Origin of the sequence: Veillonella absiana (genome assembly GCF_032970865.1) — a bacterium.
In the GTDB taxonomy this organism is placed as follows: domain Bacteria; phylum Bacillota; class Negativicutes; order Veillonellales; family Veillonellaceae; genus Veillonella; species Veillonella absiana.
Window position 1 is genome coordinate 57,672 of record NZ_JAWJZB010000007.1, and the last position, 57,671, is coordinate 115,342.

Annotated in this window: 56 protein-coding genes and 1 pseudogene (1 of these 57 only partly in view); 53 read left to right on the forward strand and 4 right to left on the reverse strand. The window is 40.6% G+C overall.

Features of this window, described 5'->3' with window-relative positions; translation table 11 throughout:
• The first annotated feature begins 17 nt into the window (after positions 1 to 17).
• Positions 18 to 1,130 (forward strand): 5-methyltetrahydropteroyltriglutamate--homocysteine S-methyltransferase, encoded by a 1,113-nt coding sequence (locus RVY80_RS06790; RefSeq protein WP_317330034.1) that lies wholly within the window; start codon positions 18 to 20, stop codon positions 1,128 to 1,130.
• A 106-nt stretch (positions 1,131 to 1,236) separates the two neighbouring features.
• Here the strand turns inward: RVY80_RS06790 and RVY80_RS06795 are convergent, their stop codons facing one another.
• Positions 1,237 to 2,403 (reverse strand): pyridoxal phosphate-dependent aminotransferase, encoded by a 1,167-nt coding sequence (locus RVY80_RS06795; RefSeq protein WP_317330035.1) that lies wholly within the window; start codon positions 2,401 to 2,403, stop codon positions 1,237 to 1,239.
• A gap of 279 nt (positions 2,404 to 2,682) precedes the next feature.
• Here RVY80_RS06795 and RVY80_RS06800 point away from each other — a divergent pair, with 279 nt between their 5' ends.
• From RVY80_RS06800 to pyrR, 31 genes are all read left to right on the forward strand, one after another.
• On the forward strand, positions 2,683 to 3,861 hold the full coding sequence (locus RVY80_RS06800) for a RuBisCO large subunit C-terminal-like domain-containing protein (RefSeq protein ID WP_317330036.1): 1,179 nt from the start codon (positions 2,683 to 2,685) through the stop codon (positions 3,859 to 3,861).
• Between the two features lie 8 nt (positions 3,862 to 3,869).
• Entirely contained in the window at positions 3,870 to 4,721 is an 852-nt protein-coding gene (larE, locus tag RVY80_RS06805; protein ID WP_295188315.1) for an ATP-dependent sacrificial sulfur transferase LarE, read from the forward strand.
• A 108-nt stretch (positions 4,722 to 4,829) separates the two neighbouring features.
• On the forward strand, positions 4,830 to 5,642 hold the full coding sequence (locus RVY80_RS06810; RefSeq protein WP_317330037.1) for an MBL fold metallo-hydrolase: 813 nt from the start codon (positions 4,830 to 4,832) through the stop codon (positions 5,640 to 5,642).
• The gene (rlmH, locus tag RVY80_RS06815) at positions 5,639 to 6,118 is read left to right on the forward strand and encodes a 23S rRNA (pseudouridine(1915)-N(3))-methyltransferase RlmH (RefSeq protein ID WP_317330038.1); all 480 of its coding nucleotides are present in this window, start codon (positions 5,639 to 5,641) and stop codon (positions 6,116 to 6,118) included. Before RVY80_RS06810 ends, rlmH begins: the two co-directional genes overlap by 4 nt.
• 239 nt (positions 6,119 to 6,357) lie before the next feature.
• Complete coding sequence (locus RVY80_RS06820) at positions 6,358 to 6,813, forward strand: CBS domain-containing protein (RefSeq protein ID WP_295192552.1); 456 nt, start codon at positions 6,358 to 6,360, stop codon at positions 6,811 to 6,813.
• A 194-nt stretch (positions 6,814 to 7,007) separates the two neighbouring features.
• Complete coding sequence (gene tig / locus RVY80_RS06825; protein ID WP_295192551.1) at positions 7,008 to 8,312, forward strand: trigger factor; 1,305 nt, start codon at positions 7,008 to 7,010, stop codon at positions 8,310 to 8,312.
• Positions 8,313 to 8,348: 36 nt separating this feature from the next.
• Positions 8,349 to 8,942, forward strand: a complete 594-nt coding sequence (gene clpP / locus RVY80_RS06830; protein WP_295188309.1) for an ATP-dependent Clp endopeptidase proteolytic subunit ClpP — start codon at positions 8,349 to 8,351, stop codon at positions 8,940 to 8,942.
• Positions 8,943 to 8,954: 12 nt separating this feature from the next.
• Positions 8,955 to 10,208 carry an ATP-dependent protease ATP-binding subunit ClpX gene (clpX, locus tag RVY80_RS06835; RefSeq protein WP_295188308.1) on the forward strand — a complete coding sequence of 418 codons (1,254 nt, stop codon included), beginning with the start codon at positions 8,955 to 8,957 and terminating at the stop codon, positions 10,206 to 10,208.
• A gap of 65 nt (positions 10,209 to 10,273) precedes the next feature.
• The gene (gene lon, locus RVY80_RS06840; protein WP_317330039.1) at positions 10,274 to 12,583 is read left to right on the forward strand and encodes an endopeptidase La; all 2,310 of its coding nucleotides are present in this window, start codon (positions 10,274 to 10,276) and stop codon (positions 12,581 to 12,583) included.
• Positions 12,583 to 13,281 (forward strand): ribosome biogenesis GTP-binding protein YihA/YsxC, encoded by a 699-nt coding sequence (gene yihA, locus RVY80_RS06845; protein ID WP_295188305.1) that lies wholly within the window; start codon positions 12,583 to 12,585, stop codon positions 13,279 to 13,281. The genes lon and yihA overlap by 1 nt, the downstream gene beginning before the upstream one ends.
• A complete protein-coding gene (locus tag RVY80_RS06850; protein ID WP_317330041.1) occupies positions 13,278 to 14,249 on the forward strand; it encodes a polyprenyl synthetase family protein in 972 nt (323 codons plus the stop codon). The genes yihA and RVY80_RS06850 overlap by 4 nt, the downstream gene beginning before the upstream one ends.
• Position 14,250: 1 nt before the next feature.
• Positions 14,251 to 15,237: a twin-arginine translocase subunit TatC gene (tatC, locus tag RVY80_RS06855; protein ID WP_295192542.1), complete on the forward strand. Its 987-nt coding sequence runs from the start codon at positions 14,251 to 14,253 to the stop codon at positions 15,235 to 15,237.
• Positions 15,238 to 15,257: 20 nt separating this feature from the next.
• Positions 15,258 to 17,915 (forward strand): valine--tRNA ligase, encoded by a 2,658-nt coding sequence (locus RVY80_RS06860; protein ID WP_310746213.1) that lies wholly within the window; start codon positions 15,258 to 15,260, stop codon positions 17,913 to 17,915.
• Between the two features lie 9 nt (positions 17,916 to 17,924).
• Complete coding sequence (locus RVY80_RS06865; RefSeq protein ID WP_317330042.1) at positions 17,925 to 19,232, forward strand: bifunctional folylpolyglutamate synthase/dihydrofolate synthase; 1,308 nt, start codon at positions 17,925 to 17,927, stop codon at positions 19,230 to 19,232.
• A 133-nt stretch (positions 19,233 to 19,365) separates the two neighbouring features.
• Positions 19,366 to 20,604, forward strand: a complete 1,239-nt coding sequence (locus tag RVY80_RS06870) for an O-antigen ligase family protein (protein WP_295188300.1) — start codon at positions 19,366 to 19,368, stop codon at positions 20,602 to 20,604.
• A gap of 563 nt (positions 20,605 to 21,167) precedes the next feature.
• Positions 21,168 to 22,670, forward strand: coding sequence for an acetyl-CoA hydrolase/transferase family protein (locus RVY80_RS06875; protein ID WP_317330043.1), 1,503 nt, complete (start codon positions 21,168 to 21,170; stop codon positions 22,668 to 22,670).
• 26 nt (positions 22,671 to 22,696) lie between these two features.
• Positions 22,697 to 24,343 (forward strand): acyl-CoA mutase large subunit family protein, encoded by a 1,647-nt coding sequence (locus RVY80_RS06880; protein WP_295188296.1) that lies wholly within the window; start codon positions 22,697 to 22,699, stop codon positions 24,341 to 24,343.
• Between the two features lie 30 nt (positions 24,344 to 24,373).
• Positions 24,374 to 24,769, forward strand: coding sequence for a cobalamin B12-binding domain-containing protein (locus tag RVY80_RS06885; RefSeq protein ID WP_295188294.1), 396 nt, complete (start codon positions 24,374 to 24,376; stop codon positions 24,767 to 24,769).
• Between the two features lie 144 nt (positions 24,770 to 24,913).
• Positions 24,914 to 25,852 carry a methylmalonyl Co-A mutase-associated GTPase MeaB gene (gene meaB, locus RVY80_RS06890; protein ID WP_295192538.1) on the forward strand — a complete coding sequence of 313 codons (939 nt, stop codon included), beginning with the start codon at positions 24,914 to 24,916 and terminating at the stop codon, positions 25,850 to 25,852.
• 52 nt (positions 25,853 to 25,904) lie between these two features.
• The gene (gene mce, locus RVY80_RS06895; RefSeq protein WP_295192536.1) at positions 25,905 to 26,327 is read left to right on the forward strand and encodes a methylmalonyl-CoA epimerase; all 423 of its coding nucleotides are present in this window, start codon (positions 25,905 to 25,907) and stop codon (positions 26,325 to 26,327) included.
• Between the two features lie 38 nt (positions 26,328 to 26,365).
• Entirely contained in the window at positions 26,366 to 27,895 is a 1,530-nt protein-coding gene (gene mmdA, locus RVY80_RS06900; RefSeq protein WP_295188289.1) for a methylmalonyl-CoA decarboxylase subunit alpha, read from the forward strand.
• 85 nt (positions 27,896 to 27,980) lie between these two features.
• Entirely contained in the window at positions 27,981 to 28,313 is a 333-nt protein-coding gene (gene mmdD, locus RVY80_RS06905) for a methylmalonyl-CoA decarboxylase subunit delta (protein ID WP_317330044.1), read from the forward strand.
• A gap of 24 nt (positions 28,314 to 28,337) precedes the next feature.
• The gene (gene mmdE / locus RVY80_RS06910) at positions 28,338 to 28,502 is read left to right on the forward strand and encodes a methylmalonyl-CoA decarboxylase subunit epsilon (RefSeq protein ID WP_295188287.1); all 165 of its coding nucleotides are present in this window, start codon (positions 28,338 to 28,340) and stop codon (positions 28,500 to 28,502) included.
• Positions 28,503 to 28,564: 62 nt separating this feature from the next.
• Entirely contained in the window at positions 28,565 to 28,948 is a 384-nt protein-coding gene (mmdC, locus tag RVY80_RS06915; RefSeq protein WP_295188286.1) for a methylmalonyl-CoA decarboxylase subunit gamma, read from the forward strand.
• Positions 28,949 to 29,012: 64 nt separating this feature from the next.
• On the forward strand, positions 29,013 to 30,134 hold the full coding sequence (gene mmdB, locus RVY80_RS06920) for a methylmalonyl-CoA decarboxylase subunit beta (RefSeq protein ID WP_295188285.1): 1,122 nt from the start codon (positions 29,013 to 29,015) through the stop codon (positions 30,132 to 30,134).
• 184 nt (positions 30,135 to 30,318) lie between these two features.
• A complete protein-coding gene (locus RVY80_RS06925; protein ID WP_295188284.1) occupies positions 30,319 to 30,576 on the forward strand; it encodes a hypothetical protein in 258 nt (85 codons plus the stop codon).
• A 67-nt stretch (positions 30,577 to 30,643) separates the two neighbouring features.
• Positions 30,644 to 31,945, forward strand: coding sequence for an SLC13 family permease (locus RVY80_RS06930; RefSeq protein WP_317330046.1), 1,302 nt, complete (start codon positions 30,644 to 30,646; stop codon positions 31,943 to 31,945).
• 572 nt (positions 31,946 to 32,517) lie between these two features.
• Complete coding sequence (locus tag RVY80_RS06935) at positions 32,518 to 32,682, forward strand: DUF362 domain-containing protein (protein WP_295188281.1); 165 nt, start codon at positions 32,518 to 32,520, stop codon at positions 32,680 to 32,682.
• Positions 32,683 to 32,805: 123 nt separating this feature from the next.
• Positions 32,806 to 33,240 (forward strand): signal peptidase II, encoded by a 435-nt coding sequence (gene lspA / locus RVY80_RS06940; RefSeq protein WP_295192527.1) that lies wholly within the window; start codon positions 32,806 to 32,808, stop codon positions 33,238 to 33,240.
• 3 nt (positions 33,241 to 33,243) lie between these two features.
• Positions 33,244 to 34,164, forward strand: coding sequence for an RluA family pseudouridine synthase (locus RVY80_RS06945; RefSeq protein WP_295188278.1), 921 nt, complete (start codon positions 33,244 to 33,246; stop codon positions 34,162 to 34,164).
• 44 nt (positions 34,165 to 34,208) lie between these two features.
• The gene (gene pyrR, locus RVY80_RS06950; protein ID WP_295192525.1) at positions 34,209 to 34,757 is read left to right on the forward strand and encodes a bifunctional pyr operon transcriptional regulator/uracil phosphoribosyltransferase PyrR; all 549 of its coding nucleotides are present in this window, start codon (positions 34,209 to 34,211) and stop codon (positions 34,755 to 34,757) included.
• Between the two features lie 67 nt (positions 34,758 to 34,824).
• On the opposite strand, the gene RVY80_RS06955 is transcribed toward pyrR, so the two are convergent.
• Positions 34,825 to 36,114 (reverse strand): tRNA(Met) cytidine acetate ligase, encoded by a 1,290-nt coding sequence (locus RVY80_RS06955; RefSeq protein WP_317330047.1) that lies wholly within the window; start codon positions 36,112 to 36,114, stop codon positions 34,825 to 34,827.
• 160 nt (positions 36,115 to 36,274) lie between these two features.
• Here RVY80_RS06955 and RVY80_RS06960 point away from each other — a divergent pair, with 160 nt between their 5' ends.
• The 5 genes from RVY80_RS06960 to radC all read left to right on the forward strand — a co-directional run bounded on the left by RVY80_RS06960 (position 36,275) and on the right by radC (position 40,314).
• Positions 36,275 to 36,841, forward strand: a complete 567-nt coding sequence (locus RVY80_RS06960; RefSeq protein ID WP_295188273.1) for a hypothetical protein — start codon at positions 36,275 to 36,277, stop codon at positions 36,839 to 36,841.
• A 3-nt stretch (positions 36,842 to 36,844) separates the two neighbouring features.
• Entirely contained in the window at positions 36,845 to 38,053 is a 1,209-nt protein-coding gene (locus RVY80_RS06965; protein ID WP_295188272.1) for an acetate/propionate family kinase, read from the forward strand.
• Positions 38,054 to 38,319: 266 nt separating this feature from the next.
• A complete protein-coding gene (locus RVY80_RS06970) occupies positions 38,320 to 38,952 on the forward strand; it encodes a hypothetical protein (protein WP_295188270.1) in 633 nt (210 codons plus the stop codon).
• The gene (locus tag RVY80_RS06975) at positions 38,952 to 39,512 is read left to right on the forward strand and encodes a Maf family protein (protein ID WP_295188268.1); all 561 of its coding nucleotides are present in this window, start codon (positions 38,952 to 38,954) and stop codon (positions 39,510 to 39,512) included. The genes RVY80_RS06970 and RVY80_RS06975 overlap by 1 nt, the downstream gene beginning before the upstream one ends.
• A gap of 79 nt (positions 39,513 to 39,591) precedes the next feature.
• On the forward strand, positions 39,592 to 40,314 hold the full coding sequence (gene radC, locus RVY80_RS06980) for a RadC family protein (protein WP_317330048.1): 723 nt from the start codon (positions 39,592 to 39,594) through the stop codon (positions 40,312 to 40,314).
• A 513-nt stretch (positions 40,315 to 40,827) separates the two neighbouring features.
• Here the strand turns inward: radC and RVY80_RS06985 are convergent.
• Positions 40,828 to 41,325 (reverse strand): ECF transporter S component, encoded by a 498-nt coding sequence (locus RVY80_RS06985; RefSeq protein ID WP_317330049.1) that lies wholly within the window; start codon positions 41,323 to 41,325, stop codon positions 40,828 to 40,830.
• A gap of 449 nt (positions 41,326 to 41,774) precedes the next feature.
• Here RVY80_RS06985 and mreB point away from each other — a divergent pair, with 449 nt between their 5' ends.
• The 13 genes from mreB (at position 41,775) to rpmA (ending at position 54,612) form a co-directional block, all read left to right on the forward strand.
• Positions 41,775 to 42,812 (forward strand): rod shape-determining protein, encoded by a 1,038-nt coding sequence (gene mreB / locus RVY80_RS06990; RefSeq protein ID WP_295188263.1) that lies wholly within the window; start codon positions 41,775 to 41,777, stop codon positions 42,810 to 42,812.
• Positions 42,812 to 43,729 carry a rod shape-determining protein MreC gene (mreC, locus tag RVY80_RS06995; RefSeq protein ID WP_317330050.1) on the forward strand — a complete coding sequence of 306 codons (918 nt, stop codon included), beginning with the start codon at positions 42,812 to 42,814 and terminating at the stop codon, positions 43,727 to 43,729. Before mreB ends, mreC begins: the two co-directional genes overlap by 1 nt.
• Positions 43,726 to 44,217, forward strand: coding sequence for a rod shape-determining protein MreD (mreD, locus tag RVY80_RS07000; RefSeq protein ID WP_295188259.1), 492 nt, complete (start codon positions 43,726 to 43,728; stop codon positions 44,215 to 44,217). Before mreC ends, mreD begins: the two co-directional genes overlap by 4 nt.
• 60 nt (positions 44,218 to 44,277) lie before the next feature.
• On the forward strand, positions 44,278 to 46,164 hold the full coding sequence (gene mrdA / locus RVY80_RS07005) for a penicillin-binding protein 2 (protein ID WP_317330051.1): 1,887 nt from the start codon (positions 44,278 to 44,280) through the stop codon (positions 46,162 to 46,164).
• 15 nt (positions 46,165 to 46,179) lie between these two features.
• Positions 46,180 to 47,187, forward strand: a complete 1,008-nt coding sequence (locus RVY80_RS07010; protein WP_317330052.1) for an AAA family ATPase — start codon at positions 46,180 to 46,182, stop codon at positions 47,185 to 47,187.
• Positions 47,188 to 47,196: 9 nt separating this feature from the next.
• Complete coding sequence (gene rodA, locus RVY80_RS07015; RefSeq protein ID WP_317330053.1) at positions 47,197 to 48,300, forward strand: rod shape-determining protein RodA; 1,104 nt, start codon at positions 47,197 to 47,199, stop codon at positions 48,298 to 48,300.
• Positions 48,301 to 48,418: 118 nt separating this feature from the next.
• Positions 48,419 to 50,302, forward strand: a complete 1,884-nt coding sequence (locus RVY80_RS07020; protein ID WP_317330054.1) for a TIGR03960 family B12-binding radical SAM protein — start codon at positions 48,419 to 48,421, stop codon at positions 50,300 to 50,302.
• Entirely contained in the window at positions 50,274 to 50,963 is a 690-nt protein-coding gene (locus tag RVY80_RS07025) for a TIGR03936 family radical SAM-associated protein (RefSeq protein WP_310746140.1), read from the forward strand. The genes RVY80_RS07020 and RVY80_RS07025 overlap by 29 nt, the downstream gene beginning before the upstream one ends.
• A gap of 158 nt (positions 50,964 to 51,121) precedes the next feature.
• Positions 51,122 to 52,549 (forward strand): Rne/Rng family ribonuclease, encoded by a 1,428-nt coding sequence (locus RVY80_RS07030; RefSeq protein ID WP_317330055.1) that lies wholly within the window; start codon positions 51,122 to 51,124, stop codon positions 52,547 to 52,549.
• 434 nt (positions 52,550 to 52,983) lie between these two features.
• Entirely contained in the window at positions 52,984 to 53,544 is a 561-nt protein-coding gene (locus RVY80_RS07035; RefSeq protein WP_411040736.1) for a manganese efflux pump MntP, read from the forward strand.
• Between the two features lie 142 nt (positions 53,545 to 53,686).
• Positions 53,687 to 53,998, forward strand: coding sequence for a 50S ribosomal protein L21 (rplU, locus tag RVY80_RS07040; RefSeq protein WP_295188248.1), 312 nt, complete (start codon positions 53,687 to 53,689; stop codon positions 53,996 to 53,998).
• A gap of 2 nt (positions 53,999 to 54,000) precedes the next feature.
• Positions 54,001 to 54,315: a ribosomal-processing cysteine protease Prp gene (locus RVY80_RS07045; protein ID WP_295188246.1), complete on the forward strand. Its 315-nt coding sequence runs from the start codon at positions 54,001 to 54,003 to the stop codon at positions 54,313 to 54,315.
• 12 nt (positions 54,316 to 54,327) lie between these two features.
• Positions 54,328 to 54,612: a 50S ribosomal protein L27 gene (gene rpmA / locus RVY80_RS07050; RefSeq protein ID WP_295188244.1), complete on the forward strand. Its 285-nt coding sequence runs from the start codon at positions 54,328 to 54,330 to the stop codon at positions 54,610 to 54,612.
• Between the two features lie 74 nt (positions 54,613 to 54,686).
• Here rpmA and RVY80_RS07055 read toward each other — a convergent pair whose 3' ends face one another.
• On the reverse strand, positions 54,687 to 55,271 hold the full coding sequence (locus RVY80_RS07055) for a hypothetical protein (RefSeq protein ID WP_317330057.1): 585 nt from the start codon (positions 55,269 to 55,271) through the stop codon (positions 54,687 to 54,689).
• A gap of 706 nt (positions 55,272 to 55,977) precedes the next feature.
• Here RVY80_RS07055 and tnpA point away from each other — a divergent pair.
• The 3 genes and pseudogenes from tnpA to RVY80_RS07070 all read left to right on the forward strand — a co-directional run.
• Positions 55,978 to 56,462: pseudogene (gene tnpA, locus RVY80_RS07060) on the forward strand (IS200/IS605 family transposase).
• Positions 56,359 to 56,796 carry a FecCD family ABC transporter permease gene (locus tag RVY80_RS07065; RefSeq protein WP_411040737.1) on the forward strand — a complete coding sequence of 146 codons (438 nt, stop codon included), beginning with the start codon at positions 56,359 to 56,361 and terminating at the stop codon, positions 56,794 to 56,796. Before tnpA ends, RVY80_RS07065 begins: the two are co-directional and overlap by 104 nt.
• A protein-coding gene (locus RVY80_RS07070) for a FecCD family ABC transporter permease (RefSeq protein ID WP_317330059.1) crosses the window boundary here: on the forward strand, positions 56,796 to 57,671 show its 5' portion. Its footprint extends 129 nt past the window's final position; only the first 876 of its 1,005 coding nucleotides appear in the window; it begins with the start codon at positions 56,796 to 56,798; its stop codon lies off the right edge, out of view. The genes RVY80_RS07065 and RVY80_RS07070 overlap by 1 nt, the downstream gene beginning before the upstream one ends.

Genomic DNA, 57,671 nt, shown 5'->3' on the forward strand with positions numbered 1-57,671 from the left:
ATTGAAGGAGATTGAACATGAGTAAATATACTGGAATTCCATTTAGACATGATGTAGTAGGTAGTTTCTTGCGTCCTCAAGCAATTCATGATGCACGTCGTGCTTTTGAAGCCGGTACATTAACGGCAGAGGAATTGCGCGCTATCGAGGATCGCGAAATTAAAGCGTTGGTAGAAAAAGAAAAAGCCAATGGTTTGCAAGCGGTAACAGATGGCGAGTTCCGTCGTACTTACTGGCATTTAGATTTCCTTGAATTGTTACAAGGCGTAGAACATGTGAAAGCAGAAGCGTGGTCCGTAGCTTTCAAAGGGCACCAACCAAAAGCTGCCACAATTGAAATCACTGATAAAATCGGTTTTGGTGACCATCCATTTGTGAAGGATTTTGAATACTTGAAAAGCGTTGCTGGCGATACTGTAGCAAAAATGACAATCCCATCTCCTTCCATGTTGCATTTGATTTGCTGTGTTCGCGCTGAAAACTATACACCCATCGAACGTTATGCGAACGAAGATGATTTGTACCGCGATATCGCATTGGCCTATCAAGAGGCTATTAAAGCATTCTATGCAGCTGGGTGCCGTTACTTGCAATTAGATGACACATCTTGGGGCGAATTCTGCGATTTGGAAAAACGCAAAGATTACGCAGCACGTGGTCTTGATTTAAATGTAATCGCTCAAAAATATGTGGATATGATTAACCTTGCGCTAGAAGCGAAACCAGAAGATATGACGATTACAATGCATATCTGTCGCGGTAATTTCCGTTCCACATGGTTCTCCTCCGGTGGTTATGAAACTGTAGCAGAAGTTTTGTTCGGTGGTTGTAATATCGATGGATTCTTCTTGGAATATGACTCTGATCGCGCGGGTGGGTTCAAACCATTGGCACACATCAAAGATCAACAAGTTGTACTTGGTCTAGTAAGTTCCAAATTGCCTGAACTTGAAAAATTTGAAGATATAGAGGCTCGTGTGAATGAGGCAGCGTTGTATGTACCAAAAGAACAACTTCACTTGAGTCCACAATGTGGATTTGCCTCCACAGAAGAAGGTAATCTTCTCACAGAAGAAGAACAATGGGCTAAGATTCGTATGATTAAAGAATACGCTGAAAAAATCTGGTAATACAAAGCTAGATTATTAAAGACTAAAACAACAAAAAAGCTAGAACCAAATACACAAAACTGTGTTGGTTCTAGCTTTTTTATTTAGGTGAATTTTTGTGTGGCAATTAGTTTTTGAGTTCTTCTACAAATTCCTTCATGAGGCGGAGGGCTGTTTGTATTGTTTCTCTAGATGAGGCATAAGATATACGAATTTTATTTTTGCCACAGTCGCCAAAGGCAGATCCTGGTACAACAGCTACTTTTTTACTTTGTAGTAACTGAATAGCAAATTCTTCGTCGGAGAGTCCTGTGCTAGAGATATCTGGATATACATAGAAGGCGCCTTGTGGCACTGCTGCGGTGAATCCCATTTCTTGTAAGCCAGTGACGATTAAATCACGGCGACCGTGGTATTCTTCACGCATGGCTTTGATACTATCATCACAGTCGCGAATGGCTACGATGGCAGCTCGTTGCACTGGTGTAGCAGGCGCTACAATACTATATTGATGGATTTTGATACACATATCGATGATGAGTTTGGGTGCACATAGATAACCGATGCGCAATCCAGTCATGGCATAGGCTTTAGAGAAACCATTTAATGTAATTGTTCGTTTTTTCATATTCGGCAAGGCAGCAATGCTATGATGATCCGCATCATAGGTGAGTACAGAATAAATTTCGTCACTGATGACCATGATGTCATGTTTGATAGCGAAGTCTGCAATAGCCTGTAGTTGTTCTTTTGATAGAATAGCGCCCGTTGGGTTGGAAGGGAAGCCCATGAGTAGTGCCTTTGTGTTAGGCGTTACATATTTTTCGAGATCCTCTACGGTGAGGGCAAAACCTTCTTTCAAATAGGTTGGCACCATAACAGGTACACCATTATTTAATAGCACCTCACCTTTGTAGGCTACGTAGGATGGATCGGGAATGAGCACCTCGTCGCCATCGTTAAGAAGAACGCGGAGGGCTAAATCGATACCTTCGCTGGCACCAATGGTCAACATGATTTCACTGATATCATAGTTCACATAATAATGCTTGTTATACCATTCGCTGATAGCAGTTCGTAATTCAGGTAAACCGTGATTGCTTGTGTAATGGGTGTCTTGATTATCAAGGGCATGCTTCATTTCGTCTAGCACAGCTTGTGGAGGCGTGTAGTCTGGCTCGCCAATGGCTAGGGATACTACATTTTCTGTAGCCATTGCAAGCTCCCAAAATTTACGAATGCCAGAGGCTGGTAAATTGAGTGCTCGGTGGGAAAGATATTGTTGATAGTCCATGAGTTGTTCCTTTCAAGAAAAGTTCAATATTTAGTAGCTGATTGATGATTAACTCTATATTTCATACTAGAATATGTATTATAATTTTATAATAAGTGTACCATAAGTGTACCATAAAAAAGTGTACCATAAAATGCACTGAAGTAGTATGATTATATAAGACTATTAGAAATAGCTTTGATGATGAATCATCAATTGAGGTAGTTATACAATAACTACCTTGATTAAGTATAGAGTGGAACTAATAGGTATATAACTATTAGTCGTAGGAGTAAATAGATGAGTACAGAACGATTTACTGTAACCTATCGTATTGAATGTGACACGTACGATGAAGCAAAGGCTGTTATGTGGGCCCTTCAAGTGGAACAAACTATAGAATTTCCTTATGAATTTGTCACAGATCCATATATTAAAAATGAGGTGACCGGTCAGCTCGTATCCTTAGAACCAATGCCTGTGGGGAGTCATTACCGTACCGTTGGCGTTATGCCAGGGCGGGAATTGGATGAATCCCATTACTTTATTGGGGTTGTGTCCTATTTAGTGGATACAACGTCTATGGAAGCGACACAATTTTTAAATGTCCTATTTGGTAATTCCTCATTACAACCTGGTATCTGGGTGGTAGATCTTGAATTATGTCCGTCTTTGGTGGCTACTTTTGGTGGTCCTCGATTTGGATTGTCTGGATTGCGTGAGATTCTTGGTGTACCTAAACGAGCGATGATGCAAGCCGTTATTAAACCGATGGGAACACCCAATGAAACATTAGCTAACATGTGCGCTGCCTATACGCGGGGTGGTGTAGATGTCATTAAAGATGATCATGGTATTACGAACCAGAATTTTAGCGATTTTAAAGATCGTGTGGCACGTTGTGCAGAACAGGTGAATTCTGTGAATGCCCAAAATGGCACGAATACGCTTTATGCGGCTAATGTATCCGCTGATGGGGTTGAGGTATTGGAACGTGCTTACTATGCGAAATCCGTAGGGGTTACTGCATTGATGGTGGCACCAAGTTTGATTGGTTTTGGTTGGCTCCATGCATTAGCCACAGATTCAGAATTAGGATTGCCCATAATTGCCCATCCAGCTTTTGGCGGTGGATTTTCTTTGCCTGGCATATCTGGTATTGCAGATTATTTATATCTTGGTTTATTGCCACGTATTTTTGGTGCGGATATGCCGATTTTTGTGTCTTATGGTGGTCGATTTACCTTTACAGCACCACAATGTAAAAGAATCTCTAGTTACATTCGTAGTGCATATCAGGATATGGCTCCAGCGGTTCCATCACCGGGTGGTGGCGTGACGGATGCACGACTTGACGAATTGGTGAGCATTTACGACAATGATACAATGTTCCTCGTCGGTGGTGACATGTTTCGTCGTGGTCCTGATTTAGAGGCGAATATGAAATATTTTATTAGTCGCCTCGAAGCGTTGTGTTAGGAGGTCTCATGGTACCATTAAAGGAATTGCAGTTAGCACCTGCATTACAGGAAAAATTACAAGCATTAGAAAACTATATACGAGACCTTGGATCTATTGTGGTGGCCTACTCTGGCGGTGTGGATAGCACTTTGGTGGCAGCTGTAGCGCAACAAGTTCTCGGCGACAAAGCCTGTGCTTTTACGGTGGATTCCCCGACCTATGCAGAAGGGGAAACGCAGGAGGCCATTGATTTTGCTAAGGATATCGGCATTAAACATACTGTACAATACATTGATGAACTAGAAAATGATGAGTTTACAGCGAATACGGAGGACCGTTGTTACGTGTGTAAAAAATCTCGTTTTTCTGGACTCGTGGATTGGGCCAAAGAACAAGGTATCCAATGGATTCTTGACGGCAGTAATGTAGATGATTTAGGTGATTACCGCCCCGGTATGCGCGCGTTGTCTGAATTAGAGGGCATCAAGAGTCCTTTAATGGATACCGGATTTAGTAAGCCTGAAATTCGTACGGTGGCCAAGGCCATGGGACTCAAGGCCTGGGATAAACCGAGCGCACCTTGTTTGGCGACTCGTGTGCCCTATGGACATACTATTACACCAGAGGCGCTAGCGCGTATTAGTAAAGGGGAACATTTCCTTCGTCAATATACGAAAAATAATTTCCGCGTTCGTGATCATGAGACTGTGGCGCGCATTGAGGTGGTGGCGGAGGACTTTGCTTTGTTTGCGAATCCTGACCAACGGAAAACAATAAATGATTATTTTGAAAGCCTGGGCTTTCACTATGTTTGTGTTGATTTAAAACCATTTAAGAGTGGTAATTTGAATCGGGAAGTGACACAAGACAAGGATTAGATAGAAACGTATTGCATAACATGTTGCTGTGTAGTACCCGAATGCATCGGATATTACAGAGTAATTATTGTAGATGCAATAGATTGATATAGTAGAAGGGATGTTAATTTGGTAACACAAAATTCGTTAGCCACAGAGGTTCATGTGCTAGCTAGCGGTAGTAAAGGAAATTGTACGCTTATCCGGCGTGGGGAATCCTTTATCTTGCATGATGCAGGTATCAGTTGTCGACGTATCGTAAATGGTGTGAAGGAACTAGGCTTAGAGATGCACAGTTTAGAGGGCGTTTTTATTAGCCATGAACATTCGGATCATATTGGAGGATTGCAACAACTATTAAAACGATTTGATATCCCTGTGTACACAAAACAAGATACATGGCGCCAAATCCAATCACGGCTAACGGTACCAAATCATAATTTAGTAGCCCTTACAAAAGGGAGTTTGACTATCGGGAATATGGTAGTAGAGCCGTTTCGCGTTAGTCATGATGCGGCAGATCCTATCGGGATAAACGTATTTGCGGGCGATCAAAAGGTGACGGTGCTCACAGACTCTGGTGAGGTGGATGATCGGATGCTGCGATATTTGGATGATACGACAATGCTCGTGTTGGAGGCCAATTACGATCCACATATGCTTAAATTTGGTTCTTATGATCGATTTTTGAAAGAGCGTGTAGCGGGGCCTCAAGGTCATTTGAGTAATGATGCTACCGCACAAGCCTTGCTCATGATGAAACGACCTAATTTTATGCAGGTTATCTTGGCACATCGTTCTGAAAATAATAACAATCCAGTCCTTGTGACACAAACTATTGGCAATATGTTGGTGCAAGGCGGTGTTCGTATCGGGCCAGAAATGAAATTGCAACATGGTCAGCCCAATGAGTGCGTGTCTATGGTAGAGGTGACAAAATGAGATTTTCCGTTGTATGCATTGGTAAATTAAAGGAAGCCTATCTTCGTGATGGGGTGGCGGAATTTGTAAAACGTATGAGACCCTATGGGGGTGTCACCATTACAGAATTAAATGAAAGTAAGATTGGCGATAAACCTAGCGATGCAGATCGGTTGCAAGTGGTCAATGAGGAGGGACAGCGTTTATTGAAATCAGTTCCAAAATCTGCACACATGGTGTTGCTTGATGTGTATGGTAAAACTATGTCATCCGAGGAATTGGCTAAGGCCGTGTCTGATCTAGAGGTGAGTGGCACCAGTGATATGTGTTTTATCATTGGTGGCGCCTTTGGGGTGAGTGAAGAATTAAGAAACTCTGTGCATTATAAATTATCATTTAGTCCAATGACTTTTACTCACCAAATGGTACGATTATTGTTGGTTGAGCAGATTTATAGGGCTTGTAAAATTAATCGACGCGAGCCATATCACTGGTAATCGGTGATTGAATAATTGTGTATATATTTTAGTGTATATGTATATATTTTAGTGTATATATTATAAAGAGAACGTATTATAGAAATCATGTATTATAAAAAGGATTTTTCTTATTCAATAGCGAATATATATAATATAGACATATATGAGATGCTACCATATTAGTCTATATGAATATGTAGAAACCGTAGAGTAAACCAGTATGAGATCCTAGAGGATACTCGCAAGGAGGAGATACTATGAGAATAGAAGAAGTAATGAACAAATATCCTGTTACTATTGATAAACAAGCACCAATTTCTGATGTAGCAGAATTACTTGTAAAGTACAATTTAACAGCTGTATCTGTGGTGGATGAAAATAACAAATTGATTGGTATCATTACAGAAGGTGATTTGCTTTACAAAAAAGTGCGTCCTCATGTACCTCATTATGTAAATGTTCTTGGCGCAAGTATTTACTACAATGGTATTGGAGAATATAACTCTCAATTTAAAAAACTATTAGCATCTAGCGTAGAAGATTTGATGACGAAAGAGGTCATTACTGCTAAGCCAGAAACAGAAGTAGAAGAGGTGGTTGCAGTAATGCTTGATAAACATCTTAAATCCATGCCCGTTGTGGATGAAAAAGGTGTTTTGATTGGCTCTTTGGGACGCCGTGATATTATCAAATTAATTGCTAAAGATAACTAAACTATTTGTGGGTTACACGAAGTGAATAAATTATGTTGAATATAGCCAGGCATATCACTGAGTATGTGATGTGACCTGGTTATTTCAATGTTATTACATAATTGCATTGACTTGACTTTTATGTTATTATAAACAGTGCATAATATACTACAGAAATTTGGGCGAGTGAGCCCTTCGAGGAGGACATATTTTAAATGAAAGCAACTGTAAACCCTGTTGATCAACACGTAGTTACGTTAAACATTGAAGTGCCAGCTACAGAAGTAGACAAGGCTGTTAAACAAGCGGTAAAACGCATTGCAAACCAAGTAAACATTCCTGGTTTCCGTAAAGGTCATGCACCTCGTCGTATTATTGAAATGAACTTCGGTAAAGAAGCAGTTTTGGAAGAAGCATTCGAAATCTTGGCTAACCAAAATTACACTGCAGCTCTTCGCGAAAATGATATCGTACCTGTATCTGATCCTGAAATCGAACGCGTACAATTCGAAGAAGGTAAAGATTTAGTGTTCAAAGCAACTTTGACTAAACGCCCTGAAGTAACTCTTGGCGATTACAAAGGTTTAGAAGCTGAAAAACAGGACGCTACTGTATCTGACGAACAAGTAGAAGAACAATTGAATGGTATCCGTGAACAACAAGCTAAAATGGTTGTTGCTGAAGAAGGCGCTACATTACAAAAAGACGACTTTGCAGTAATCGACTTCGCAGGTACTGTGGATGGTAAAGCTTTCGACGGTGGCGAAGGTAAATCCTACCCATTACAAATTGGTTCCGGTAACTTCATTCCTGGCTTTGAAGATCAATTGATTGGTGCAAAAGCTGGCGATGACGTAACTGTAAAAGTTACATTTCCTGAAGACTATTTTGTAGCTGAATTAGCTGGTAAAGAAGCAGAATTCGCAACTCATGTTCATGACATTAAACGCAAAGAATTGCCTGAATTGAACGATGAATTTGCTAAAGAAGCTAGCTCCTACGAAACAATTGAAGAATTGAAAGCTGACCTTCGCAAAAAATTAGAAGAAGAAGCTTCTCATCGTGCCATCGATAACTACAATGGTGAATTGATTCAAACAGCTGTTAAAAATGCAACTGTAGAAATCCCAGAAGTTATGGTTGACGATCGTGTAGAACAAATGGTTCAAGAATTGGCTATGAATATGGAAGGCCGTGGCTTGAAACTTGATGACTACTTGAAATTCTCCAATAAAACTATTGAAGACTTAAAAGTTGAATATAAAGATAGCGCAGCAGAAAATGTACGTGCTGATTTAGTTCTTGACGCTATTGCTCAAGCAGAAGGTCTTGAAGTAACTCCTGACGACATGAACCGCGAAATCTTTGTTATGGCCCAAAACTTCGGTGCAGACCCTAAAGAAGTTTGGGATATTATTGCTAAAGAAGGCCGTGTGTCTATGTTAGCAAGCTCCGTAGCTCGTAAAAAAGCAGCTCGTTTCATCATTGACAACGCTAAAGGTGCTGAAGAAGCTAAATAATTCTTGCTGACTGGATGCATGTGATATGGTGATTACATGTATGTTCCAATCGTAGTAGAACAAAGTGAACGTGGTGAGCGTTCTTACGATATTTATTCTCGTTTGTTGAAAGACCGCATTGTATTCTTGGGTGGTCCTATCGATGATAATGTAGCGAATGCAGTTATTGCACAGCTTTTATTCCTCGAAGCTGAAGACCCAGATAAAGATATCCATCTTTACATCAATAGCCCTGGTGGTGTAGTCACTGCTGGCATGGCTATTTATGATACAATGCAGTACATCAAACCTGATGTTTCCACAATTTGTGTTGGCTCTGCAGCCAGCATGGGTGCTGTTTTATTGACAGCAGGTGCAAAAGGTAAACGCTATGCGTTACCACATGCTCGTGTTATGATTCACCAACCATTAGGTGGCGTACAAGGGCAAGCATCTGAAATCGAAATTCATGCCCGCGAAATTCTTCGTATGCGTGAAGAATTGAATGGTATCTTGGCATCCCACAGTGGTCAATCCATTGATGTAGTGGCCAAAGATACTGATCGCGACAATTTCATGAGCGCTCAAGATGCGGCTAATTATGGCCTCATTGACGAAGTTCTTGAAAGACCAGTTGCGACAGGCAAGTAATGGAGGAACCTTTTGGCTAAAGATAAAGAAACTATGCGTTGTAGCTTTTGCGGACGCACTAGTGAAGAAGTACGCAAATTAGTGGCAGGTCCTAATGTATTTATCTGCGATGAATGCATTGAAGTATGTCAAAGCATTATCGAAGAAGAATTAGGTGCAATAGAATCTGAAGGCTTTGCCCTTAAAGAAGTACCTACACCAAAAGAAATTAAAGCACATCTTGACCAATATGTTATTGGTCAAGATAGTGCTAAAATCTCCTTGGCTGTAGCAGTATATAATCACTATAAACGTTTACAAACAGATAATGTTGTAGATGATGTAGAATTACAAAAAGCAAATGTATTGTTCATTGGACCTACAGGTAGTGGGAAAACATTGTTAGCCCAAACCTTGGCGAAAATGCTAGAAGTACCATTTGCCATTGCTGATGCGACAAGCTTAACAGAGGCTGGTTACGTTGGGGAAGATGTGGAAAATATCTTACTCAAATTAATCCAAGCTGCTGATTTTGATATTGAGCGCGCAGAACGCGGCATTATTTATATCGATGAAATCGATAAAATCGCCCGCAAATCTGAAAATCCTTCCATTACACGTGATGTGTCTGGGGAAGGTGTGCAACAGGCATTACTTAAAATACTAGAAGGTACGGTCGCTTCTGTTCCACCGCAAGGGGGACGTAAGCATCCTAATCAAGAGATGTTACAAATTGATACAACAAATATCTTGTTCATTTGTGGCGGTGCTTTTGACGGAATGGATAGAGTCATTTCCAAACGTACAGCTAAGAAAACTCTAGGGTTCGGCGCTGATGTGCAACGAACTGAAGAGAAGGATGTGTCTGCTATTTTGAAACAAGTTGTACCAGAAGATTTGTTAAAATTTGGTCTTATCCCTGAATTCATTGGACGTTTACCAGTAATGGTAACACTTGATCTATTGGACAGAGATGCATTGATTCAAATTTTGACACAGCCTAAAAACGCATTGACAAAACAATACGAAAAAATGGTATCCCTTGATGGCGTTGAGTTGACTTTCACCCAAGATGCATTAGAAGAAATCGCTGATGAAGCATTACAGCGTAAAACTGGTGCTCGTGGATTGCGTTCCATTATTGAAAAAGTAATGAAACATGTGATGTACGAAATTCCATCTATGCCAGACGTTAAAAAATGTATTGTAAACCGTGAATCCGTAATAGGCACAGGTGAACCTATACTCAAAAATGAGGCAGACCAAGATATCCAGTTGAACTCGTAATTCTAAGAAACTCATTTCTGTGTAGGAATGAGTTTCTTTTCATAATATATAAAACCGGAGGAACTATGAATTTACTCGAAGTGGGAATTCCTACTGTCCCTTTGAGAGGTATGGTAGTGTACCCAAATATCGTAATTCATCTTGATATTGGCCGCGATAAATCCATCAAAGCCGTTGAAAAAGCGATGGAAAACGACCGTATTCTTGCGGTAGTAACTCAAAAAGATGATGCTGTGGAGGATCCAACTATTCATGATTTGGCAGTGATGGGGACTCTCGTTAAAATAAAACAAATGTTACGTCTGCCAGGGGGCATCGTACGTATTCTCGTAGAAGGTATTACTCGTATTCGCGTGATGAATATAACGAGTATGGATCCATTCTATGTAGGCGATTTTGATCGTGTTGGTTCTGTCTATGATGATGATGTGGAATTAGAAGCCTACCGTCGGCTCGTACAAGCAAAATTCACGAATTGGGCAGAAGAAGCAAAATCCATTACAGAAGAAGGCATCAGCCGTGTGATGGAATTGCGTGACCCTTGTGAATTGGCTGACCAAGTAGCATTCCTATTGCCCATCGATAATAGCAAACGTCAAGAGCTATTGGAGGAACTAAATGTAGCTCGTCGTTTAAATATGATTGTAGGCATCTTGAATATGGAATTGCAAATCTCTGATTTGGAAAATTCCATTAATAACCAAGTTCGCCAATCCATGGAAAAAGCACAAAAGGAATATTTCCTTCGCGAAAAAATTCGTGTTATCCATGATGAATTAGGTGATAAAGGTGATCCAGAGGAAGAAGCAGAAGAACTTCGCAAACAATTGAAGAATTTGGAATTGTCCGAAGAGATTCATGAGCGTATCGATAAAGAGATTTCTCGCTATAGCCGTATGCCATCCATGATGCCAGAAGCTACCATCCTAAGAAATTATTTAGATTGGGTGCTTAATTTGCCATGGAATGAATTCTCTGATGATCGTTTAGATATTAAAGAAGCGCGGGAAATGCTAGATGCGGATCACTATGGTTTGGATAAAGTAAAAAAACGTATTCTTGAATTCCTTGCTGTTCGTAAACTCACAGATAAACAAAGTGGGTCTATCCTTTGTTTAGTAGGCCCTCCAGGGGTTGGTAAAACATCTTTGGCCACGTCTATTGCAAAGGCGATGAACCGTAAATTTGTACGTGCTTCCCTAGGTGGTGTTCGTGATGAAGCGGAAATTCGTGGTCATCGTCGTACGTACATCGGTGCATTGCCAGGCCGTATGATTCAAGGTATTAAAAATGCAGGAACGCGTAATCCTGTGTTCTTACTTGATGAAATCGACAAATTAGCCTCTGATTACAAGGGCGATCCATCCTCTGCATTGTTAGAGGTCTTGGACCCTGAACAAAATAACACATTTAGCGATCACTTCATTGAAATTCCATTTGACTTCTCTGATGTATTCTGGATTACTACAGCTAACGTAGCCTCCAATATTCCGGGTCCGTTATTAGATCGTATGGAAATCATCGAGCTCACAAGCTATATGGAAGACGAGAAATTAGAAATCGCTAAACGATATTTGGCACCAAAACAAATTATACGCAATGGTTTAGAAGACCATAAAGTGAAATTGTCTGATGCTGTATTGAAAAAAATTGTTTCTGAGTATACTCGAGAAGCAGGTGTGCGTCGTCTTGAAAAAACAATTGCTAAAGTATGTCGCAAAATGGCGTACCAAATTGTGGAAGAAGACGGTACATCACCAAAAGTATCCGTTAAAAATCTTCATGAATATCTTGGTGCGCCAATCTATATTGAAGAAGAACGTGAAAAACGCCCACAAGTTGGTCTTGTATGCGGTTTAGCATGGACTTCTGTAGGTGGTGTTGTGCTTCCTTGTGAAGCTACCACTATGGCTGGCACTGGCAAATTAAGTCTCACCGGTAGCCTTGGTAAAGTTATGCAAGAATCTGGTCACGCTGCGATGAGCTATATCCGTCATAATGCGAAAGCCTTGAAGGTGGACGAAGAATTCTATAAAAAATTCGATATTCATGTTCATTTGCCAGAAGGGGCTACGCCTAAGGATGGCCCTTCGGCAGGTATTACCATGACATTGGCTATCGTGTCTGCTTTGACAAACCGTAAAGTTCGTTCTGATATCGCTATGACTGGTGAAATTACATTACGGGGGCGCGTATTGCCAATCGGTGGATTAAAAGAGAAATTGTTGGCTGCACTTTCCTATGGTGTGAAAGAAGTGCTTATTCCGAAAGGGAATGTCAAAGATATTGATGAATTGCCGGATAGTGTAAAAGAAGGTCTCATCATTACACCAGTAAAAACTATGGATGAAGTATTAGCAAAGGCACTTGTATAATGCAAAAAAGAAAAAAAACGAACAAGCCCCAAGGTCCAGCTCCCGTGTATACGAGAAAGGTACCTGCAGGCCCTCGCATTATTGCTGCAAAATATAATATATCTTGTGTGAAAGAAGACCAATACCCAGAGGGCGACACAGTAGAGGTTGCCTTCTTGGGTCGCTCTAATGTAGGTAAATCCTCATTAATTAATTCCTTATGTAATTATCGAGGACTTGCCTTGGTGAGCGGACAGCCGGGTAAAACAAAAACGATTAATTTCTTTGATATCGAGTCCAAGGAAAACATCAGTGAAACGGAAGAACGCCGTTATAACTGGTTCCTCGTAGATTTACCGGGCTATGGTTTTGCTAAAACGAACAAGGGGAATCGCGATTTATGGTCTTCTTTCATAGCAGACTATATTTTGCATTCACCGCGATTGATGCTATTATGCCTGTTGATTGACGGCCGTCATCCTGAAATGCCTATCGATAAACAAGCCTTTGATTGGCTTGTACAGGCTGGGGTGCCACTACAAATCGTAGTAACGAAAATCGATAAATTAAATTCCAAAGAGCGTCAGTCTAATTTAGCGAAAATCAAGGAACTCTATCCAACGGAAACGCCACCGATTCCGTATAGTTCATTGAAACATACGGGACGCGAGCTGTTACAACAACGTATTAATGAAATATTAGTGGGAGACGAAGCATGAGCGAGGCTACACAATTCGATATAATTGAACAAATCGGCCAAGACTTAGAACAAGTCGAAGTATCTCTAGCAGCGTCTTTTGAAACGGGTGCAGAGGATTTCAATGCTCTGATTCGGCCGTTATCTGCAGCAGGTGGTAAACGCTTGCGTGCACAACTCTGTATTTTGGTAGCTCTTGCGGGAAATTCCGTACAAGAGGAGCGTATTAAAATTGCAGAATCTGTGGAAATGTTACATTTGGCAACATTGATTCATGATGATGTACTCGACCAAGCCGCTATTCGACGCGGAGAAAGTACCATCCACACTCATAAGGGCAATAAAATCGCTATTTTAAGTGGAGATTATCTATTTGCCAAATGTTTTGCTTTGGTGGCTAGTCTTAACAGTACGGAATACCTTAAGGTGTTTACACATATCATCACATGCCTCGTTGAGGGTGAATTCATGCAGATGGAGGATGTGTACCGCATTGACCAAGGAATTGACCGTTATATGACGAAAACCCAGAAAAAAACGGCAGACTTTATGGAAGGCTGTATGGAACTGGGCGGCATGTTAGGGGGATGGTCTCCTGAGCATATCGTGCAATTGAAACGCTATGGTCACGCATTGGGGATGGCATTCCAAATTACCGATGATATCATGGACTATCGTGAAAGCTCCGATACTACGGGCAAACCGTCAGGCAATGATCTCAAGGAAGGTTTATTAACCTATCCATTATTGAGCATTGTTACAGATGACAATAAAGACAAACTATTGGCAGATATTAAAAACCTTGTTAATGGCGGTGATGATCAAGCCATCATTGACTATGTCATTGCTCAAGGCGGTGTAGATAATACCCTAGTTGTAGCTGATAAATACTGCAATGACGCCTATGATGCACTAAACCAATTACCTGATTTTGATGGTAAAGTACTATTAGAAATGGCTGTAGCTAATTTAGCAGATAGAAAGGTATAGTATGGAAGCGTTCGAACCGAAAGACTTCGAATATCCCCCTAAGAAACCTTCTCTTGATAGTGTGATTCGTCAGAAACGGCGACAAGTGGCACTAGCCAAAGAGCAACAAGCCTTCAAGGTAGGACCACATCCAACGGAAGCAAATCCTAAGGGAGTTGCCGGTGATGAGAATGTGGAAACTACTGATGGGGACGTAGTAGCGGGTTCTGATAACACTGGTGACTCTAGTGTTGGTACACAAATAGTTGAACAAGAACCGCGTTATACGGAAATGGAACAAAAAATGATGGACGAGGCTCGTGATTTGTCCTTGGTAGGGCATTTAACAGAGTTGCGTCACCGTATTATTATTATGGCTATTGCCATAGTCATTGGCTCAGGGATCGCCTTTTATTATGTAGATGTTTTATTGGCTTTATTGGTTGGTCCTGCGGGCAAACTCTATTATATGCGTCCTACAGAAGCGTTCTTTACCTATATGAAGGTGGCTGTTGTAGGCGGTATCATATTAGCATCGCCTGTCATTTTATACCAAATATGGATGTTCATCGTACCAGCCCTGACAACGCGAGAGAAACGACTGACAAACTGGATTATTCCCGTGGCGGTCATGTTGTTTGCGATGGGGATTATATTTTCCTATACTCTCGTCTTGCCGGCAGCCGTTAAATTCTTTATTGGATTCGGTACAGATGAATTAGAAGCACTATTTTCTATTGGTCAATACATAGACTTTGTGATAGCCTTTATATTGCCATTTGGATTGATTTTTGAACTACCGCTGGTGTTAATCATTATGGGGTATTTCAATTTAATCAACTCCATGTTCTTAAAGAGCAAACGAAAAATCTTTATTTTACTGTCTTTCATTATCGGGGCGGCCATCTCGCCAACACCTGATATGTTTTCTCAGACGATGATTGCATTGCCGATGATTTGTCTCTATGAAATTTCCGTCTTTGTATTATCGAAAATGATGAAAAAGTAATGTTACTTTTAGGAGGAACAATGAAAACCTACGAAAATTTAACGACCTATAACCCTGGTGACATTGAGAAAAAATGGTATGGTTATTGGGAAGCACAAGGCTACTTTCACGAAGAAGTAGATTCCAATAAACCACCATTCAGCATTGTCTTGCCACCTCCGAATGTAACAGGTATGTTACACATGGGTCATGCCCTTGATAACACATTGCAAGATATCTTGATTCGTTTCAAACGCATGCAAGGTTATAACGTATTGTGGATGCCTGGTACTGACCATGCGGGTATCGCTACACAAATTAAAGTAGAAGAAATGCTTGCGAAAAACGAAGGCAAATCTCGTCACGATTTAGGTCGTGAAAAATTTGTGGAACGCGTATGGGAATGGAAAAAAGAATACGGCGATACTATCGTTAAACAAATTCGTAGTTTAGGTGCCTCCTGTGACTGGTCTCGTGAACGTTTTACTTTGGATGAAGGCTATTATCATGCAGTGCGCGAAGTATTCGTAGCATTGTACGAAAAAGGTTTAATCTATCGTGGTGAACGTATTACGAACTGGTGCCCTCGTTGTAACACTGCGCTCAGTGATGTAGAAGTAGAACATGAAGACGAACATGGTCATTTGTGGTACATCAACTATCCTGTTAAGGATGATGCTACACGTTTTGTAACAGTGGCTACAACACGTCCTGAAACTATGTTTGGTGACGTGGCGGTAGCAGTTAACCCTGATGATGATCGGTATAAAGATTTGATTGGTAAAACATTAGTATTACCATTCGTAAATCGTGAAATTCCAGTGATTGCCGATGACTATGTTGACTCTAGCTTCGGTACTGGTTGTGTAAAAATTACACCAGCTCATGACCCTAACGATTTTGAAATGGGCCAACGCCATAATTTGGAATCTATCACTGTTATGAATCTTGATGGTTCTATGAATGCCTTGGCAGGTAAATTTGAAGGTTTGACTCGTGAAGAAGCTCGTAAGCAAGCCGTAGCTGAGTTAAAAGAAATGGGCCTATTGGCTAAAATCGATGACCATGATCATGCAGTAGGTCATTGTTCCCGTTGCCATACGATAGTGGAACCATTAGTGTCCAAACAATGGTATGTAAACATGGAACCATTAGCAAAACCTGCTCTTGATGTGGTATACGATAAATCCATCGAATTCGTGCCAGAACGTTTCACAAAAACGTACACAAACTGGCTTGAAAATATCCGCGACTGGTGTATCTCTCGCCAATTGTGGTGGGGTCATCGCATTCCTGCTTGGTATTGCGATAGCTGTGGTGAAACCATCGTTTCCCGTGAGGATATTACAGAATGTCCTCATTGTCATGGGACAGTAACACAAGATCCAGACGTACTTGATACATGGTTCAGTTCCGCTTTGTGGCCATTTGCTACAATGGGCTGGCCTGAAAATACGAAGGAACTCGAACAATGGTATCCAACTAGCGTACTTGTAACTGGTTACGATATCATCTTCTTCTGGGTAGCTCGCATGATCTTCATGGGTCTTGAATTTGAAAAGGAAATTCCGTTCAAACACGTATTTATCCATGGTCTCGTTCGCGATAGCCAAGGTCGTAAGATGTCCAAGTCCTTGGGTAATGGTATCAATCCACTTGATGTAATCGACGAATATGGTGCTGATGCATTGCGTTTTACGTTAGTAACTGGTAATACCCCTGGTAACGATATGCGTTTCTATATGGAACGCGTTGAGGCGAACCGTAACTTTGCTAATAAAATTTGGAATGCCTCTAAATTCGTATTAATGAACCTCGACGGCTATGATGAAAGCTTCGTTCCAACCGACGCTGATTTAACATTGGCGGATAAATGGATTATTGAAAGCTATAATGATGCCGTTGCAAACATCACGGCAAACCTAGATAAATTTGAATTAGGTGAAGCTGCTAGCACTGTATATGATTTCATTTGGAATACATACTGTGACTGGTACATCGAGCTGGCAAAACCTCGTTTGTACAATAAAGAAGGCGGTCGTGACCGTGCCACTGCACAATACTTGTTGGTTAATATCCTTCGCCATATGCTTGAATTGTTACATCCATTCATGCCGTTTGTAACTGAACACATTTGGCAACATTTGCCTCATGAAGGGGACAGCATCGTTGTAGCTAAATGGCCAACAGCATTGCCTTTCACAGAACAAAAAGAGGCAGCTCGTCAAATGCAAGTGATGATGGATGCTATCAAAGGCATTCGTAACATGCGTGCAGAAATGAATGTACCATTAGGTAAAAAAGCAGAAGTTATTTTGGCACCTACTGATGAGTCCCTCATGGACACAGTGTCAGCACATGGTGATTATTTCGTCACATTAGCCTGGGCTGAAAAAGTAACTATCCTTAATAGCACAGATGCTAAACCAGAAAATGCTACCGTAACCGTAGTTAATGGTTTAGAAGTATACTTGCTTCTTAAAGATTTGATTGATGCCGACAAAGAACGTGAACGTATCAACAAAGAAAAAGAACAAATGAAAAAAGAAATTTCCCGTCTAGAAGGTAAATTGAATAACCAAGGTTTCTTGGACAAAGCACCAGAAGCGGTTGTGGCAAAAGAACAAGAAAAATTGGCTGAATACAAACAAAAACAACAAGCCTTGTTAGAACGTGAAGAATTCTTGAAAACTTTATAGGAGGTATCCATGACATACGAACAAGCTGTGCAATATTTAGAAGAAGCATCATTCTTTGGCATTAAACCAGGCTTGGAACGCATCACTGCGCTCCTCGCTGAATTGGGGAATCCAGAGAAGAGCTATAAAATTGTGCATGTTACCGGCACGAATGGTAAGGGCTCTGTAACTACGTATGTGTCATATGCCTTGTTTAATAGTGGACTCAGGGTGGGGCGATTTACTTCGCCTCACCTTGAATCCTATACAGAGCGTATGCACATCAATGATGCCAACATCAGCGAAGATGGTTTTGGCGCACTCATTGAACGAGTAAAACCAGCGGTGGATGCCATTATTGCAAAGGGCATCGAAGCACCTACACAATTTGAAATCCTCACAGCAGCGGCATTTTTGTTCTTTCAAGAGCAAGAGGTGGATTATGCGGTGGTAGAGGTAGGTCTTGGCGGTTTGTTAGATTCTACGAATGTGGTAACACCAGTAGTATCTGTGATTACGAATGTATCCATTGATCATCAGGCCTATTGTGGTAATACCATTGAGGAAATTGCGCATCACAAGGCGGGCATCATTAAGGAAGGTATTCCTGTAGTGACTGCGGCTCAAGGTGGGGCCCTCAATGTCATAGAGGATGAAGCAACTGCTAAACACGCACCACTATATGTGTTTAACAAACGTTTTGGCATTGGTAGTCGTAGCTCTATGAAAACAGGCCAAATGGTGACTGTTAGCACAGAGGATGGGCAGCCAGCAATGTTATTTACATCCCTAGTAGGGATTCATCAAGCCGTTAATATTTCTTGTGCATTAATGACCGTCCGTCTATTGATGGACCAAGATAGTTCTATCAGTGAAGAAACTATGCGCGAAGGTTTTGCTCGCGCCACATGGCCAGGTCGTTTTGAAATCAAAAAGCACAATGACCGCACGTACATCTTTGATGGTGCTCATAATGCGGCAGGCGCTGAAGCCTTTGGCATGACGTATAAAGAACTCTTTAAAGATGAACCTAAAACAATCATTATGGCCATTTTGTCTGACAAGGACGAACAAGCCATCATTCGTGAGGTAGTAAAACCGCAAGATACCGTATATACTGTGCCAGCACCGACACCACGTTCTGAAAATCCATTAGCCCTTGGCAAAACGATTTCTGACATGGTAAAGACCGCTGAGGTAGAAGTATCTACTACTGTGTCTGATGCTTTGACTACAGCGACTGAAACAACAAAGAGTGGAGACACTATCGTTGTGTGTGGGTCACTCTATATTCTCGGTGAAGCTAGAGCCTGGTTACAGCAACAAGATTCTCATTAATGTATTCTTGAATTACATATAGAAAACGTATTGGTTGCGGCCAATACGTTTTTTTGTATACACTATACGTAACATGCTATAATAATTATAATTGTTGTAACATATTGTATGTTTAGAAAGCAGAGGTCGGACTATGGATCATCATAGCCCCTTACTTGTAACAGATAAGGGTATAAGGCCGTACATTGAAAAGTTAATATATGGTGTGGCCTTATTTATGCCATTAGAGCCATTAGTAGGTGATATTTTATTATGGTCGGCTATAGTATTATCTCTATATGATCAAGGGCGTCAACATCTCATTAAACGACCTACAGGGTGGTTGTCATGCACTGTGGTAGCCTATGTACTATGGGTAGGCGTATCCTCCGTCATATCAGAGCATAGGGACTGGTCCCTAGTAGGATGGCTTTATCAAGTTGTGGCCTGTGGGGGCATCTACTACCTGATGCGAACCTATATGTCCGAATATTGGCAGTGGCGAATATTTTTACAATTTTTCCTCGGTAGTGCTTTGTTGGTCTGCGTAATTGGAGTGTATCAGTATGTATTTGTACCTAATGTACATATGCATGAATGGGTAGATGCTAAACAATTCCCTAAATTGATGCGTCGCATGTCATCGACCTTGCAAAATCCTAATTTGCTAGGAGCTTATCTTTTGATGGTTCTCAGTGTAGCTGGTAGCTATGTGTTGACTTACTTCAAGGCAAAGCGTTATGAAGAGGTGTATAAAATTTTACCAGTAGCCATCGTAGTATTTCTCGTTATGCTTCTTACCTACTCCCGTGGAATTTGGGTGAGCTTTGCGGCTATGGTCCTATACTGGGGGATTGTGGTAGAGCGACGCCTTCTGTGGTCTCTTTTAGGGATTCCTATTGTGCTTTATTTCTATCAAGGTGAAATTGCGGGGCGTCTGTGGTCATTATTCCATGGACAGGACACGTCTGTTGCATTGCGTTGGGCTTTGTGGGATAGTACGACATATATCATCGCGGAACATCCAATCTTTGGTATCGGATGGAATACTTTCTGGCTTGTGTATCCTGATTATAATTACTTTATTCAAGCACCAGTGATATTGATGTATCATGCCCATAATTTGTATCTCAATATGCTTGCTGAAATAGGTATCCCTGGATTTATCTTGTTCATGACTGTCATTATAGGACATGCGGTGGCCGCATTACGGCTGGATGGTGATGGATTTAGAAAATCTGCACAAATTGGTGTGGGGACGCTAGTTGTTGCCATTCTTGTAAGTGGTCTATCGGATTTTGAACTCTATAGCCATCAGGTGGCCGTTGTATTTTGGCAGTTGCTTGGTTGGGTAGGGGCTTTTATGAAAGTTAATGAAAAATCTCATAAGTGATGTATAGCAGTCTATGTCAAAATAGGCTGCTTTTTTTCTACAGATTATGTAGTGGAAATATTCTTATACATATGATGATTATTAGAAAAAATTAAAATAAAATTTTTATGACTAATTATTGATACTATGCAGGAGTTTGTGTCATTGATGTCGAATATAAACAGATAAGGTCTAAACAAAAATATAACTCATATTTATATTATACGGGAAAAAACGGAAAAAATTCGATATAGTTTATAGCAGCCTTATTGTGTACCTATGAAATATTGAGTATTTTCATGTAGCAGATAATCATAGTATCGATGAGGATGAATATAGAGTATATCGATAATTCCTGTGAGTTATAACGAAGTGAATAAAACTTATTCACGGGCAGTCAACTCTATGAGTTTAAGTTATACAAAACCTATAAATGCTGAATATTTTATGCATATTATGCAATTTTGTAATATCGGTTGACAATGAGTTGCAAAAAACTTACGATTGAGTCGGTTTAAGGAACGTTTTAGACCAAGTGATCAAACTGTTGTTTTAACTATTAACTGTAAAAGGAGATGGTAGTGATGACTGACATCCTAGATCGCGTAAAGAATACAGCGCTCCAGGCTAAAATTGTCACAGCAGAAGAAGCAGCACAATTGATTAACCCGAACGATAAAGTTGGTATTTCCGGCTTTACTCCTTCTGGTTATGCAAAAGCTGTACCTTTAGCTCTGGCAAAACGAATGGAAAGTGATCCATTCCAGATTGATTTATGGACGGGCGCATCTGTTGGTGACGAAGCTGACGGCGCTCTTACTCGAGTAAATGGTATCCATCGTAGATTCCCTTACCAAACTAACAGCGATACTCGCAAAGCACTTAACAGTGGCAAAATCAATTATATTGATATGCACTTAAGCGCAATGGCACAAAATATTCGCTATGGTTTCTACGGAGATTTAGATGTTGCCATTATCGAAGCAGTTTGTATTAACGAAGATGGTAGCATTGTTCCATCTACTTCCGTAGGGAACTCCCCAACATTCGTTAGTCAAGCTAAGAAAGTTATTGTAGAAGTAAATACAAGCCAACCTTTATCCTTGGTAGGCATGCATGACATCTACGAACCTATTAACCCTCCACATCGTCAACCAATTCCATTGGTAACACCTGGCGACCGTATCGGTACAGAAGGTATCCCTTGTGACCCTGACAAAATTGTTGCAGTTGTTCCATGTGATATCACTGACAAGACTCGTCCACTAGCACCAATTGATGACGATGCAAAGGCTATGAGCCATCATTTGATTAAATTCTTTGAAAACGAAATCAAAGAAGGTCGTTTGCCAGAAAACTTATTGCCATTACAATCTGGCGTAGGCTCTGTAGCAAATGCTGTAATCAGTGGCTTAGCAGAAGGTCCTTTCACAGATTTGTCTATCTACACTGAAGTAATTCAAGATGGCATGTTTGATCTAATTGATGCAGGCAAAGTAACTGTATGTTCTGGTACTGCATTATCCCCATCCCCAGATGGATTAAAACGTTTCTATGATAACATTGACGAATATCGTAAAAAAATTATTCTTCGTCCACAAGAAATTTCAAATAACCCTGGTATTGCAAGACGTATTGGCGTAATTGCAATGAATACAGCCATCGAATTTGATATTCTTGGTAATGTTAACTCTACTCATATTATGGGTAGCAAAATGATGAACGGTGTTGGCGGCTCTGGCGACTTCGCTCGTAGCGCATACTTGACTATTTTCTGTACTAACTCTGTGGCAAAAGGTGGAGACATTAGCTCCATCGTTCCATTTGTATCTCATGTAGATCATTGCGAACATGACACTATGATTTTCTGTACAGAACAAGGCGTAGCTGACTGCCGTGGTTTGAGCCCAGTGGAACGTGCTCGTACAATCATCGAAAATTGTGCACACCCTGACTACAAACCTATGTTAACTGAATACCTAGAAAAAGCATTAGCTGAAACAAAGAATGCCCATACACCAATGTTGTTAGGCGAAGCTCTTTCTTGGCATAAACGCTTCACAGAAACTGGAAGCATGAAAAAATAACTGTTTTTTAGGAGGATGATGAAAACATGGCTTACGAAAGCTTAAAAGAACAAATCGCTGCATACAATGCACTTTGCGACGAAAAATCTGCAAAAACACCTGAACGTCAAAACTTGAAATACAATCGTTTGTATACTCCAGTTGACATCGAAGGTTTCGATTATGAAAAAGATTTAGGCATGCCTGGCGAATTCCCATACACTCGTGGTGTACAACCTACAATGTACCGTGGCCGTTTCTGGACAATGCGTATGTATGCTGGTTTCGCAACTGCTGAAGAATCCAACAAACGTTACCGTTACCTAATCGAATCTGGTGCAACAGGTCTTTCCTGTGCATTCGACTTGCCAACACAAATCGGTTATGACTCTGACGATATCATTTCCGAAGGCGAAGTTGGTAAAGTAGGTGTTGCGATTGACTCCTTGAAAGATATGGAAATCTTGTTCGATGGTATCGACCTTGGTAAAGTTTCCACTTCCATGACAATCAACGCTCCAGCATCCGTTTTGTTGGCAATGTACATTGCAGTAGCTGAAAAACAAGGCGTACCTTCCACAGCTTTGATGGGTACAATTCAAAATGATATTTTGAAAGAATACGCTGCTCGTGGTACTTACATTTTCCCTCCAAAACCATCCATGCGTTTGATCACTAATATCTTCGAATATTGCTCTCAAAACGTTCCAAAATGGAATACAATCTCCATTTCTGGTTACCATATTCGTGAAGCTGGTTCCACAGCTGCACAAGAAATCGCTTTCACAATTGCTGACGGTATCGCATACGTAGAAGCAGCTCTTAAAGCTGGTCTTGACGTTGATACATTTGCAGGTCGTTTGTCCTTCTTCTGGAATGCGCATAACAACGTATTAGAAGAAGTTGCAAAATTCCGTGCATCCCGTCGTTTGTGGGCTGACATCATGAAAAACCGTTTTGGTGCTAAAAAACCAAAATCCATGATGCTTCGCGTACATACTCAAACAGCTGGTTCCATGTTGACTGCACAACAAGTTGATAACAACATCGTTCGTGTTGCTCTTCAAACTGCAGCTGCTGTAATGGGTGGTACTCAATCCTTACATACTAACTCCCGTGACGAAGCGTTGGCACTTCCTACAGAAGCATCTGTACAAGTAGCTCTTCGTACTCAACAAATCGTTGCTTACGAATCCGGTTTAGCTGACGTAGTTGACCCATTGGGCGGTTCCTACTATGTAGAAGCTATGACTAACGCTATCTATGACGAAGCTGCTGAATACATCAAAAAAATCGATGAAATAGGCGGCGCTGTTGTAGCTATCGAAAAAGGTTACATCCAAAAAGAAATTCAAGAATCTGCTTACAAATGGCAAATGGAAGTTGAATCTGGCTTACGTACAATCGTTGGCGTAAACAAATTCCAAGTTGAAGAAAAAGCTCCAGAAGGTCTTCTTCGTGTAGATTCTTCCGTTGGTGTAAACCAATCCAAGAAAACTCAAGAAGTTCGTGCAAGCCGCGACCAAGCAGCTTGTGATGCAGCATTAGCAGCATTAAAAGCAGGTGCAGCTGACGAATCCGTTAACTTGATGCCTTTAATCCTTGATGCAGTTAAAACATATGCTACTTTGGGTGAAATCTGTAATGTATTGCGCGAAGTATTCGGTGAATACCAAGCACATGCAACATTATAATAAAACGCTTAGTTCGGAGGGAATATAATCATGGCAGAAAAACGTATTAGAGTAATCGTAGCAAAACCAGGTCTTGATGGTCATGACCGTGGTGCAAAAGTAGTAGCACGCGCACTTCGCGATGCTGGGTTCGAAGTTATTTACACAGGCCTTCGCCAAACTCCTGAACAAATTGTTGAAGCAGCTTTGTCTGAAGACGTTAATGTTGTAGCATTAAGCCTTCTTTCTGGCGCACACAACACATTGTTCCCTAAAATCGTTGAGCTTTTAAAAGCTAAAGGTATGGGCGACGTTCTTGTTATCGGTGGTGGCGTTATTCCTGACGCTGATATCCCTGGTTTGAAAGATGCTGGCGTTGCAGCAGTATTCACTCCTGGCACACCAACTGGCGACATCGTTAAATTCATTAACGAACACGTTAAATAATTTGTTCTTATAGAGTTTCATATAGAACAGTAGAGTTCGACGAAAACGTTATAATTTAGAGAATAGGAGGGAAGGACTCATATTGAAGCTTTAATCACTGAGCCTCCCTCTGTTTTCTCGTATTTAAGATAGGTGGTGCAGCCCATGGATTTAGTTAAAGAACTATTCGAAGGCTCCCGTCTTGCCTTGGCGAGATCTATCACAGCCGTGGAAAATGAGTATGATAATGCTATTGAAATCATGCAATCCATTTATCCCAAAACTGGTCGTGCTCGCATTCTTGGTATCACTGGTGCTCCAGGTGCTGGTAAAAGTACATTAACAGATAAAGTTGTAAAACATTATTTAGATCAAGGTAAAACAGTCGGCATCGTTGCTATTGACCCAACTAGTCCATTCTCTGGTGGCGCTATCTTGGGTGACCGCATTCGTATGAATGATTTAACTTTGAACGAAAATGTATTTATTCGCAGTATGGGTACACGTGGTAGTTTAGGCGGTTTATCCAAAAAAACTGCAGATGTAGTAAAACTAATGGACGCTTATGGCATGGATATTGTCATTGTCGAAACCGTTGGTGTAGGACAATCTGAAGTTGATATTGTAAAAAATGCTGATACGACTTTGGTTGTATTGGTACCAGGCCTTGGTGATGATATTCAAGCCATCAAAGCTGGTATTCTTGAAATTGGTGATGTATTTGCCATTAATAAGGCTGACCGAGATGGTTGCGATCGACTCAATGTAGAAATTGAAATGATGCTTGACCTTGATTCTCGCGAAGTAAAATGGAGACCTCCAATCAAGAGAACTATTGCTAGTAAAGATCAAGGTGTAGAAGAATTAATTGAAGCCTTAGATGAACATTTTGAATTCTTAGAAGATTCTGGCGAACTTCAAGAACGCCGTGCTGAAAGAACTAGAAATGAAATCGTAGCAATGATTAATGAACAAATTGGTCGCTATGTAGCTGAGAAAGTTATTACTAGTGATGAATTTAATAGCCAAGTTGACGCAGTGAATGCTCGTGAAAACGATCCATATACTGTTGTTAGCGATGTTATGGCAAAAGTGCTCAAGTAGGCGGCGACTACAGGGTATAAAATCTATTAGCCTTGCAAAGGAGATAAGTAACATGGCATTTAAAGTATTACAAGTGGACCACATCGGTATCGGTGTTAATGATTTAGCTGCAACAAAAGAATTTTACAAAAATACATTAGGTATTCAACATCTTCCTGAAGATGAAGTTGTAGAAGAACAAAAAGTAAAAGTTTCCTTCTTCCCATGCGGCGACGCAGAATTAGAATTCTTGGAAACTACTACTCCAGATGGCCCTATCGGTAAATTTATCGAAAAAAATGGCGGTCGTGATGGTATCCAACATATCGCATTGCGCGTTGATAACATCGAAGCTGCAATCGCTGATTTGATGGAAAAAGGCGTTAAAATGATTGATGAAAAACCTCGCTACGGTGCAGGTGGTTCTGCGATTGCTTTCTTGCATCCAAAAGCAACTGGTGGAGTTCTACTTGAACTTTGTCAACGTATGAAATAAAATAATAGTGTTATTAATTTTTATTTGGAGGTGCTATAATGGCAACAGTGCAGGAAAAAATCGAGTTATTGCACGAAAAGCTTGCTCACGTTAAACAAGGTGGCGGCGAAAAACGTATCGAGAAACAACATTCTCAAGGCAAAATGACAGCTCGCGAACGTTTGACAAAATTGTTCGATGACAATTCTTTCGTAGAATTGGATCAATTTGTTAAACATCGTTGTGTAAACTTTGGCCAAGAGAAAAAAGATCTTCCAGGCGAAGGTGTTGTTACTGGTTACGGTACAGTTGAAGGACGTCTAGTATATGCGTTTGCTCAAGATTTCACTGTAGAAGGTGGTTCCCTTGGCGAAATGCATGCAGCTAAAATTGTAAAAGTACAACGTTTAGCTATGAAAATGGGCGCTCCTATTGTTGGGATCAATGACTCCGGCGGGGCTCGTATTCAAGAAGCAGTAGACGCTTTGGCTGGCTACGGTAAAATCTTCTTCGAAAACACTAATGCATCCGGTGTTATTCCACAAATTTCCGTAATCATGGGACCTTGTGCAGGTGGTGCTGTATATTCCCCAGCATTAACTGACTTCATCTACATGGTTAAAAACACATCTCAAATGTTCATCACTGGCCCAGCAGTTATCAAATCTGTAACAGCAGAAGAAGTAACAGCAGAAGCTCTTGGTGGTGCGATGGCACACAACTCCGTTTCCGGCGTAGCTCATTTTGCAGCTGAAGACGAAGATGATTGCATCGAACAAATTCGTTACTTGTTAGGTTTCTTGCCATCCAACAACATGGAAGATGCTCCATTAGTTGACACTGGTGATGACCCTACTCGTGAAGAAGAATCCTTGAATACATTGTTGCCAGATAACAGCAACATGCCTTATGACATGAAAGATGTAATTGCAGCAACTGTAGATAATGGTGCATTCTATGAAGTACAAGCATTCTATGCTACAAACATCATCACTTGCTTCGCACGTTTTGATGGTCAAACAGTAGGTATTATTGCTAACCAACCTAAAGTAATGGCTGGTTGTCTTGATATCAATGCATCTGACAAATCTTCCCGTTTCATTCGTTTCTGTGATGCTTTCAATATTCCAATCGTTAACTTCGTTGACGTTCCTGGTTTCTTGCCTGGCACAAATCAAGAATGGGGCGGTATCATTCGTCATGGCGCTAAAATGTTGTATGCTTACTCTGAAGCAACTGTACCTAAAATTACAGTTATCACTCGTAAAGCTTACGGCGGTTCCTACTTGGCAATGTGTTCCCAAGATTTGGGCGCAGACCAAGTATTAGCATGGCCTACATCTGAAATCGCAGTTATGGGTCCTGCAGGCGCAGCAAACATTATCTTCAAAAAAGATGCGGATAAAGATGAAAAAACTGCTAAATACGTTGAAGAATTCGCTACTCCATACAAAGCAGCTGAACGCGGCTTCGTAGATATCGTAATCGAACCTAAACAAACTCGCCCAGCAGTTATCAACGCTCTTGCAATGTTAGCAAGCAAACGCGAAGCTCGTGCACCTAAGAAACATGGTAATATTCCATTATAATATGCATTTACTAGTTAGTTAGATAAGATGTCGTATTTGGAAATACCTTTCTTATGTAAAACAATTATTGGAAAGGGGAACTTTTATGGAAGGTCAAACTGCTAACCCTTGGTTGATTATGGCTATCAATATGACAGTCGTATTCGCTGTATTGATTTTGCTAGGCGTTCTTATGGAAATCATTCACATGATTGATCCAACTAAGAAAAAAAAAGTTGAATCAGCAGCACCAGTAGCAGCAGCTCCAGTGGCAGCCGCTCCGACTACTGTAGCAACAACTAATGATGAAAAAGTAGTAGCAGCTATCGTTGGCGCAGTTGTTGCGATGGGGTATTCATCGGAACAAATCGCATCTATTCGTCCAACTGCTACAAGCGCTCAATGGCGTTTTGATGGTCGTTTAAGCGGTAGAAACTAAAAACATTCTTAGGAGGAAGTTGTTATGAACAATGCTATAGCGAATAATGAAGTGGTTAATAAGGAAACTGTAGCCGTAATCATTGGTGCCCTATCAGCAATGGGTTATTCTAAGGATCAAATCGCTTGTATTCGTCCAGTTGTTAGTTATAATTGGAAAATGGAAGGTCGCATACGCGGCAATCGTTAGGATTAATCTAAATTAAGTACAGTATGTAAAATTTATACTCATTTTTAGGAGGAAACTTTAAGATGAAAAAATTCAACGTTACAGTAAATGGTACAGCTTATGATGTAGAAGTAAATGAAGTAAAAGCAGGTGGCGCAGCAGCTCCAGCACCTAAAGCAGCTCCAGCACCTAAAGCAGCTCCAGCAGCAGCTCCAGCTCCAGCACCTAAAGCAGCAGCTCCAGTACCAGCAGGCGCTGAAACTGTAAAAGCTCCAATGCCTGGTAAAATCTTGTCCGTAGCAGTATCTGCTGGCCAACAAGTTAAAAAAGGCGAAACTCTTCTTATTCTTGAAGCTATGAAAATGCAAAATGAAATCGCAGCTCCACATGATGCAACCGTAACAGAAGTTCGCGTATCTGCTAACCAAACTGTAGCTACTGGCGACGACATGGTTGTTCTTGGCTAATTATGATTATGAAGGCAACTGTCTTCATTAACAATTTTATAGTTAATATGAAAGGGGAACGCACATGGATGCATTTATCGTAGCGATTACATCTGTTTGGACTGATAGTGGTTTCTCCGCTTTCCAACCTGGTAATGCGATTATGATTCTCGTGGGTTTAGTTCTTCTCTACATGGCATTTGCAAAAGAGTTCGAGCCATTGTTGCTTGGTCCTATCGCATTTGGTTGTGTATTGGCAAACATTCCACGTAATGGTTTTGAAGAAGGTGTAATGGCATTAATCAGTGCTGGTATTTCTCATGAAATTTTCCCACCATTGATCTTCTTAGGTGTAGGTGCAATGACTGACTTTGGTCCGTTGATTGCTAACCCTAAAACATTGTTGTTAGGTGCTGCAGCACAATTTGGTGTATTCATTGCCTTGGCTGGTGCTATGGTTATTGGCTTCACACCACAAGAAGCAGCTGCTATCGGTATCATTGGTGGTGCTGACGGCCCTACATCTATCTATTTGGCAACTAAATTGGCTCCTCATTTGTTAGGTGCTATCGCCGTTGCGGCTTACTCCTACATGTCCTTGGTTCCATTGATTCAACCTCCTGTAATGAAATTATTCACTACCCAAAAAGAACGTGAAATCGTGATGGAACAATTACGTGAAGTAACTCGCTTTGAAAAAGTTGTATTCCCAATCGTTACAACTATTTTCATTTCCTTATTGTTACCATCCGTTACATCCCTTGTAGGTATGTTGATGCTTGGCAACTTGTTCCGTGAATCCGGTGTAACAGCTCGTTTAGCAGATACTTCTGAAAATGCGTTGATCAATACTGTAACAATCTTCTTGGCAACTGGTACTGGCTTAACTATGAGTGCTGAACATTTTTTGAATCTTGACACAATTCTTATTATCTGTCTTGGTTTGGTAGCATTCATCGGTGGTACTGCTGCAGGCGTATTGTTCGGTAAATTGATGAATATGTTTGATGGTGGTAAAACTAATCCACTTATCGGTTCCGCTGGTGTATCCGCGGTACCAATGGCAGCTCGTGTGTCCCAAATCGTGGGTGCAAAAGCTAACCCAGCTAACTTCTTGCTCATGCATGCTATGGGCCCTAACGTAGCTGGCGTTATTGGTACAGCTGTAGCAGCAGGTACAATGCTTGCTATGCTAGCACCAAAATAATGACATCATAGAAACTCACCACAAGGTGTACCCTTAGGGGTACACCTAAAGGTGGATTTCATACCCATCGATTTGTATTTACGTACGATGGATTTATCAATAAGTTGTACTACGGCAAAGAGACTGAGGCAAATCTATTCTAGGATCCAATGTTTATTGTATGCTTATAATAACGAGGTAAATTATGTTCTCTATTGAAACGAAAATTTTCATATGCTTTGTGTGGGCACTTATTGTATTTTTAATTACTGCACTACTAATCGGTTCCGAACGAAAGGCAATTTGGTTTCAAAAACGAACTAAATATTCCTTCTTTAACCGTCGTGGTCTCATTAGTGAAGCCCTTCACTTTGGTTATCCAAAGACGCAGGAGGGGTACTGTGTGACAGCAGCCATGACCGGTGCAATCGGCGTCGTAGGGTATGTTCTCTATATTCTATGATATGTGCAAGGCCTAGACTATACAAAACATACATAGTGCTATCCTCTTGAAAAGGAGATGATGATGTATGAGTCCTGCAGTACAAACCCTTATCGTACTCGCAATTATGGCAGTTTTCTTTGTTACTGAAATTATTCCACTAGCAATTACATCCCTTGGTGGTGCAATTGCATTGGCTTTGATGGGGATTATTAGCTCCCAAGAAGCATTCTCCGGCTTGTCCGACAGTACAGTAGTATTGTTCGCAGGCATGTTCGTAGTTGGTGGTGCTCTATTCTATACAGGTTTAGCTCAAAAAATCGGTGAAACAGTAGTTTCTAAAGCCGGTACTAGTGAAAATGGTTTGATGTTTGCAATCATGGCAGTAACTGCTACAATGTCTGCATTCTTGTCCAACACTGGTACAGCAGCTGCTCTACTTCCAGTAGTAGTAGGGATCTGTTCCGTTGCTAAAATTCCTGCTTCTCGTCAATTGATGCCTTTAGCATTTGCGGCTGGTATCGGTGGTATCATTACAATGGTTGGTACACCTCCTAATATCATCGTAAATGGTGCATTAAACAAAGCTGGTATTACTCCATTCGGTTTCTTTGAATTCGCTTGGATTGGTATTCCTTTGACAATCGCTACAATTTTATTCATGATGACAATTGGCAAACGTTTCTTGCCTAACCACATCATCGAAGATGTTGGCGAAGTAGAACAAGAAGTTTCCGCTGACAAAGTATCCAATGATCCTAAGAAACAATTATACTCTGGCCTTATCTTGGGCGGCGTTATCGTTCTTATGATTCTTGGCGATACTTTAAAATCTAACTTTGGTATTAACTTACCTTTGAGCTTAGTAGCTGTAGTAGGCGCTATGCTTTGTGTATTGACTGGTTGTTTAGGTGAAAAACAAGCCTACACATCTATTGACTGGGTTACTATCTTCTTGTTCGCTGGTATGATGCCAGTAGCAGGCGCTATGGATAAATCTGGTGCTGGTCAATTAATTGCTAACGCAGTATTGGGTGTTATGGGTTCTGATCCTAGCCCTTACTTTGCAACAGCAGTATTGTTCATCCTTTCTTGCGTAATGACTCAATTCATGTCTAACACTGCATCTTGTGCATTGTTAGCACCAATTGGTATCGCCATCGCAAAAGGTATGGGCGCTGACCCTCATGCTGTATTGATGGCTATCGGCGTAGCTGCATCTTGTGCATTCGGCACACCTGTAGGTACTCCTCCTAATACATTAGTATTAGGCCCTGGTCAATACAAATTCATGGACTATGTAAAAGCTGGTGTACCTTTGATCATCGTTTGCTTCATCGTAAGTATCTTGATCATCCCTATGGTATGGCCATTCTTCCCTGGTAAATAATCAGGACATAGGCTAAACATTGGTAGTTTTATAGACCTAAATATAAGCATACAACGACCCGTTCTTTTGAGCGGGTCGTTTTACTTCGCTCAGAACTGGGTTCTCTCTTAAATATGGGGGAGACCTAAATATTTTGAACGCTCTTTATATAGCTAATATATTCTCCCAGTATAAATGAGTTAGCTTAGAGGCTAAAGGGTATAGGGAAATATGGTAGGTAACATAATGATAATAAATATTGATAATTATGCTCTCGAACTTAAATGAGAATGTAAAGTTAAATGAGAATGTAAAATTAAATGATAATGTAAAGTTAAATGATAATACGGTTATTAAAATTTCTAGATATAGATAGGTAATTAATATAATTGATATAGAATATCATAATGGTGAAAATAATTAGATTTTATGTGAAAAGTGGCATTGAATCATGCAAAATAATAATTCTAAAATTGATGGGAATTAATTGACAATCATTCAATGTTGTGTGATAATGAGAACAAGAAATGAGGCAAGTGCCTCTTTAATTGATAATAATAAAAGTTTTAATCTATATGTTATGGAGGTTCATCATGAGAGTTATTGCTGACGGTTGTATTAAATGTGGTTCTTGCGCTTCTGTTTGCCCTGTAAGTGCTATTAGCGAAGGCGAAACTAAATACGAAATCAATGATACTTGCATCGACTGCGGTTCTTGCGAATCCGTTTGCCCAGTTGCAGTTATCTCCGCTGAATAATTTTAGCAATAAAATTAGCCCTCATGTGAGGGCTTTTTTTTTGCTCTTTTTTAGATTTTACTGTACACTAATAGTACTGATTCAATATTTTGGGATGTATTAATTAGAATAGAGGATTTACTTTTGTTTTATCTTATTATTATATGTAACTTTATTATAGATCAATGGACAAAGTCTTGGGTGATGCAGCATTTCTATTTAGGTGAATCAATGCCAATTGTCCAAAATATATTTCATATGACTTATATTATTAATCGCGGTGCTGCCTTTGGTATGCTTGAGGATCAACGGATATTTTTCTTAGTCGTTGTGGCTGTGTTATTAGCGGTGTATTGGTACTTTCACAAGCATATACAAGAGGGGCCAAATTATTTAAAGCTAGGTGCCTCGTTGCTCATTAGTGGCGCCCTAGGCAATGCATATGATCGCTATACTATGCATGGCGTAGTTGATTTTTTTGATTTTAGAATTTGGCCTATTTTTAATGTGGCCGATATTGGTATTTGTGTAGGTGTAGTTCTCGTGTCCTATTATGTATTCACGAAAACAGAGGAGTAATGAATGGAACAATTTATTGTAGCCCCAGAACAAGAGGGTATGCGATTAGATGTATATTTAACAGAACGTATAGAAGGGTCCCGCAGTTTTATCCAATCTTTGATTAAGGATGGCCATGTGCAAGTAGGGGAGAAACAAGGCAAGGCGAATATGCGATTGACACCGGGCTTTGAGATTTCTGTGGAAATTCCTGAGCCCCATTCAGTAGAAATTTTACCAGAGGATATTCCACTTGATTATTTATATGAGGATTCTCATATTGTGATTGTCAATAAACCTCGTGGAATGGTGGTGCATCCTGCGCTAGGCAATTATTCAGGCACATTGGTTAATGCCTTGCTATTCCATTGTAAGGATTTGTCCGGCATTAATGGTGAAATTCGCCCTGGTATCGTTCATCGCCTTGATAAGGATACATCGGGTGTCATGATGGCTGCCAAGGATGATCAAGCGCATGTAGGACTCGCAGAGCAAGTGAAAGAACATAGTGCGAAACGTACATACTGGGCGATTGTTCAAGGTAATATTGTGGAAGAAAAAGGGACTATCAATGCTCCTATTGGTCGTCATCCTAAGGACCGCATGAAAATGGCTGTTGTATTTGAAAACAGCAAAGAAGCTATTACACATTTTACCGTGCTTGAACGCTATGGTAGCCATACGTTGGTAGAATGTGTCCTTGAAACGGGCCGTACCCACCAAATTCGCGTTCATTTTGCCCATATTGGTCACCCGGTCGTCAATGATCCTTTCTATGGTTATCGTAAAATGGACTTCCCTATTAATGGACAGGCTTTGCATTCTAAAACATTGGATATTAAACATCCTATCACTGGTGAAAGTATGCATTTTGAGGCACCAGTGCCACAAGATTTCCAAGATTGTATGGAGTATGCTAAGAACTATCATTTGATTAAGAAATAGACTTATAAAATTTTAGTAGATTTTATTTTCATGAGGGGACATCTATGGATGAGCAACGTATACTGATGGATAGCGATGGCGTGATGCGCGTTGTTCGTCGCATTAGTCATGAAATTTTAGAACGAAATAAAGGTATTTCTAATGCCTTGATTGTTGGTATTGAACGACGGGGCGTTTATTTAGCCAAGCGATTACAACGTGAAATTGAAAGTATCGAAGGGATACGGATTGAATGTGAATCCCTTAATGTAGCGATGTATCGTGATGATCGTGATTATAGACCCAAGCAAGGAAATCCTTGTACCATTAATACTACCGAGAAGTTAATTATTTTGGTTGATGATGTGTTGTATACGGGTAGGACGATTCGGGCTGCATTAAATGCATTGATGGATGCTGGTAGACCGCGGGCTATTCAATTGGCCGTTCTCGTTGATCGTGGCCATCGTGAATTACCAATTCGCGCGGATTATGTGGGGAAAAATGTACCGACCTCCCACTTGGAAAATGTACATGTAAATGTATCTGAAGTGGATGGGGAAGACAGCGTGGTATTAACGCAAATCGAAGAAGGACAACAAGAATATAAATAAAAAAGAGGTAAGCATGCTGCTGATGAGCATGTTTACCTTTTTATGTGCTATATATTGGAAGATAATTCTAGCCTTTGTAATAATATGGGCTATACAAATAATCCTTACCACCTAAACGGGATGCGTCTGTTTTAAAACATAGGTGTTGAATATCTGTCGCTTGTGTATCAAGCTCCATGAGTTGCTGCTTAAATCCTTGTGCACTTTGATACACTGGGGCCCATTTTTGAATAACTTCACATGGTAATGGGCTATCCTGTTTTGACCAACGTTTTAATAATTCGCGACCACTGTGGGAGAAACCTAAGAGACGTGTATATATTGGTCCCTCCAAATGAGCCTTAGAGAGAATGGCTTTTGTGAGGTTAAATACAGTGTAGCTAGCCATGCGATCGATGCGTGCATAGGTGTATCGCTTTGATTTGATACTGGCTCTAACGGATTGCCAGTTGGAGGCGTTGACTGCGTGGAGCCAACGGTTTTCAATACCTTCTGTAAAGTCTGCTAATGCAGATAATCTTGTTGTTGTCATGGTCCGATTGATGCCGTGGACAAGGTTATCATATCTGTCTCCATCGAGATGTTCGCCTTTATTAAGTGTAGTCTCTAAATCAGAGCAAATTGATGCTGGGAAATATGAGGATAGTAATTCTTGTATGTTAGGGGTAAGGGAATCTTGCAAATTAGAGTTCATGGATGTTTGTTGGCCCTTATTGGTGGCTAACGTAATCGTAGATAGTAATTTTCGTAGGGCTGTTCCAGATGGTAATTCATCAGAGAGTATTGCCTCATGATGGGCACTAGTCCGTAAAATCGGTAATGGTTCCATTTGTAAATGATGCGTTTGAATGGCCCGTAAATATTCAATCCCTAATAGTGCATTGGGCTCTTGGATACTATCCTGAGCCTCTGGATATGCTGTGGTGATGGCAAGACGAAGGGCGGTGCCATAGGCATAACCCTCTTGCAGGAATGTGCGACAGTGTTCTTGTACCTCATCAGAGAGGGCGGCCGTAGCGATTTGCTTGAGTAATGTCGCATCGGTGTTTTCAGCGCCAAAGGAAATATGTGTAGCCCCTAATTGTGAAAGAAGTCGAACGGCACCGGTCGCAAATATTTCAGCGCTACCGAGGCTATAAATGGTTGGTAATTCTAGCACCATGTCTGCACCACCGTGCAAAGCCCAACGAGTGCGATCAAATTTAGAAAAAAAGGCTGGCATGCCACGTTGCACAAAGGAGCCACTCATGACAACGATGATTGTGGCATCTGGATGCGCTTGCTTGAGCATATGCAATTGATGGTAATGTCCATTATGAAATGGATTATATTCAGCGACGATGCCGATGATTTTCATGTAAAATAAGCCTCTTTCACCAATCTATGTACAGGAATCATACTATAAATATAAAGGTAGAATAGCAAAAATACAATGGTTTTACCCAAAATAGATAGATTTTATCCCAAAAAAAAGCTATAATTAGGTGTAAAATTTAATTTTGATGTGAGGTGAACAGGTGAATAAACGTGTAACCAAAGCAATCACAACTTGTTTGTTAGGGGCATCATTATTGATTATGGCTGGCTGTGGATCCACCAATGTAATGGATAAATACAGCTTTGGTAATCAGGTTATCCAATCGGGACAATCTGAAATTACGGTTGCGCTACCTTATGAAATGGGTAAGAGTACAGCCACAATAACAAGTAATGACGGCTATCCTATTGATGTATATGGTTCTGCATCAGACCATATGTTGATTCAAGTTGAGGCGCGTCGCCCTGCTGCCACAAAAGCGCTCCCTACAGTGGATGAGTTTGCTATGAAAAGTGTAGTAGAATTTAAGAAAATTAAAGGCGATGTAAAAGTAGATACCGTGAGCTTGAATGGAGTACCAGCTAAAAAAGTAAGTGCTACTTTCACAAATCAAGGTAAAAAATTTAGTTTCTTACAATATGTATTCTTAGATAAGAACGTGTTGTGGAATATAGTCTACCAATATCCGACGGATGATCAGGTAGGTGCTGATATCAGCAAACAAATCGAAGATAAGATTCAAGTTACTCAAAAGAAAGAGGGTTAATCGATGAACGTATTAGTAGTTAACTGCGGTAGTTCTTCCTTGAAATATCAATTACTTGATATGGCAACAGAACGTGAATTAGCAAAAGGTTTATTTGAAAAAATTGGTGATCAAGATGCTATGTTCACTCATAAACGTCCTGACGCTGAAAAATTGGAACGCGTAGAACCAATTCTTAACCACAAAGAAGCCTTGAAAATTTTGCTAGACATCTTGGTTGACGCAGAATATGGCGTAATTTCTTCCATGGACGAAATCGACGCTGTTGGTCACCGTGTAGTACATGGTGCTGAAAAATTCGCTGACTCCGTATTGATTACTCCAGCAGTTATGGACGCATTGAATGAATGTGCTGTTATCGCTCCTTTGCACAACCCACCTAATATTCAAGGTATCGAAGCTTGCCAAGCTATCATGCCTAACGTTCCACAAGTAGCTGTATTCGATACTGCATTCCACCAAACAATGCCACCAGAAGCATATTTGTATGGTCTTCCATATGAAGCATATGCTGATTGGGGTATCCGTCGTTATGGTTTCCATGGCACATCCCATAAATACGTTGCTCAACGTTGTGCTGAATTGATGGGTAAACACATGTCCGATCTTCGCATCATCACTTGTCACTTGGGTAATGGTTCTTCCTTGGCAGCCATCAAAGGTGGTCGTTCAATCGATACTTCCATGGGCTTCACTCCATTGTCCGGTTTGATCATGGGTACTCGTTCTGGCGATATTGACCCTGCTATCATTCCATTCTTGATGGACAAAACTGGCATGAACTACCAAGAAATCGACAGCATGTTGAATAAACGTTCTGGCGTATTGGGTATTTCTGGCGTTTCCAATGACTTCCGCGTTATTGAAGAAGCAGCTAGCAAAGGTCATAAACGTGCTCAATTAGCATTGAATATGTTCCACCACAAAGTTCGTCGTGTAATCGGTTCCTTCGCAGCTGTTATGGGTGGCGTTGATGCTATCGTATTCACAGCTGGTATCGGTGAAAATGGTATCGGTAACCGTGATGAAATTTGTAATGGTTTGGAATACTTGGGTACTCGTCTTGATACTGAAAGAAACAACTGCCGTGGTGTAGAACGTGAAATCAGTGTAGAAGGCTCTAAAGTAAAAATCTTCGTTATCCCTACAAACGAAGAAATCATGATTGCTCGCGATACTCAACGTATTACTGCAACATTAATCGGTAAATAGTGAAATGTTTCTGCTAGTCACTTAGGTGACTAATAGGAGCACAAAACCCTCTTATATCTTGGATATAAGAGGGTTTTTCTATAGTCAGAACCTTGTAATTTCGTTATAATAGGAATAGATTTTATTTTTAGTTGTCGATGTAGTGTATGACGCAATATTGTGATGAAAATCTATGTAACATGTGCTAATTTTGTACATTAGTATATATGGCCGTGTTGCTAGCTTTCATCAGGACCAATTAAATTGTGTAGAATAAGGAGCCTCCGATGAAAATTTTGTATCAAGAAGAATCCCAGCGTGCGAAGAGTGCTACTGCTCTAGTAGCCGTGTTTGTTGTTTTATTGCTCTGCGCTATTGGTTATACGACATACCAAAATATTATACATAATACATTTTTGTTATCTGAATATTTTGTTGAAGTGGTGGCCCTAATTGTAATCGTAAAACAAGCCGTAGGGCGTTACACCTATATTTTGACAGAAGATAAACTTGTTATTGAGGAAAAATCCTTATTCCGTAAACGCCATTTTGAGGTCGATTATGATATGATTGACGGCGTATATGCGTTTAAACAAGAGTTGTTGAGTAATTTTAAATTACGCTATAAATACAGAAAATGTTCCACTTCTGATGCGCGTCCAGTATGGGCCTTGATTTACTCTATTGTTAAGGGGACAAAAGTACAGAATGCGCGTGTTATGCTCAAGGCGGAGGATGAATTTTTCGAAAAACTTAATGAGTTCGTACCAAATCGTGTGCGTGTGCCTCAAGAAGATATCGTATTCTATGCGGCCGTGCGTGCTGATGCGGTAAAACATGGCGAAGATGTAAAAACATATTACGAATCCATTATGAAAGCTGCTGAAGAGGCAGAAACTGTAGATAAGGAGCAAGCGTAATGAGTGGCTTATATCTTGCCAGTGGTTCGCCACGTCGACACGAGTTGTTAGATCAAGTAGGCATTGCACATACAGTGGTAGCAAGTGCCTATGAGGAATCAAATGAAGTTATTTCAAGCCCTGTAGACATGGTTGAGGCACAAGCCCTGGGCAAAGCAAAAGCGGCTATCGGCGTGCCTGATGGTTCTATTGTACTTGGTGCGGATACTATCGTTGTTCATAATGGTGAAATTCTTGGCAAGCCAGCTACAAAGGAAGACGCTAGGCGTATGCTTCATGCCCTATCTGGTGATACTCATTCAGTTATTACGGGTGTAGCCATTGTGATTGGTAATCAAGAATGGGTATTCCATAATGAAACGTTCGTTCATTTTAAAACATTATCCATCCATGAAATCGAGTCCTATATCGATACCGGCGAACCTATGGATAAGGCGGGTGCCTATGGGATTCAAGGAAAAGGGGCTTTGTGGGTTACTGGTATTGAAGGATCCTATACAAATGTAGTAGGCCTGCCAGTGGAACAAGTATATGATACATTGCGTCAAATATTTGGATAATATATATTAGAGTAATACATATATGCGTAATAAATGTTGGGATAATAAGTAAGTGTTTTTTTGTATGGAGTGTGTGGCTATGCAAGAAATAATGTCAACTGATGGCAATGTGGTGCCATCCCTATGTGTGAAAGATATGTTTCCTTATCAACGTCCTCGTGAAAAATTTGTCTCCGTTGGCGCCGAACATATGGCCATGGAGGAACTAATCGCTATATTGCTGAGAACCGGCTATAAAGGTACATCTGCATTATCCTTGGCAAAACAAGTAATACAATTTTTCCCTGATGGTGTGTATGGTCTTAATCACATGACGGTGAAAGAATTGGAATCCATTAAGGGCATCGGTACAGACAAGGCGATAGCTCTCTGTGCTGCTGTCGAACTGGGGCGACGTTTAGGGCAGCTGAAAGTAAAACAAGATTATGAAGACTTTTCTAACCCTGAGGCTGTGGCAAAATATGTGATGGAACGATTGCGTCACAAAACAGAGGAACATGTGTGGGTGGCATTGCTTAATGCCAAGAATAAGCTCATTAAAGTTGAAGAAATATCCTCAGGTGGTTTAACATCCAGTTACGCGGAGCAACGTTCTGTTTTCCGTAGAGCTATTGCCTGTAATGCAGCGGCTATTATTTTAATTCATAATCATCCTTCTGGGGATAGCAAGGCAAGTCCAGAAGATGTACGAATGACAAAACTGTTCTGCGAGGCTGGGAAAGTCATGGGGATACCCGTGTTGGACCATGTAATCATCGGAGATCAAGAATTTACAAGTTTGTGTTCTGAAGGTTTACTTTGATACAAAATAAAACCCATATAGTTTCTGACTCCGAACACCTTCGGTGTAAAGTCGTTGCGAAACTATATGGGTTTTATTTTATCTAATGGCGCGATTTCTCGCGGTAACATAGGCATGTATGGCGGGGGTGGGGGATTTAAATGCCTGGACATAGAGGCTCGGTTAATAATCTTTTATTAGGCTTGATATATACATAATCGACAGATGATTAGTGTGCTCAGAACTAGGCGCGCGCTTGAAGGTAGTGAATACTTCTGGTAGAGCAACTATCGTTTCTTCGTCATCTTCATCGGATGTATGTTAGAAGCACTAGTTGTGGGCCTTTTAGTTTTATCCCCAATCCGTACATCATGCAAACCATCGCTTGTAAATTGTTGTAGTAGTTGCGGTGTTTGGATTGTTACGAAATTGAGTGGATAAGGATATAAAATAAAATCCCCATGTATGTACTCTCGCGGCGACTTTACGCGAAGGCGTTCGGAGCTAGAGAGTATATACATGGGGATTGTGTTGTTATGATAATCTATTTCGTAACAATCCAAACAAAATGAGTGCTACAATTACACCTGCGATGGCTTGCATGATGTTCGGCCACACGGCTGCTAGTGACACTCCTAAGTCATACATAAAAATTTCACCAATGAAATAGCCTGTAACCATTACAATACCACCAACGATGCTGGCGATGACAGAGGCTTTTAGGGATGGGAATTTTTCATAAATATAACCACAGAGGTACCCCTCTAGGCCTTTTGTAATGAGGGTAAGTGGGGCAAACATGAGGTATCCAAGAAATATATCGGCTAAAGCAGAGCCAATGCCACCAATATAGGCACCATTTTTGCGACCCAATAATAAAGCGGCTAGGAGTACTACGGCATCGCCCAGATTCACGTAACCGTATCCGCCCGGAATGGGTACTTTGCTTGTCATAGTGACAACGATGGTGAGGGCCATGAGGACCCCATTTAGAACGAGACGTCTTGTGGACGTATTGAATGTGTTAGACATGAAAACCTCCTCGTGAAACATTTATGATAGTAATTAAAATAGCAGTGTTTCATAATTGTATGCATAGGTGCTATGCAAAATAGATACTGTGAAACAGTAAATAGGTATAATACAGTAGATAGCTTGAATTTATACAAGATACCGTCAATTTGTAAAATATATGTAGTTAACATAAGTGGTATATAAATATTATTATAGGTGATGAATGCTACTCTGTCTAGATTTAGAGATTAGGTGTTAGCATATCGTTAGGAATTCTGGAATAGCATAAAAATACGTGATAGAGTCATAAGGATTACACGAGGTCATTTGATTTGTTAAGATGAGGTAATTTTACTTGATTTATGCGTTCTTTCATGAACTCAGGACTTAAAAAAATGGCGGTTTTATGCTAAAATTAAATGATGACGTTACAGATAGATAACGACGTTAATAAGGAGACGAACTAAATGAGTTCAATTTTTTCATCTCTTGGTAGAGATGTAAGTATAGATATAGGAACCATGTTTACCCGTGCCGCTGTAGGGGGGCGCAATAGCATGGTTGAAGAGCCATCTATGGTGGCTACTGATACAAAACAAGAAGAAATCGTAGCTGTTGGGGAAGAGGCGGAGCGTATTGTACGACGTATGCCTGACGTATGGCGTCCATTAACACCATTGAAAGATGGTTTTATTGTGGACTATCGCGTTACCCATACGATGTTGAAATATTTTATGCATAAAGCCTCTAATTCCGTACGTCGTTCGAGTGTATTTTTGTCAGCCCCATGTGGTATGACGGACGTGGAACAACGGGCGTTAATGGATGCAGTCATTCAAGGGGGCGCGCGTGAAGTGTACCTCATTGAAACACCTGTGGCGGCAGCTATTGGCAGTGGTATGCCGGTACTAGAGGCGCGTGGCAATATGGTTGTGGATATCGGCGGTGGTACCGTAGATATCGGTATTATGTCCCTTGGTGGGGTGGTGGTGAGTCGAACCATTCGCTTTGGCGGCGATGATTTGAATGATGCATTATTACAATATATTCGTCAATGTTTTTCCGTTATGATTGCAGAGCAAACCGTAGAGGATATTAAACGTAATCTTGGTAGTGCCTTGGCACCGCTTGATGATGAGGAATATACATTCCAAGGTCGCGATATGACAAATGGTCTTATTAAACGTAGTGTCATACATCGTTCCGAAGTATACGAAGTTTTGCAAGAACCATTGCAACGTATTATGACGGAAATTAAAAATGTGATCCGCCAAACATCGCCAGAGTTGGTTGCAGATATCATGCAATATGGCATGGTTCTTACGGGTGGAACAGCATTACTCGCGGGATTAGGAGAACGCATTTCTTCAGAAATAGGGGTTCCTGTGCGCATTCCGAATGAACCAGAGCATTGTGTAGTGCAAGGATTATCTGAATGGGCTCGCAATTTAGAGCAAATGGAACGCTTTGTGGTAGCGTCAAAACATAGAAAGGGGCGGGCTTGATGATACAGTCTGATCGTAAACTGGTTGTCTTTGTTGCTATCAGTTGTATTTTATTAGCTTTACTAGGTTATGCGTGGAAACAACGAACTAGCATTCCTTTCGTGACCGTACCATTAGAACAAATTACGACACCATTTTCCTATGGTACAGCTCGTGCTTTATCTAATATCCATACAGGCATTGAGGTCATCGATAATGCCATTAGTAAAACACTAGATATGGAGTCTGTGAAAGAAGAAAATGCTGTGTTGACGCAGAAACAGTCTAATTATGATGAGGTGGTAGCGGAAAATATCCGTTTGCGCCAAATGTTGAACTTTCAAAATAGTCATTCTGAATATGACCTAGTCGTAGCCTCTGTGATGACACGTGATTTTGGGGCTTGGACAAATACATTCACCATAGATCAAGGCTCCAACGAAGGCATTGAGGTGAATATGGCGGTTATCGTACCGAGTGGGGTTGTTGGTTTTGTGACCGACGTATATCCTCATTCTGCACGAGTTCAAACAATACTTGACCCTCGTACGGCCATCGGTGTTATCGTACAACGACCAGAATCTCGTTTATCTGGCGTTGTAAAAGGTAATGGTAATAATCCATCTGAGCCAAACATGGTAAATATTGCTCGTGATGGTGATGTTCTTGTAGGGGACAAATTAGTTACATCCGGCTATGGTGGTATTTATCCAAAGGGGCTTCCTGTAGGGCACGTGGAAACGATTAATAACGATGCCGAAGGTTTTGTAAAAAATGCTATTGTGGATACGAATGTGAACTTTCACCATTTAGAGGAGGTATTCGTTATCACGGCAGCTCGTGTAGGTTCCCCAGAAAAACCAAATTTACAACCTAAATTGGTGCCGCAAACGCAACGTGACCAAGTAGAGGGCGTTAAGGGGACGGTGGCACAATGAGAACCTTAGCCTATGTGTTGTTGGGAATTATTACGTTTTATTTACAAGCCCAAGTAATTCCTATGGTGTTTCATACGAGCTGGTTGCCAAACCTTATCCTCGTGTGGGTTGTATTGCTAACATTGTTGAACGGACGTCGTACGGGCTTATTTGTGGCCATCGTGGGGGGACTGATTCATGATGTGTTAATTTCTAATTTCTTTGGATTGCACATGTTTCCTTATGTGATTATTGTATATTTACTCTCCTTTGTGAAAGCTCGTATATATGAGGAGCAATGGTATATTTCCTTCATCCTTGTAGTATTGAGTACTATTGTAGATGGCCTTGTGCGGATGGGGATGTTGTATATGATTCGTGCGGATATTTCCTTTTTACCATACATGTGGCATATGGTACTACCACCGATGTTGCTAAATGGGGGATTAGGTGTAATTATCCATTTCATGTTATGGAAATTAGAGGAAAAAGAACAGTATATGTGGTAGATATACATAGGTATACTGCGTGTGATATATAATTCTGTGAGTAGGAAAGGAGGCACCGAAGTGCTCGAAAGCTTATATAAAAATAAAAAAACAGGGCGCTTTGATGTGCTTTTTTATCTTATAACATTGGTATTTTTAATTCTTGGTGCTCGGTTGTTCTACCTTCAAATTATAGAAGGTGGTTATTACCAGGCAAAGGCCGAAGGCAACCGTTTGCGCATGGTAACAATGACTGCTGCTCGTGGCATTATGTATGATCGAAATGGCCAGATTCTCGTAGGTTCTAGACCTGCTTATACAGTATCCATTATGCCTAGTGGTAAAGATGTGGCGCCAGAAGAAGTGACAAAATTGGCAGGGTACCTTAATAAACCTGCAGCAGAGATTCAAAAGAAAATTTCCGATAATAAAGATGGATATGAACCAATTCGTATTGCTACGGACGTACCTATGGACGTGGTTACCAATATCGAGGAACATAGCCATGAATTGCCGGGCATTTCCATTGATGTAGAGCCTTTGCGTTATTATCCATATAATACGATGGCATCACAACTCTTTGGATATGTGGGGGAAGTAAGTGAAGAAGAGTTAGCTGAGATTAAACAGGAAAATCCTAACACCTTAGTAGGGGCCGGTACTATTCTTGGTCGATCTGGTTTAGAGAGTATGTATGATGATGTGCTCCGTGGTGTTGATGGTGGTAAACAACTAGAGGTTGATGCCACAGGTCGCCCTGTTGAAGAGGTAGAGCGTAAAAATACAATACCTGGTTCTGATATTCATTTGACTATCGATGTGAACCTGCAAAAGGCCGCTGAAGAGGCTGTACGTAACCAAATTGATCAATTGCGTGCTCAAGGAATTCCTGCTCAAGGTGCTGCAGTAGTAGCCTTAGACCCTAATACAGGGGCTGTTCTTGCCATGGTGAGTAGCCCAGAGTTTAATCCCAATTGGTTTTCCCTAGGCATTACCACTGCACAGTGGAATCAATTAAATAACGACAAGAATCATCCCTTTGATAATAAAGTTATATCTGGTGAATATCCGCCAGGATCTCCATTTAAAATCGTTACCGGTGTGGCAGCCCTTGATTTAAAAAAGGTAACGCCGGAAGAACAAATTTTTGATAGTGGTCGTCACTGGCTCATCGACAAACGAAATGCTGAAGGAGAAGCCCTTGGTTGGCTTGATTTTAATACGGCATTAGCAAAATCAGATAACGTATATTTCTATGAAATGGGTAATCGTGTAGGCATTGAGAATATTGACAAATATGCAAAATATTTTGGCTTAGGCGAGAAAACAGGTATTAAGTTATATGGTGAAGCCGCTGGTAATTTGGCGAGTCCTGAATATAAACGTAAAGTGTTTGACCAAGACTGGTATTTAGGGGAGACCTTTGATGCGGCCATCGGCCAATCATTTACATTGGTAACGCCAATACAAATGGCAGTATTACTTAGTCAAGTTGCCAATGGTGGGATTCGGTACCAACCATATGTGGTGAGCCGTGTAGATAATAAAGACGGAACGCCCGCTGAAATTTTTGGACCTAAAAAATTAGGTGTATTGCCAGTACCTAAGAATGTTATGGATTTGGTTCGAAACGGGTTGCGTGACGTAACGGCTGAAGGTGGTACGGCAGGTGATATCTTTAAGGGATTCCCTATTTCTGTAGCGGGTAAAACGGGTACGGCGGAAAATGCTCATGGTCAAGACCATGGCTGGTTCGTAGCGTATGCTCCATATGATAAGCCCCGTATCGTTGTGGTTGCCTTAGTAGAACAAGGTAGCTTTGGTGCCGGTTCTGCAGGCCCAATTGTTCGAGATATTTTAGCAGCCTTTTTTAATGTACAGAAAGCAAAACTTGTGAATGGTAGTTCTAATGGTACAAATAGGACGAATACTACGAATAGTACTAGAGTGATAGAAGAAAATAATTGATAGAGAGGATATAGAATGGGACGAATTATAGCGCTTGTATCAGGCAAAGGTGGCGTTGGTAAGACCACGGTTACGGCTTGTTTGGGAGTGGCACTGAGTCAACAAGGTCATCGTGTATTGATGACAGATGGCGATTTTGGTCTTCGTGATTTGGACCTTGTGGTAGGAAAGCAAAATGAAGTTATTTTTGATGTCGCTGATGTTTGTGGTGATCGAGAACTCGCGAATGATGCGATTATTCCTATTCATAAAAATTTAGACTTATTACCGGCTAGTCAGGCCCTTCGCTGGGAGGATGTAGGTCGCAATAAATATCGTAAATTAATAAAAAAGCTGGCCGACGAATATGATTATGTCCTCGTCGATGCACCTGCCGGCATTGGCCGTGGAGCCGATGCGATTCTTGATTTCGCACATCGTATTTTAATTGTTACACAACCATTATGGGTGTCCTTGCGCAATGCAGGTCGTGTCATTCAAGTATGCCGTGAAAAACGTCAATTTGATTACGCCATCGTTTTTAATGCGATGCAACAAATCCAAGTGGATACAGATATGGAAACCATGATGCGTACACTAGGGGCCGAGTATATTGGTACCGTTTTGCCTTATGCAGAGAATGTTATTCATTATACTCAAGAGGGGCAGCTGCACACATTGCAGGATGACAATTTTATGCCGATGCTGAAACCTCTAATTTCTTATATTGAATCCGGCCATACCTGGGAGGATCATGAGATTTTACAGGCTTATGAAAGTCACAAGCAACCAGGTGCTAGTTCCATCGCATTATTCGAGGAACTGGTTGAACATATTGAGAAAGCTACCATGAAAGAGGCTGAGGAATCTATTATGGAAGATCCTGTAGTGGAAACCGAGAATGTAGAACTTGATAATATTGAGTTAGAGCCATTGGAACCTGAAGAAACAGAAGTGGTGACTTTTACAGAAGAAAATCCAGTACATAGAAACACACAATTATTAATGAGACAACGCCAAAGTAAATGGCGCCGTCGCCGATAGGAGGCCCACATGTGGCAACGTATTTGGCGTGATTGGGATTGGACTATCGTAATTTGTACAGTCTTGTTGGTGACCACTGGTATTATTGCTATTGGCAGTGCCACGCACGTCAATCAAGATGGACTACAGTTGTCTGACCTTGTGACACGGCAAACGATATTTTTCCTTGTGAATGCTATTATTGTTATTGCCATACAGTGGATTGATTACCACAAGCTCAGAGATTGGTCGAATGCTATTTATGTGCTCACTATAGTGATGCTTCTCGCGGTAATGGTGGTAGGTACATCTGCATTGGGGGCGCAACGATGGATTCAAATTGGTCCGATTACGATTCAACCATCAGAGTTTTCAAAATTATTGATGATTATCTGTATGGCTAAATTATTAGAAAGTCGTATTAACAAACTCAATTCTTTTAAAGAATTATTACCTTGTGTTATTTACGTAGGCATTCCCACATTACTTGTATTTACCCAACCTGACTTGGGTACATCCCTTGTGTATATGGCAATATTTATCGGTATGACTTTCGTAGCTGGTATTCGTATGCGCTTAGTACAAATTGTGGCAGGTGCTGCTGTATTACTTGCTCCACTAGGATGGTTTGTATTGAAAGAATATCAAAAACAACGTATTCTTGTATTTTTGAACCCTGATATCGATCCCTTTGGTTCCGGATATCATATTATCCAATCTAAAATTGCCATTGGTTCGGGCATGATTTTGGGAAAAGGCCTATTTGGTGGGACTCAAAGTCAATTGAACTTCCTGCCGGAAAATCATACGGACTTTATTTTCTCTGTAATCGGTGAGGAACTAGGTTTTATTGGATGTGTTATTGTATTATTATTGCTATTTATGTTAATTTACCGTAGCATTCGTGTGGCCTATAGTTGTAATGATACCTTTGGTATGTTATTGGCTACGGGGATTGGCTCAATGCTGACCTTTGAGGTGCTCGTCAATGTAGGCATGACCACTGGTATTATGCCAGTAACGGGGATTCCATTGCCTTTCATCAGCTATGGTGTCAGCGCATTGACCACGAATATGCTCAGTATTGGCTTGCTCTTGAATATTGCAATGCAGCGTAAAAAATATATGTTTTAAATGAAAGTAAATGCATAGAATCTATCAATGGGAAAATGCGAGACATATAACTCATTGAAATGAACTTGCTATATGAATGATTTTACATGAAAGAAGTCTTTCACAAGACGGAGGAACTATGATTCAGTTAGATACGGCTTGGTTACAGCATGTGCAAAAACCAGCGCGCTATACAGGTGGCGAATGGAACAGCATCGTTAAGAACCACAAAGATGTGGACATTACGATGGCGTTGGCCTTCCCTGATGTATACGAAGTGGCGATGAGCCATTTAGGCATTAAAATTTTATACGGTTTGGTGAATGAACGCGAAGATGCTGTGGCGGAACGCGTATTTGCACCATGGCATGATATGGAAGCAGAAATGCGTAATCGCAATATTCCATTGTTTTCCTTGGAAACTAAAACTCCAATTCGTGATTTTGATATTCTAGGTTTTACCTTGCAATACGAAATGAGTTTTACTAACATCTTAAACATGATGGATTTGGCGGGGATGCCAATGTATGCCAAAGATCGCGATATGTCATTCCCATTGGTACTAGCCGGTGGCCCTTGTGCGTACAACATGGAACCAATCGCCGATTTTTTTGATATCGTGTCCCTTGGTGAATCCGAGGAATGGACAGGTGAATTCATCGAATTATACAAAGCTGAAAAAGCAAAGGGATTTCCAGGCGGCAAGGAGGCATTCTTACGCAAGGCGGCTCAAATTAAAGGTACCTACTGTCCCGCATTGTACAATCCTGTGTACAATGATAATGGCGATTTTGAAAGACTTGACGTACTCGCACCAGAGGCACCAGCAACCATTAAAAAACGCATCGTTGAGGATGTAGAACATGTATATTTCCCAACAAAACCAGTAGTACCGTATTTAGATATCGTCCATGACCGTGCTGTTCTCGAATTATTCCGTGGCTGTACACGTGGTTGTCGTTTCTGTCAGGCCGGTATGTTATATCGCCCAGTTCGTGAAAGAACGCCAGAACGCTTGCTTGAAATTGCTAAGGAAACAATGGCCAATACTGGTTATAATGAAATTTCCTTGATGAGCTTGAGTTCTGCGGACTACTCAAAATTGCCAGAGCTCGTAGACATGCTCATGGAGGAATTTAAGGATAAACAAGTGAGCGTTAGCTTGCCATCATTACGTATAGATAGCTTCTCCATCGATATTGCTAAAAAAGTACAACAAGTTCGTAAGAGTGGTTTAACATTCGCCCCAGAAGCGGGTACGCAACGCATGCGTGACGTTATTAATAAAGGCGTTACAGAAGAAGATTTGATGGCCGCTTGTACAAATGCTTTTAAATCTGGTTGGCACAATGTTAAATTGTACTTTATGATAGGCCTTCCTACAGAAACTGATGAAGATCTGGCAGGTATTGCTGATTTGGCGTACAAAGTTCTTGATTTACATCGTGAAATTACAGGTCGTCGCAATGGTTCTGTAACGGTGAGTGTATCCTTCTTTGTACCAAAAACACATTCTCCATACCAATGGTATGGTCAAGAGGATGTAGAGGAAATCCATCGTAAACAAAAATACTTAAAATCTTTGATTAATAACCGTAATATTTCCTATCACTATCATGATGGCTATACCGGCTATATGGAAGGAGTATTTGCTCGTGGGGATCGTCGCTTGGCGAAGGTTCTCGTAGAGGCATGGAAACTTGGTTGTAAATTCGATGGCTGGACAGAACATTTTAGTTATGAAACATGGCTTAAAGCCTTTGAAAATTGTGGTATCGATCCAGCGTATTATGCACGTCGCACGCGTGATTTTGATGAACCATTGCCATGGGATCATTTGGATGATACCGTGACAAAACCATTCTTGAAACGTGAATGGGAACAAGCTGTGGCAGCGAAACTCACTGGAGACTGCCGTCGTGATGCTTGTCGTGGCTGTAATGTATGTCCTGAACTTGATACAGCGATTATTGACTATAAGGAGGGTGGCAGAGTTGAAAAAGTTACGTTTGGCCTTAAGTAAAGGCGAAGAATTACGATTCTTGTCCCACCTCGATTATGCTCAAGCCGTGGAACGCATGATTCGTCGTGCAGGCATTAAAATGGCATACTCTGAAGGTTTTAATCCACATATGAAAATTAGTTTCTCCTCCGCCTTGGCATTGGGGATTACGGCAGCGCAAGAATATCTAGATATGGATATGTTAGAGGAAGACTCCTTGGAAAACATCAAGGACCGTTTGAACCGTGTGGCACCTCTAGGTCTTGTTGTACAAGCTGGTCGTTATATGCCTGATAAGGTGAAAAAAATGATGGCTATTTGCAATTATGCTGTGTACGAGGTAACTGGCCCTGTGACTGCTGATGCAGATTGGGATGCATTATTAAAACCATTTAACGAGGCCCCTGAAATTAGCTACGAAAAGGTGACACCTAAAAAGGTTCGTACCATTGATGTGAAACACTTTGTGAAAGAACCAATCACAGCACATCTTCATGATGGCAAGGTAACCCTTGTGATGGGCATTGGCATCTATCCAGAAGGTACTGTAAAACCTGGTGAGGTATGGGCATTAGGTCGTGATCAATTTAACTGGCCAATTACCGATGCTTATGAAATCCATCGCAGACATATTATGGTGGAAAACGAGCAGGGGAAAATGACTCCGTTAGAGGTTGAGTAAATTTATTTTGCTAGAGGTAGAGAAAATCTATTTGGCGATAGTCTTGGCCTATAGTAATGTGATGAAAGCGGTGGCAATGCCACCGCTTTTACCATATAATAGAGACATTAACATTGATGAAACTATAATCTACAAATAGATTGGAAAGGAGGCGCATCGTGAATAGAATCCTCGTAAATGTCATGGATGAAGAAGTGCGTATGGCCGTTGTGAATGATGAGGGGCAACTCGTCGATTTTGTGCTGGAACGGCCTGAGACGAATCACATGGCAAACCATATGTATAAAGGTACTGTGAAAAATGTTTTACCTGGTATGCAAGCGGCCTTCGTAGATATTGGGGGCGCACAAAATGCGTACCTCAATTTACAACAGGGAAAACAAACTAAAATTCTCCGTAATTTATTTGTAGGCCAACAAGTGCTTGTACAAGTGGTGAAGGAAGAAATGCTTGGCAAAGGTGCTCGCGTTACTGCCGATGTGAGTTTAGCAGGCCGCTTTATGGTATTGTTGCCATATTCTGAAAGTATGCATATTTCCAAGAAGATTACAGATGAAGTATTGCGTGCGCGATTACAGGAATTAGCCACGCCTTATTTGGAACGGGGTTGTGGATTTATTATCCGCACGGCCGCTACTAAGGCAAGCAATGCAGAAATTGCCCAAGATATGGAATATTTGTGGCAAACATGGCAGCATGTGCAAAAACGATTTAAGGTAGCCAAGAGCGGTACTGATTTATACAGTGATGCGGATTTTTGGTTCCGCTTGATTCGTGATTATGCCCATCGCAATGTGCGTGAAATCGTTGTAGATTCCACGCATGGTTTAAAACGATTGGAAGAACTACTTGGTCATGGCCCAGCATCACAGCGTGTGGCGGTATCCTTGCATGATAGTTCTGAATCTATTTTTAAGGCTAATCACATTGAACCGCAATTAGAACAGCTTATTAATCGTGATGTAGATTTGCCATCTGGTGGTTCCATCCGTATTGATCATACGGAGGCTCTAACCGTGATGGATGTGAATTCCGCCCATTACACAGGTCAATCTGATAAAGCGGAGGATTTAGCCTTTGCTGTGAATAAAGAAGCGGCTGTAGAAATTTGTCGCCAACTTCGATTGCGAGATATCGGTGGTATCATTATCTGTGATTTTATTGATATGAAATCCAAGGCTCATCAACAAGAACTGCTAGAATTGTTAGGCAAATTAGCTAAGCAAGATAAAATGAAAACTGTTGTATGTGGTATCAGTTCACTAGGTCTTGTGGAAATGACGCGTAAACGTGCCCGCCAAGGCTTGCAAACTCTATTGTTTGATACGTGCCCATCTTGTGGTGGTACAGGCTACATGTTATCTGGGCAAACTGTGTATATGCAAATTGTGCGACGTATCTATGAGCTGTATCGCTCTCAACGTTTGCGCACGAATATTGAAGTAGAAGTACACCCAGAGGTAGCTAGATATTTAACCAAACAAGCGTGTGAGAAACTTACTAAAAAATTAGGAAGAAGGATTACTGTGGTGGTTAATGAACAAATCAGCAGAGAGGCGTATTCTTTGATTGCCGTAAGTGATTAATGCTATTACATAAAATCCAACTCTAAATTTGAGACTCTTAACAAGGTAGCCCTCATATATATTTTCGCTCCTGACGAGGACGCCCAGCTATATATTTTTCGCTCCTAACGACGAAGTCGAATGTCGCTGCAAAATATATAGGCGGGCTCTTACTATATTGGCTGTGAAAATTACGGATAGCAATCGAAGGTTTCTCTACATTACGGCAATCAAAGCATTAAAGCTTTTCTAGCTAATTCTGTTCATTGACCACCACAGTATGTTATGAGATATCGAGATAGCGTTTGGGCGTAACTTTCATAATGTTTACTGTCGAAATGTGATATAATAACAAAATACAAAGAATACAAAAGCAGTAAGTATTGTTGTCACATAGCAGGTAGGTGAATATTGTGACATTATTGGAGATTTTTCTTGTTGCTGTAGGTTTAGCAATGGATGCATTTGGCGTGGCCATAGGCAAGGGGTTAATGCTAACAGAGGGTGAAAGCTACAAAAAAATTGTGCTTTCTTTTTTATTTGGCCTTTTTCAATTTATCATGCCCCTCATCGGATGGTTTGTGGGATCACAATTTATTGATATCATCTCTGAATTTGATCACTGGATTATCTTTATTTTGCTTAGCTATTTAGGTATTTCTATGATTCGACAGAGTAGAGGTGAATGTACCTGTGCAGCTCATGCAGAGCAGTCACAGGGGCCTGTTAATGAGCGTACACTAGGCATGTGGGAAATGATTATGCTCGCTGTCGCAACCAGTCTTGATGCTTTGGCGGTTGGATTAACATTTGCATTTCTATCGGTTAATGTGTGGGAAGCATCAAGTATTATTGGTCTCGTAGCATTTGCCATGTCGATGATTGGTGTTTACTTAGGTAAATTCATGGGGCGATTTGTGGGCGAGTATGCTGAAATTATCGGTGGTGTTGTATTGATTTTGATTGGATTGAAAATTCTACTACAACATCTAGGGATAATTGTAGGTTTGATTTGACAAATTGTATGAGATAGGATAGAATTAATTAGTCATAGTTCGGTTCGCGCTGGACTTTGCAGCCGCATGAAGAGGTTAGAAACGCCCGACTTTCGGGTTGGGATACCGTATTCAGCGAGTTCGATAACAAGGAGGTGTTCACATGTACGCAATTATTAAAACTGGTGGTAAACAATATCGCGTTGCTGAAGGCGATGTTATTACTATTGAAAAATTGGAAGCAACTGCTGACGAAACTGTAACATTTGACGAAGTATTAACTGTAGTCAATGACGGCGACGTTAAAGTTGGCACTCCACTTGTAAACGGTGCAAAAGTTACAGGTACTGTTCTTGAACAAGGTAAAGCTAAAAAGATCTTAGTTTTCAAATACAAAGCTAAATCTAATTACCGTCGTCGTCAAGGCCATCGCCAACCGTTCACAAAAGTTCGTATTGAATCTATCCAAGCTTAATTATGATTTCCATTGGAATTCACCGTAATGAAAGCAACTTGGTAACGAGTTGTGACATTTCGGGTCATGCCGGATATGATGATCATGGCTATGATATTGTCTGTGCAGCCGTTTCAGTGTTATCCGCAACAGCGATGTTGGGACTCACACAAATCGCTCACCAACCAGGTGATTACAGCAATAGTTCTGGTCAATGTGATATGGTCCTCACTGGTGAATTAAACCAGAGTGGCCAGGATATTTTGGAAACTATGATTCTTGGTTTACAAGAGATTAGTCGACAGTATCCAAAGTTTGTCCAAATTCACGAAAAATAGGAGGTGAACTTCATGTTTACTTTTGATTTACAATTGTTCGCACATAAAAAAGGTGTGTCCAGTACTCGTAATGGTCGTGATAGTGAATCCAAACGTCTTGGCGTTAAATGTCATGATGGTTCCGTAGTTAAAAGCGGTAACATCATCGTTCGTCAACGTGGTACTCACTTCCACCCTGGTACTAACGTAGGTATCGGTCGCGATGACACTTTGTTTGCTCTAGTTCCAGGCAAAGTTGCATTCGAACGCGCTGGTCGTTACAACCGTAAAGTTTCTGTATATCCTGTAGAAGCTTAATTACACAAATAGAAGCCTAGTAGTCTTTGACTACTAGGCTTTTTTGTGTAATTAGGGCATATACTCTAAATTGTCTATATATTTGTCAAAAAATTATAATTGCTTTTAATTAATTGCATTGCACTAGGTGATAGTGTAACCTCATATTCCACGTCAAACTCATCTTTCGGCGCTACAATACTGGTTATTTTGATATCTGTTATTTGATTGATCGTAGCAACACAACCTTGTTTAAATGCATTGATTTCATCTACCATCTGTTTATTTACACTTCGTTTAGACTCTAACTTTTTAATTGTACCTAAGCTTTCATTCAACGTATCTTTAGGAAGTATGAAACATTCGGATCCTAATAGGTTGCGTTCTTCTTTTATACGCGCATTAATTTCTTTAGTAGTGGTGGACAGTCTATCATTTAATAACACGAATAGTTCATCACCTAAATAGACCTCATTGACATGTAATAAGGTAGGATCTTCTTGCGGCTGTAATGGTAGTAAGGGAATGACAGTAATACTAGAGTTGTCATTATTGCTTGTGTTCATTGCTACTGCATAATGTAGTCCGTTAATTTCACTATTTATACAACTATCAAAATCAACTTTAATGATGCTGCCTGATAAAAAATTTATTGTACTGGGTTGTTGAATTAAATTCATAATAATACCTCTATTCGTCAGCTGAATCTATTGTTTATAGTTATTTTGATGTATACAAAGAGTAATGTCAATAAGGGAATAGGCACATAAATTTATTCTGATTGTGAGGATTCAGATATATCTTTTAGCTGACATAGTATTCATAGTGGATTTTTTTCAAAATACATATATTATGATAATTATAATTGTTTATATGATGTTGTTGATAATTTGGTTTATATGTAAATTGGGAATCATAATACAGTACAATTGATAAATATAAAAACAAAACAATGATTAATATAGATAATTGCAATGAATAATAGAAATAGATAATGATATTTAATATTGAAAATTTTGCAAAATTTTGATATTATGATTGATATAAAAGCGTTGTTTATTAGAATCATTTTCAAATTTAATTCCCTGTGTTGTGATAGGCATATTGGTTGTATATGATCCTAGCAATATAGGGTATAAATAATGTTCTCCTAGATTTAGGTAAGATTATCTCATAGCAACATATATTGCGTGATTAAGTATCAATATCTATTTAGAAAGTTTAATAGATATTGATACTTTTATTGGTCGCCGAACAGGCATGACATAAACCCCCAGTTCAACTGGGGGTTGGTAAAAATATTCTTATAGAAAAGGAAAGAACCTCCCGTGATACAATGATGATGGTCTGGCAACCACATCATTAGTCAAAGGAGGTTCAGTGTCAATGAATGACGTAAAAAGTTTATCACATACGAAATAGAGATGTAAATATCATATAGTATTTGCACCAAAATACAGACGACAAGCGATTTATGGAAAACTGAAAGTTGATATCGGTAAAATACTTAGAGATTTATGCAATCGCAAACATGTCGAGATATTAGAGGCTGAATGTTGCCCAGATCATATCCATATGCTAGTAGCGATTCCCCACATTTAAGCGTATCGTCGTTTATGGGATATCTGAAAAGCAAGAGTAGCCTCATGATATTTGATAAACACGCACATTTAAAATATAAGTATGGAAATCGTCATTTCTGGTGTAGAGGATATTATGTGGATACGGTCGGGAGATACGAAGGTGCGATAAAAGAGTACATTCGTAATCAACTACAAGGAGCAAGTATTCCTCGTATTGCCTTGGACGATGATTGGTTTACTCATTGCCATCAGCATTTCAAAATCTGTTACATTACTCAGCTTTGGTGAAGAGGTGGCTATCGGCCTTGGTAGTAATCTTGATCGCGTTCGTGCCTTTGCGGGGGTTACGGTATTAATCCTGAGTGGATCTGCCGTAGCTTTAGCTGGTCCTATCGGTTTTGTTGGTCTCATTACACCACATATCGTTCGTAAAATGGTAGGTATCGACTATCGTCGTGTCATACCATTCTCTGCGCTTGTAGGGACTGTCATTGTGGTGGTAGCTGATGTATTAACTCGTCTAGTAAATCCTACCTATGAAACACCTTTAGGTGCTATCACAGCCATCATCGGCGTACCATTCTTTATTTACTTGGCAAATAGAAGAGGGGGTGGCAGATAATGACTGTAAAGAAACGTTTTTATATGGTTGCTGTCATCTTGGTAGTGATATTAGTTGGTTGTTTATATGGTCACTTGCGTACGGGCTTTACTGATGTGAGTGACACTCGATTACTTAATGTATTGCTCGGCAATGGTTCAGAAGCAAAAAACTTAACGGTCTTTGATTTCCGTATGGTTCGTTCTGTATTGGCCCTTTTGATTGGTATGGGCCTAGCACTATCTGGTGCCGTGTTCCAAACCATAGCTCGTAATGAGTTGGCTAGTCCAAGTTTGCTCGGCGTTAATGCTGGTGCAGGCCTCGGTGTGGTATTGTTAATTTATTTCACGAATGGCAATAATTCATTAGGTATTTGGACTATGCCTATGGTGGCTATCATTGGTGCAACGGCGGTAGCATCGTTGATTTATCGACTATCCTATCGTGGTGGACGCATTTTATCTACGCATACGCTAGTATTAACCGGTATTTCCTTGAGTGCCGGCATTCATGCCATCCAAACGCTCTTGGTAGTACGCTTGGATCCAAATAAATTCTACATGGTGAACACATGGGTTATCGGTAGCATTTCTGGTAATAGCTGGAATCATGTGGCCATATTGGCGCCTATCGTCATTTTCCTAGCCCTCGTGCTATATGCACGTCATATGGATTTGAATATCTTAAGTTTAGCTGATGAAACGGCTATCGGTCTTGGTATTCGCATTAACCGTGCTCGATTTATTTATTTGATGATTGCTGTTGTACTCGCCGCGTGCTGCGTAGCCATCGGTGGCAGCATCGGCTTTGTGGGGCTGATTTCTCCACACATTGCTCGTCGATTAGTAGGGGCGGATCATTCCTATTATCTGCCTGTGACGGCCTTGATTGGCGCA

Coding starts and splice junctions, on each gene's coding strand:
- RVY80_RS06790 (WP_317330034.1), top strand. CDS start 18: ATGAGTAAATATACTGGAATTCCATTTAGACATGATGTAGTAGGTAGT.
- RVY80_RS06795 (WP_317330035.1), bottom strand. CDS start 2,403: ATGGACTATCAACAATATCTTTCCCACCGAGCACTCAATTTACCAGCC.
- RVY80_RS06800 (WP_317330036.1), top strand. CDS start 2,683: ATGAGTACAGAACGATTTACTGTAACCTATCGTATTGAATGTGACACG.
- larE (WP_295188315.1), top strand. CDS start 3,870: ATGGTACCATTAAAGGAATTGCAGTTAGCACCTGCATTACAGGAAAAA.
- rlmH (WP_317330038.1), top strand. CDS start 5,639: ATGAGATTTTCCGTTGTATGCATTGGTAAATTAAAGGAAGCCTATCTT.
- RVY80_RS06820 (WP_295192552.1), top strand. CDS start 6,358: ATGAGAATAGAAGAAGTAATGAACAAATATCCTGTTACTATTGATAAA.
- tig (WP_295192551.1), top strand. CDS start 7,008: ATGAAAGCAACTGTAAACCCTGTTGATCAACACGTAGTTACGTTAAAC.
- clpP (WP_295188309.1), top strand. CDS start 8,349: ATGTATGTTCCAATCGTAGTAGAACAAAGTGAACGTGGTGAGCGTTCT.
- lon (WP_317330039.1), top strand. CDS start 10,274: ATGAATTTACTCGAAGTGGGAATTCCTACTGTCCCTTTGAGAGGTATG.
- yihA (WP_295188305.1), top strand. CDS start 12,583: ATGCAAAAAAGAAAAAAAACGAACAAGCCCCAAGGTCCAGCTCCCGTG.
- RVY80_RS06850 (WP_317330041.1), top strand. CDS start 13,278: ATGAGCGAGGCTACACAATTCGATATAATTGAACAAATCGGCCAAGAC.
- tatC (WP_295192542.1), top strand. CDS start 14,251: ATGGAAGCGTTCGAACCGAAAGACTTCGAATATCCCCCTAAGAAACCT.
- RVY80_RS06860 (WP_310746213.1), top strand. CDS start 15,258: ATGAAAACCTACGAAAATTTAACGACCTATAACCCTGGTGACATTGAG.
- RVY80_RS06865 (WP_317330042.1), top strand. CDS start 17,925: ATGACATACGAACAAGCTGTGCAATATTTAGAAGAAGCATCATTCTTT.
- RVY80_RS06870 (WP_295188300.1), top strand. CDS start 19,366: ATGGATCATCATAGCCCCTTACTTGTAACAGATAAGGGTATAAGGCCG.
- RVY80_RS06875 (WP_317330043.1), top strand. CDS start 21,168: ATGACTGACATCCTAGATCGCGTAAAGAATACAGCGCTCCAGGCTAAA.
- RVY80_RS06880 (WP_295188296.1), top strand. CDS start 22,697: ATGGCTTACGAAAGCTTAAAAGAACAAATCGCTGCATACAATGCACTT.
- RVY80_RS06885 (WP_295188294.1), top strand. CDS start 24,374: ATGGCAGAAAAACGTATTAGAGTAATCGTAGCAAAACCAGGTCTTGAT.
- meaB (WP_295192538.1), top strand. CDS start 24,914: ATGGATTTAGTTAAAGAACTATTCGAAGGCTCCCGTCTTGCCTTGGCG.
- mce (WP_295192536.1), top strand. CDS start 25,905: ATGGCATTTAAAGTATTACAAGTGGACCACATCGGTATCGGTGTTAAT.
- mmdA (WP_295188289.1), top strand. CDS start 26,366: ATGGCAACAGTGCAGGAAAAAATCGAGTTATTGCACGAAAAGCTTGCT.
- mmdD (WP_317330044.1), top strand. CDS start 27,981: ATGGAAGGTCAAACTGCTAACCCTTGGTTGATTATGGCTATCAATATG.
- mmdE (WP_295188287.1), top strand. CDS start 28,338: ATGAACAATGCTATAGCGAATAATGAAGTGGTTAATAAGGAAACTGTA.
- mmdC (WP_295188286.1), top strand. CDS start 28,565: ATGAAAAAATTCAACGTTACAGTAAATGGTACAGCTTATGATGTAGAA.
- mmdB (WP_295188285.1), top strand. CDS start 29,013: ATGGATGCATTTATCGTAGCGATTACATCTGTTTGGACTGATAGTGGT.
- RVY80_RS06925 (WP_295188284.1), top strand. CDS start 30,319: ATGTTCTCTATTGAAACGAAAATTTTCATATGCTTTGTGTGGGCACTT.
- RVY80_RS06930 (WP_317330046.1), top strand. CDS start 30,644: ATGAGTCCTGCAGTACAAACCCTTATCGTACTCGCAATTATGGCAGTT.
- RVY80_RS06935 (WP_295188281.1), top strand. CDS start 32,518: ATGAGAGTTATTGCTGACGGTTGTATTAAATGTGGTTCTTGCGCTTCT.
- RVY80_RS06945 (WP_295188278.1), top strand. CDS start 33,244: ATGGAACAATTTATTGTAGCCCCAGAACAAGAGGGTATGCGATTAGAT.
- pyrR (WP_295192525.1), top strand. CDS start 34,209: ATGGATGAGCAACGTATACTGATGGATAGCGATGGCGTGATGCGCGTT.
- RVY80_RS06955 (WP_317330047.1), bottom strand. CDS start 36,114: ATGAAAATCATCGGCATCGTCGCTGAATATAATCCATTTCATAATGGA.
- RVY80_RS06965 (WP_295188272.1), top strand. CDS start 36,845: ATGAACGTATTAGTAGTTAACTGCGGTAGTTCTTCCTTGAAATATCAA.
- RVY80_RS06970 (WP_295188270.1), top strand. CDS start 38,320: ATGAAAATTTTGTATCAAGAAGAATCCCAGCGTGCGAAGAGTGCTACT.
- RVY80_RS06975 (WP_295188268.1), top strand. CDS start 38,952: ATGAGTGGCTTATATCTTGCCAGTGGTTCGCCACGTCGACACGAGTTG.
- radC (WP_317330048.1), top strand. CDS start 39,592: ATGCAAGAAATAATGTCAACTGATGGCAATGTGGTGCCATCCCTATGT.
- RVY80_RS06985 (WP_317330049.1), bottom strand. CDS start 41,325: ATGTCTAACACATTCAATACGTCCACAAGACGTCTCGTTCTAAATGGG.
- mreB (WP_295188263.1), top strand. CDS start 41,775: ATGAGTTCAATTTTTTCATCTCTTGGTAGAGATGTAAGTATAGATATA.
- mreC (WP_317330050.1), top strand. CDS start 42,812: ATGATACAGTCTGATCGTAAACTGGTTGTCTTTGTTGCTATCAGTTGT.
- mreD (WP_295188259.1), top strand. CDS start 43,726: ATGAGAACCTTAGCCTATGTGTTGTTGGGAATTATTACGTTTTATTTA.
- RVY80_RS07010 (WP_317330052.1), top strand. CDS start 46,180: ATGGGACGAATTATAGCGCTTGTATCAGGCAAAGGTGGCGTTGGTAAG.
- rodA (WP_317330053.1), top strand. CDS start 47,197: ATGTGGCAACGTATTTGGCGTGATTGGGATTGGACTATCGTAATTTGT.
- RVY80_RS07020 (WP_317330054.1), top strand. CDS start 48,419: ATGATTCAGTTAGATACGGCTTGGTTACAGCATGTGCAAAAACCAGCG.
- RVY80_RS07035 (WP_411040736.1), top strand. CDS start 52,984: ATGGATGCATTTGGCGTGGCCATAGGCAAGGGGTTAATGCTAACAGAG.
- rplU (WP_295188248.1), top strand. CDS start 53,687: ATGTACGCAATTATTAAAACTGGTGGTAAACAATATCGCGTTGCTGAA.
- RVY80_RS07045 (WP_295188246.1), top strand. CDS start 54,001: ATGATTTCCATTGGAATTCACCGTAATGAAAGCAACTTGGTAACGAGT.
- rpmA (WP_295188244.1), top strand. CDS start 54,328: ATGTTTACTTTTGATTTACAATTGTTCGCACATAAAAAAGGTGTGTCC.
- RVY80_RS07055 (WP_317330057.1), bottom strand. CDS start 55,271: ATGAATTTAATTCAACAACCCAGTACAATAAATTTTTTATCAGGCAGC.